44 protein-coding genes, 1 other RNA gene and 2 pseudogenes are annotated in these 57,671 nt (G+C 36.5%); 40 read left to right on the forward strand and 7 right to left on the reverse strand.

Annotated features, from left to right (window positions below):
* The 7 genes from IW492_RS17960 to IW492_RS04130 all read left to right on the forward strand — a co-directional run.
* The coding region (locus IW492_RS17960; protein ID WP_236671779.1) for a hypothetical protein at positions 1-180 on the forward strand (180 nt) is incomplete at its 5' end.
* Positions 181-309: 129 nt separating this feature from the next.
* On the forward strand, positions 310-1,068 hold the full coding sequence (locus IW492_RS04105; protein ID WP_202065628.1) for an IclR family transcriptional regulator: 759 nt from the start codon (positions 310-312) through the stop codon (positions 1,066-1,068).
* Positions 1,069-1,281: 213 nt separating this feature from the next.
* Positions 1,282-1,929 (forward strand): bifunctional 4-hydroxy-2-oxoglutarate aldolase/2-dehydro-3-deoxy-phosphogluconate aldolase, encoded by a 648-nt coding sequence (locus tag IW492_RS04110; RefSeq protein ID WP_202065630.1) that lies wholly within the window; start codon positions 1,282-1,284, stop codon positions 1,927-1,929.
* A 2-nt stretch (positions 1,930-1,931) separates the two neighbouring features.
* Positions 1,932-2,942, forward strand: coding sequence for a sugar kinase (locus tag IW492_RS04115; protein WP_202065632.1), 1,011 nt, complete (start codon positions 1,932-1,934; stop codon positions 2,940-2,942).
* Positions 2,943-3,017: 75 nt separating this feature from the next.
* Entirely contained in the window at positions 3,018-3,857 is an 840-nt protein-coding gene (kduI, locus tag IW492_RS04120; protein ID WP_202065634.1) for a 5-dehydro-4-deoxy-D-glucuronate isomerase, read from the forward strand.
* Positions 3,858-4,181: 324 nt separating this feature from the next.
* A complete protein-coding gene (locus IW492_RS04125) occupies positions 4,182-4,970 on the forward strand; it encodes a gluconate 5-dehydrogenase (RefSeq protein ID WP_202066189.1) in 789 nt (262 codons plus the stop codon).
* A gap of 857 nt (positions 4,971-5,827) precedes the next feature.
* A complete protein-coding gene (locus IW492_RS04130) occupies positions 5,828-7,438 on the forward strand; it encodes a CTP synthase (RefSeq protein ID WP_202066191.1) in 1,611 nt (536 codons plus the stop codon).
* Positions 7,439-7,544: 106 nt separating this feature from the next.
* Here IW492_RS04130 and IW492_RS04135 read toward each other — a convergent pair whose 3' ends face one another.
* Together IW492_RS04135 and recU are read right to left on the reverse strand one after the other, a co-directional pair.
* Positions 7,545-9,833, reverse strand: a complete 2,289-nt coding sequence (locus tag IW492_RS04135; protein ID WP_202065636.1) for a PBP1A family penicillin-binding protein — start codon at positions 9,831-9,833, stop codon at positions 7,545-7,547.
* Positions 9,834-9,866: 33 nt separating this feature from the next.
* A complete protein-coding gene (gene recU, locus IW492_RS04140) occupies positions 9,867-10,481 on the reverse strand; it encodes a Holliday junction resolvase RecU (protein WP_202065638.1) in 615 nt (204 codons plus the stop codon).
* Positions 10,482-10,543: 62 nt separating this feature from the next.
* Here recU and IW492_RS04145 point away from each other — a divergent pair, with 62 nt between their 5' ends.
* From IW492_RS04145 to nth, 7 genes are all read left to right on the forward strand, one after another.
* On the forward strand, positions 10,544-11,077 hold the full coding sequence (locus IW492_RS04145) for an SLOG family protein (protein WP_202065640.1): 534 nt from the start codon (positions 10,544-10,546) through the stop codon (positions 11,075-11,077).
* A gap of 93 nt (positions 11,078-11,170) precedes the next feature.
* Positions 11,171-11,587, forward strand: a complete 417-nt coding sequence (gpsB, locus tag IW492_RS04150) for a cell division regulator GpsB (RefSeq protein ID WP_202065647.1) — start codon at positions 11,171-11,173, stop codon at positions 11,585-11,587.
* 29 nt (positions 11,588-11,616) lie between these two features.
* Positions 11,617-11,987: RNase P RNA component class B (gene rnpB / locus IW492_RS04155), an RNA gene on the forward strand.
* Positions 11,988-12,314: 327 nt separating this feature from the next.
* On the forward strand, positions 12,315-13,487 hold the full coding sequence (locus tag IW492_RS04160; protein ID WP_202066192.1) for a THUMP domain-containing class I SAM-dependent RNA methyltransferase: 1,173 nt from the start codon (positions 12,315-12,317) through the stop codon (positions 13,485-13,487).
* Positions 13,488-13,489: 2 nt separating this feature from the next.
* Positions 13,490-15,001 carry a carboxypeptidase M32 gene (locus IW492_RS04165; RefSeq protein WP_202065649.1) on the forward strand — a complete coding sequence of 504 codons (1,512 nt, stop codon included), beginning with the start codon at positions 13,490-13,492 and terminating at the stop codon, positions 14,999-15,001.
* A gap of 14 nt (positions 15,002-15,015) precedes the next feature.
* Entirely contained in the window at positions 15,016-15,735 is a 720-nt protein-coding gene (locus IW492_RS04170) for a DnaD domain protein (protein WP_202065654.1), read from the forward strand.
* Between the two features lie 12 nt (positions 15,736-15,747).
* Positions 15,748-16,398: an endonuclease III gene (gene nth, locus IW492_RS04175; RefSeq protein ID WP_202065655.1), complete on the forward strand. Its 651-nt coding sequence runs from the start codon at positions 15,748-15,750 to the stop codon at positions 16,396-16,398.
* 127 nt (positions 16,399-16,525) lie between these two features.
* Here the strand turns inward: nth and IW492_RS04180 are convergent, their stop codons facing one another.
* Together IW492_RS04180 and IW492_RS04185 are read right to left on the reverse strand one after the other, a co-directional pair.
* Entirely contained in the window at positions 16,526-18,325 is a 1,800-nt protein-coding gene (locus IW492_RS04180; RefSeq protein WP_202065656.1) for a glycerophosphoryl diester phosphodiesterase membrane domain-containing protein, read from the reverse strand.
* 1,476 nt (positions 18,326-19,801) lie between these two features.
* A pseudogene (locus IW492_RS04185) lies at positions 19,802-20,191 on the reverse strand (TVP38/TMEM64 family protein); the annotation flags it as partial.
* An 881-nt stretch (positions 20,192-21,072) separates the two neighbouring features.
* Between IW492_RS04185 and rimM the strand changes: the two are divergent.
* The 9 genes from rimM (at position 21,073) to IW492_RS04230 (ending at position 33,265) form a co-directional block, all read left to right on the forward strand.
* Positions 21,073-21,597 carry a ribosome maturation factor RimM gene (gene rimM, locus IW492_RS04190; RefSeq protein ID WP_202065658.1) on the forward strand — a complete coding sequence of 175 codons (525 nt, stop codon included), beginning with the start codon at positions 21,073-21,075 and terminating at the stop codon, positions 21,595-21,597.
* Positions 21,587-22,330 (forward strand): tRNA (guanosine(37)-N1)-methyltransferase TrmD, encoded by a 744-nt coding sequence (gene trmD, locus IW492_RS04195; protein WP_202065659.1) that lies wholly within the window; start codon positions 21,587-21,589, stop codon positions 22,328-22,330. Before rimM ends, trmD begins: the two co-directional genes overlap by 11 nt.
* A gap of 440 nt (positions 22,331-22,770) precedes the next feature.
* The gene (gene rplS, locus IW492_RS04200) at positions 22,771-23,118 is read left to right on the forward strand and encodes a 50S ribosomal protein L19 (RefSeq protein WP_202065660.1); all 348 of its coding nucleotides are present in this window, start codon (positions 22,771-22,773) and stop codon (positions 23,116-23,118) included.
* A gap of 333 nt (positions 23,119-23,451) precedes the next feature.
* Complete coding sequence (locus IW492_RS17965) at positions 23,452-24,108, forward strand: hypothetical protein (protein ID WP_236671780.1); 657 nt, start codon at positions 23,452-23,454, stop codon at positions 24,106-24,108.
* Between the two features lie 348 nt (positions 24,109-24,456).
* On the forward strand, positions 24,457-25,461 hold the full coding sequence (locus IW492_RS04210; protein WP_202065661.1) for a restriction endonuclease: 1,005 nt from the start codon (positions 24,457-24,459) through the stop codon (positions 25,459-25,461).
* A 739-nt stretch (positions 25,462-26,200) separates the two neighbouring features.
* Positions 26,201-27,991: an NUDIX domain-containing protein gene (locus IW492_RS04215; protein WP_202065662.1), complete on the forward strand. Its 1,791-nt coding sequence runs from the start codon at positions 26,201-26,203 to the stop codon at positions 27,989-27,991.
* Positions 27,966-30,866, forward strand: a complete 2,901-nt coding sequence (locus IW492_RS04220; RefSeq protein ID WP_202065663.1) for a non-ribosomal peptide synthetase — start codon at positions 27,966-27,968, stop codon at positions 30,864-30,866. The genes IW492_RS04215 and IW492_RS04220 overlap by 26 nt, the downstream gene beginning before the upstream one ends.
* Entirely contained in the window at positions 30,847-32,043 is a 1,197-nt protein-coding gene (locus IW492_RS04225; protein WP_202065664.1) for an ATP-grasp domain-containing protein, read from the forward strand. The genes IW492_RS04220 and IW492_RS04225 overlap by 20 nt, the downstream gene beginning before the upstream one ends.
* Positions 32,006-33,265 (forward strand): MFS transporter, encoded by a 1,260-nt coding sequence (locus IW492_RS04230; protein WP_202065665.1) that lies wholly within the window; start codon positions 32,006-32,008, stop codon positions 33,263-33,265. The genes IW492_RS04225 and IW492_RS04230 overlap by 38 nt, the downstream gene beginning before the upstream one ends.
* A 323-nt stretch (positions 33,266-33,588) precedes the next feature.
* Here IW492_RS04230 and IW492_RS04235 read toward each other — a convergent pair whose 3' ends face one another.
* Positions 33,589-34,275, reverse strand: coding sequence for a phosphoribosylaminoimidazolesuccinocarboxamide synthase (locus IW492_RS04235; protein ID WP_202065666.1), 687 nt, complete (start codon positions 34,273-34,275; stop codon positions 33,589-33,591).
* A gap of 804 nt (positions 34,276-35,079) precedes the next feature.
* Between IW492_RS04235 and IW492_RS04240 the strand changes: the two genes are divergently transcribed.
* On the forward strand, positions 35,080-35,979 hold the full coding sequence (locus IW492_RS04240) for a hypothetical protein (protein WP_202065668.1): 900 nt from the start codon (positions 35,080-35,082) through the stop codon (positions 35,977-35,979).
* Positions 35,980-37,050: 1,071 nt separating this feature from the next.
* Here IW492_RS04240 and IW492_RS04245 read toward each other — a convergent pair.
* Positions 37,051-37,920: an AraC family transcriptional regulator gene (locus IW492_RS04245; protein ID WP_202065670.1), complete on the reverse strand. Its 870-nt coding sequence runs from the start codon at positions 37,918-37,920 to the stop codon at positions 37,051-37,053.
* A gap of 168 nt (positions 37,921-38,088) precedes the next feature.
* Between IW492_RS04245 and rhaB the strand changes: the two genes are divergently transcribed.
* From rhaB to IW492_RS04300, 12 genes and pseudogenes are all read left to right on the forward strand, one after another.
* A complete protein-coding gene (rhaB, locus tag IW492_RS04250) occupies positions 38,089-39,555 on the forward strand; it encodes a rhamnulokinase (RefSeq protein ID WP_202065672.1) in 1,467 nt (488 codons plus the stop codon).
* Positions 39,556-40,803, forward strand: coding sequence for an L-rhamnose isomerase (gene rhaA / locus IW492_RS04255; RefSeq protein WP_202065674.1), 1,248 nt, complete (start codon positions 39,556-39,558; stop codon positions 40,801-40,803).
* Positions 40,804-40,876: 73 nt separating this feature from the next.
* Positions 40,877-41,704 (forward strand): rhamnulose-1-phosphate aldolase, encoded by an 828-nt coding sequence (rhaD, locus tag IW492_RS04260; protein WP_202065676.1) that lies wholly within the window; start codon positions 40,877-40,879, stop codon positions 41,702-41,704.
* A gap of 129 nt (positions 41,705-41,833) precedes the next feature.
* Positions 41,834-41,911: pseudogene (locus IW492_RS18610) on the forward strand (iron-containing alcohol dehydrogenase); the annotation flags it as partial.
* A 1,075-nt stretch (positions 41,912-42,986) separates the two neighbouring features.
* Complete coding sequence (gene arcA / locus IW492_RS04265) at positions 42,987-44,210, forward strand: arginine deiminase (protein WP_202065677.1); 1,224 nt, start codon at positions 42,987-42,989, stop codon at positions 44,208-44,210.
* A 361-nt stretch (positions 44,211-44,571) separates the two neighbouring features.
* The gene (locus IW492_RS04270) at positions 44,572-44,895 is read left to right on the forward strand and encodes a DUF3139 domain-containing protein (RefSeq protein WP_202065679.1); all 324 of its coding nucleotides are present in this window, start codon (positions 44,572-44,574) and stop codon (positions 44,893-44,895) included.
* Position 44,896: 1 nt separating this feature from the next.
* Entirely contained in the window at positions 44,897-45,694 is a 798-nt protein-coding gene (locus IW492_RS04275) for a YiiX/YebB-like N1pC/P60 family cysteine hydrolase (RefSeq protein ID WP_202065681.1), read from the forward strand.
* A gap of 469 nt (positions 45,695-46,163) precedes the next feature.
* A complete protein-coding gene (gene argF / locus IW492_RS04280; protein WP_202065690.1) occupies positions 46,164-47,183 on the forward strand; it encodes an ornithine carbamoyltransferase in 1,020 nt (339 codons plus the stop codon).
* An 18-nt stretch (positions 47,184-47,201) separates the two neighbouring features.
* On the forward strand, positions 47,202-48,143 hold the full coding sequence (arcC, locus tag IW492_RS04285; RefSeq protein WP_202065700.1) for a carbamate kinase: 942 nt from the start codon (positions 47,202-47,204) through the stop codon (positions 48,141-48,143).
* Positions 48,144-48,190: 47 nt separating this feature from the next.
* Positions 48,191-48,886, forward strand: coding sequence for a Crp/Fnr family transcriptional regulator (locus IW492_RS04290; RefSeq protein WP_202065703.1), 696 nt, complete (start codon positions 48,191-48,193; stop codon positions 48,884-48,886).
* A gap of 104 nt (positions 48,887-48,990) precedes the next feature.
* The gene (locus IW492_RS04295; protein ID WP_202065707.1) at positions 48,991-50,439 is read left to right on the forward strand and encodes a YfcC family protein; all 1,449 of its coding nucleotides are present in this window, start codon (positions 48,991-48,993) and stop codon (positions 50,437-50,439) included.
* Positions 50,440-50,514: 75 nt separating this feature from the next.
* On the forward strand, positions 50,515-50,976 hold the full coding sequence (locus IW492_RS04300) for an ArgR family transcriptional regulator (protein ID WP_202065709.1): 462 nt from the start codon (positions 50,515-50,517) through the stop codon (positions 50,974-50,976).
* Positions 50,977-51,768: 792 nt separating this feature from the next.
* On the opposite strand, the gene IW492_RS04305 is transcribed toward IW492_RS04300, so the two are convergent.
* Complete coding sequence (locus IW492_RS04305) at positions 51,769-52,527, reverse strand: DeoR/GlpR family DNA-binding transcription regulator (protein ID WP_202065711.1); 759 nt, start codon at positions 52,525-52,527, stop codon at positions 51,769-51,771.
* A 164-nt stretch (positions 52,528-52,691) separates the two neighbouring features.
* Here IW492_RS04305 and IW492_RS04310 point away from each other — a divergent pair, with 164 nt between their 5' ends.
* The 4 genes from IW492_RS04310 (at position 52,692) to pbp4 (ending at position 57,312) form a co-directional block, all read left to right on the forward strand.
* The gene (locus tag IW492_RS04310; protein WP_202065713.1) at positions 52,692-53,639 is read left to right on the forward strand and encodes a class I mannose-6-phosphate isomerase; all 948 of its coding nucleotides are present in this window, start codon (positions 52,692-52,694) and stop codon (positions 53,637-53,639) included.
* Between the two features lie 18 nt (positions 53,640-53,657).
* Positions 53,658-54,221 carry a 6-phospho-3-hexuloisomerase gene (gene hxlB / locus IW492_RS04315; protein WP_202065715.1) on the forward strand — a complete coding sequence of 188 codons (564 nt, stop codon included), beginning with the start codon at positions 53,658-53,660 and terminating at the stop codon, positions 54,219-54,221.
* An 11-nt stretch (positions 54,222-54,232) separates the two neighbouring features.
* Positions 54,233-54,862 (forward strand): 3-hexulose-6-phosphate synthase, encoded by a 630-nt coding sequence (hxlA, locus tag IW492_RS04320; RefSeq protein ID WP_202065723.1) that lies wholly within the window; start codon positions 54,233-54,235, stop codon positions 54,860-54,862.
* Positions 54,863-55,281: 419 nt separating this feature from the next.
* Positions 55,282-57,312: a penicillin-binding protein PBP4(5) gene (gene pbp4 / locus IW492_RS04325; protein ID WP_202065725.1), complete on the forward strand. Its 2,031-nt coding sequence runs from the start codon at positions 55,282-55,284 to the stop codon at positions 57,310-57,312.
* Positions 57,313-57,671 lie beyond the last annotated feature (359 nt).

The raw sequence follows: 57,671 nt of genomic DNA on the forward strand, positions 1-57,671 counted from the left end.
GGAGTCGTGAGTAATTGTGGTGCTAGCGGGAGACCTTTCTTCAGTGGGCCTTTCAGGCTCTGGCCGGTAATAGAGGCTTTCAGCCGCAGAGCAAACCTCCAGTTCACACTGGAGGTTTTGATTTACAGAAATAAAAGTTATTCTACTGCAGTTCTAAAAAGTATGCTGGATTTTAAATAGTGAAGAACTCTACCGAATTTACTGTAAGAAGTTTCTCAACAAAAGAATTATAAATTTTTACCAACAAAAAAAGTAGTTGCTTTTTCTCATTTGTACTATATAATTTCCTATATAGAAAGGGTGAGACGGATGTCAGAGTCAAAACCATATGGAACAGTACTTATTAAAGCAGCAAAAATTATGGATTTTTTAGCTGAGGAATCGAATAAATCGTTGCAGGAAATTACTGCTGGGACGGGGATGACGGCTTCAACTACAATTAAAATATTGGATACCTTGGCTTTAATTGGCTATGTAAAAAAAAGTGAAGACAAAACGTATCGATTGGGTTCAAAGCTGATCCGCTATGCCAATCAGCGTCTTGAACAGCTGGATCTTGCAGAAATTACGCTGCCCTATCTGGAAAAGCTGCAGCAGACAATTGATGAAACCATTCATTTGGGGATTTTAAACGATAATGAAATTCTCTATATTAATAAATTGGAAGCCAAGCATCAGACGATTCGTATGTCTTCAAAAATTGGCATTACACGACCTTTGTACAGCTCAGCAATGGGTAAAGCTGTTTTAGCTGCATTTTCGCAGGAAGAAGTTGACCAGTATCTGGCTGAACACGTATTGGTACCGCACACTGAACATACGATAACCAATCCTTTGCGGCTGGAAAAAGAACTGGAAGAGATACGTCGTGCAGGAATTGCATTTGACGATGAAGAAGTGGAGCTGGATATCTTTTGCGTCGGAGCCTCATTGGAAAAAGAAGAAAAAGCTATTGGTGCATTCAGTGTCAGTATGCCTAAATATCGTTTGAATGAAGAGAAAAAGCAGCTGATTATACAGGCGATTCTTCAAACAAAAAGAGAGCTGGAACAGATTTTAAATAAATGAGAATTAAATGTTTGACTAGCTGATTTGACAGAAGGATGTTGAATCAGCTTTTTCTGCTATTCATGGAAAGCTTTTACAAGGTCTACAATAAAAGCAGAAAGAATAGAATTTTCTTTCTTAAACCGTTTGCAATTTCTATTTTTACATGTATAATGAAATTATAAATTTCCTATAAATGAAATAAAATTTCCAAATAAGAAAAGAGTGATTTTTTTGAAAAAAGTTAATATTCTTCAGCGATTGAAAAAGGCCGGGGTGATTGCAGTAGTTCGGGGGAAAACAAAAGAAGAAGCATTGCAGGCCAGTAATGCGATTGTAAAAGGCGGCATGCATGGGCTTGAATTAACCTTCACTGTTCCGCAGGCAGAGGAAGTAATCAGAGAATTGGCAGAAACTTATCAGGATTCACCAGAAGTGGTGGTTGGTGCCGGAACGGTTTTGGATGCGGTGACTGCACGTCTGGCAATTATGGCAGGAGCCGATTATATCGTCAGTCCGACTTTTGATCAGGAGACTGCAGAACTTTGCAACTTATATCAAATTCCTTACTTACCAGGCTGTATGACAATCATAGAGATGAAACAGGCGTTGAAGAGCGGAGTGGATATCATTAAGCTGTTCCCGGGAAGTGCTTATGGACCAAGTATTGTTTCTGCATTTAAAGCACCAATGCCGCAGCTGAATATTATGCCGACAGGCGGAGTCAGTCTGGAAAATATGGAAGATTGGTTTAAAGCAGGCGTAATCACTGTAGGGGTTGGCGGTAATTTACTTGCACCGGCAGCAACTGGAGACTTTGAAAAAGTAACGGAAATAGCCGCACAATATATGGCAAAGTTCCGTGAAATAAAAGAAGGTTAGCTATGGGAAAAGTTGTAACTTTAGGAGAAATCATGCTGCGGCTGTCTACAACGGCTGGTACAAGACTGGCTCAGGCGGAACAATTTTCAGCACACTATGGAGGCGGGGAGGCCAACGTTGCAGTTTCGCTGGCAAATTATGGACATCATGCTGTTTTTGCCGGCAAAGTACCGACAAATGAGCTAGGGGCTGCTGTAAGGAAACATTTGAACCGTTATGGAGTGGATACCTCTCAGCTTTTGATGGGCGGTCCCAGACTGGGAACGTATTATCTGGAAGCCGGTGTTGGTGAACGTGGGGCAAGCGTTGTTTATGATCGTGCCGGCTCAAGCTTTGCAGTAATGGAAACCGTTGAATGGGACATGGATCAGTTATTCAAGGAAACAGATATTTTTCATCTGTCCGGTATTACTCCGGCTCTTTCAATGAAGTGGCGAGAACTGACTATTGATCTTTTGAAAGCTGCCAAAAGTGCCGATTGTAAAATCAGCTTTGATATTAATTATCGGGGCAAATTATGGACACGGGAAGAAGCTGGAGAAACAATTCGAACAATTCTGCCCTATGTAGATTATTGTTCGGCTGGGGGGCTTGATGCACAGCATTTTCTGGGAATTTCACCCTATGAAGATGGATCTGAAAAAGAAAAAGCCATTTATTATTATAAAAAAATGCAGGAAGCTTATTCCAATATCTCTGTCTTTTATTCTACAAAGCGCACGGTTCACTCTGCCAGTGTTAATGAATTGACTGGCTCAGTGTGGGCAGATAATACCTATTATGAATCGCAATGTCATTTGATTGATCCGATTGTTGATCGAGTGGGCGGAGGAGATGCCTTTGCAGGAGGGCTTCTTCATGGTCTGCTGAGCAATGACAACTATCAGCAGGCGGTTGATTTTGCAACAGCAGCTTCTGCTTTGAAGCATACTGTTCATGGAGATTGTAATCAATTCAGCAGGGAAGATGTTGAAGCATTTTTAGCCCTTGGATCAGGACGAATTATTCGATAAAGATGTTAAAAGATTGAAGCAACTGAATTTTTATTAAAACGAGTAGTTGGTTAACTATAAGAGGAGGATTTGCATATGCAAAACATGGAAACACGCTATACACACAGTCCGGAGGATATCCGTCATTACTCTACAGAACAGCTGAGAAATGAGTTTTTAGTGGAAAAAGTTTTTGAGCCAGGAGCGATTACATTAACGTATACACACAATGACCGTATGATTTTTGGCGGAGTGACACCTGCACAAAAACCGCTGGAAATAATTCTGGATAAAGAGCTGGGTGTTGATTATTTTCTGGAGCGTCGTGAATTGGGGGTAATTAATATTGGCGGACCCGGATTTATCGAAATTGATGGTCAAAAAGAAGAAATGAAAAAGCAGGACGGCTATTATATCGGTAAAGAAACACGTCATGTTATTTTCTCATCACAGAACCCTGAGGACCCGGCGAAATTCTATATAAGTTCAGTTCCTGCCCATCATAAATATCCGAATGTGAAAATCAGCATTGATGATATTAAGCCCATGGAAACAGGTGAACCCTTAACGCTGAATGAACGTAAGATTTATCAGTATATCCATCCGAATGTCTGTGAAAGCTGCCAGCTGCAAATGGGCTACACTATTTTGGAACCGGGCAGTTCATGGAACACGATGCCTTGCCACACGCATGAACGCCGAATGGAAGCCTATGTCTATTTTGATATGGAACAAGATACTCGTGTCTTCCATATGATGGGTAAACCGGATGAAACCAAACATTTGGTTATGGGCAACGAGCAGGCAGCGATTTCTCCAAGCTGGTCTATCCATTCCGGAGTGGGAACAAGCAACTATTCATTCATTTGGGCGATGTGCGGAGAAAATATTACTTATACGGACATGGATATGGTTCCAATGGATCAACTGAAATAAGCAGTACAGCTACAAAAATTTGAAATTATGGGTAACTCAAAATAATCTATAAAAACGCTGTGCTAAATAACCAGCTTACTTGACAGCAGGCCTCCAACATTGAGTATTCTGATCATAAAAAGTGCAGTAAGAAAGCATGTCAGAATACCAATTTTAGCTAATAATGCTTATTGCAAAGTTTCGCTTCACTACGCTGGATAACAGATCTGCTTCGGCACGAGGGGGAGAAGCAGTGAAATGGGTTTAAATCGCACTGTTGTTAAGTTTTTAGAGAATTTTTTAGAATATATTTTGAAATACGAAACTATGAAAAGGGGTTTAATTATGAATTTTAGTATGGATAATTTTCGACTGGACGGCAAAGTAGCTCTGATTACAGGCGGTGTTTATGGAATCGGTTTTGAGATTGCCAGCTCACTGGCAGAAGCAGGTGCAACGATTGTCTTTAACAGTATCAATCAGGCTTCAGTGGATGAAGGTAACGAAAATTATAAAAAAGCTGGAATAAATGCTGCCGGATATGTTTGCGATGTGACAGATGAGAAACAGGTACAGGCAATGGTTGAACAAATCAAAGCTGAAATAGGGTCAATCGATATTCTGGTAAACAATGCAGGTATTATCAAGCGTGTCCCTATGGTTGACATGTCAGCAGAAGACTTCCGACAAGTAATTGATGTTGATCTGAATGCACCATTCATCATGTCTAAAGCAGTAATTCCTGATATGATCGAAAAAGGCGGTGGGAAAATCATCAATATCTGTTCTATGATGAGCGAGCTTGGGCGTGAAACGGTCAGTGCTTATGCAGCAGCTAAGGGCGGATTGAAAATGCTGACAAAAAACATTGCATCTGAATATGGACAGTATAATATTCAGTGTAACGGCATTGGTCCTGGCTATATCGAAACGCCTCAAACAGCTCCTTTACGTGAAGACGGACATCCATTCAACAACTTTATTTTGGGAAGAACGCCAGCAAATCGATGGGGTACAACAACAGATTTGGCAGGTCCCTCAGTCTTTCTGGCTTCGAATGCTTCTGACTTTGTGAATGGACATATCCTGTACGTTGACGGCGGGATTCTAGCATATATCGGAAAACAACCTTAAATCGTTCAAACTCCTAAGTAAAAGAATAAATTAATGACAGAAACATCTAGTGGGATGGTATACGAACTGACAATCTGATGAATGAGCAATAATTCATTCCTGTATTAAAAGCTTGCTTCTACGAATGCTCGTCGTATGTTTTATGGTCATACAAGACAAGCTGTATGCGGACAACAGGTTACTAGTTAGTGCTGAATCAACAGCCAGTTACAGTCGAGGTGCTCCTATACTGACAACCGAATTTCTTCTTCTGACAGCCTCTGATTGGCTTGAACTTGACAAGATCACTAAATATTTCAGCAGTTAGTCTTTATACTTTTGATGTGTGCTTTTCCTTAGAAATACTTACCACTATTATTGGCTGTGATATAGTAAATATACTTCGGTGTTGTACTGAGTGTCGCAAGTATTATTTTCAGCGTACAGATTCAACTTATGCCAACTTCCCTGTATATGTACATCCTCATTATCGGGATGATTGCTGCCGGAACTGGCATAATCTTAAAAGGCTTTTTTTAAAAGAAATAAGTTATTTGCATTTCCAGCAGCCTGGCTGGTTTTGAACTGCTGTTTTCTGCAAGAATGTATTTTTGAAGAATATTGAATCGAACCGCTTTTTGTAAATGTATAACCAATTCATGAGAAACGGGAAGGAACAATTTTTATTTTATTTCTTTTGATATTACTTGACCTCCTGATGATTTGCTTGTATTATACTACTTGGGCACCTTTGAAAAGGTCAGAAAATGAACAATATACGCTCCCTATTCTTTTTTGAATAGGGGCGTTTTCTTTTTTATTGAAGAGGGTTCATTTTTCTCTCCACACTACTACTTATAGAAGGGATTTTTGTGAATATGACAAAATATATTTTTGTTACAGGCGGCGTGGTTTCTTCCATCGGAAAAGGGATTGTCGCAGCTTCTCTTGGACGCTTATTAAAAAATCGTGGCTTGAAGGTAACGATTCAGAAATTTGATCCCTACATAAATGTGGATCCGGGAACGATGAGTCCCTACCAACACGGAGAGGTTTTTGTAACGGATGACGGTGCGGAAACAGACTTGGATTTGGGGCATTATGAACGCTTCATTGATATTAATTTGAACAAGTATTCCAATGTCACAACAGGAAAAATTTATTCCGAAGTTCTTAGAAAAGAACGCAAAGGAGAATATCTTGGTGCAACGGTTCAAGTTATTCCTCATATTACCAATGAAATTAAAGACAAAATCATGCGTGCAGCTAAAATGACGGATTCTGATATCATTATTACCGAGATTGGCGGGACAGTAGGGGATATTGAATCTCTGCCGTTTCTGGAAGCTTTACGTCAGATGAAGGCAGATGTGGGATCGGACAATGTAATGTATATTCATACTACATTAATTCCTTATTTAAAAGCTGCCGGTGAAATGAAAACAAAACCGACGCAGCACAGCGTAAAAGAGCTCCGCAGTTTAGGTATTCAGCCAAATATTCTGGTTGTCAGAACAGAGCTGCCAGTTTCACAGGGGACAAAGAACAAGCTTGCACAATTTTGTGATGTGGCTCCTGAAGCGGTGATTGAATCAAGAGACGTGGAAACACTTTATTCCATTCCATTGGCTTTACAAGCACAGAATATGGATCAAATCGTCTGCGATCATTTAAAACTGGATGCACCAAAAGCAGATATGGCAGAATGGCGGGCACTGGAAGAAAAAGTACTTAATCTTAAAAAGAAAACGAAAATTGCACTGGTTGGCAAGTATGTGGAGCTTCCTGATGCTTACCTTTCAGTCGTTGAAGCATTGAAGCATGCAGGTTTTGCGTTTGATTCCGACATAGAGATCGACTGGGTGGATTCTCAGAAGCTTACTGCTGAAAATGCAGCAGAGAGCTTGAAGAATGTTGACGGTATTTTAGTACCTGGAGGATTTGGCGACCGCGGAATCGAAGGGAAGATTGAAGCCATTCGTTTTGCGCGAGAAAATGATGTACCTTTCCTGGGGATTTGTCTCGGTATGCAGATGGCCTGTGTGGAATATGCAAGAAATGTGGTAGGTCTTGAGGATGCCGGATCAGCTGAAAACAATCCAAGTATTACTAATAATATTATTGATTTAATGGCAGATCAGGAAAATATTGAAAATCTTGGTGGAACATTGCGTTTAGGTTTGTATCCTTGCAAGTTGAAGAAGGGCAGTGTGACAGCGGATGTCTATGGAGAACAGGAAGTTGTTCAGGAACGTCACCGTCACCGCTATGAGTTCAATAATCAGTATCGTCAGATTTTTGAAGATACTGGGATGGTTTTCTCAGGTGTATCGCCGGACAATCGTTTGGTAGAGATCGTCGAGCTGCCGGATAAAAAATTCTTTGTTGGCTGTCAGTTTCATCCGGAATTAATTTCACGGCCAAATCGTCCTCAGTTGTTGATTAAAGGCTTTGTTGGAGCAGCTTTGAGAAATAAAGAGCAGAGATAATTTTGAATAGAATTCAAATCGAATAGAATACACAAAGAAACAGCGAACAAATCAGAAGCACGTGATTTGTTCGCTGTTTTTTACTGATTTTGTTCCCCTTTATCTGTCAACTGGGCTGTAAAGGTACTTGATTCTCCCCCTCAGCGGGGTCAGTTGAGCTAGTGGGTGTTGATGATTCTGTGGGTTCTGCTGATGACTCCGTTACTTCCGATGATTCAATCGGCGGTGTCACAGGCTCTTCAGAACTGGAGGAGCTTGTTGATGACTCAACCGTACTGCTCGATTCCATTGTACTGCTGGAAGAGCTTGGAATGGTTGAAGATGGAACGGTTTGCAGATTTTGTGCTCCTTTAACATACAATTCTGAGCCAATACGAATGACACTGTCGGGCATGACCCAGTCCTCGTTGGAAACATTTTGAGCCATATAAGTCATCATTTCCCGATAGACATCTGAAGCAATCGCATAGTAATCAGAATAGATCGGAGTTGACTTTTCATCGTAGCCAGTCCAGACTGAAATGGCATAATGGGGGGTATAGCCCACAAATGTACTGTCAGGGGCAATATTTGTTACACCAGTCAAACCCATCTTTGCAATTTCTTCATCTGTATAATTGGATGTTCCTGTTTTTCCTGCTTGGATTAAACCATCAATACCTGCATTAAAAGCAGTCCCTCCGGTAATAACATCTTTCAGCATATCAGTCATCATATAAGCAGTAGAATCTTTCATTGCCCGTTTACTTGCAGGGTGGAATTCATCTTCAGCTACAGAGTCATCCTGATAGACTACTTTATTAACATAAGAAGGTTCGTTATACGTACCGCCATTTGCAAAAGCAGCATAAGCAGCTGCCAGTTTCAAAGAGGAAACCCCGTATTTAACATCATTACCAGTATCGGCAGTATTACTTGATATTGCATTGGCATCTACGAGGGGATTAAATTCAATCCCCAGCCCTCTAAGAAACTCTGCCACCTTGTCACTGCCGACTTCGTTAAAGGTTTGGACAGCAGTGGTGTTTCGTGAAGTCATTATCGCACGCCGCATGGTCATTGAGCCGTAATACAGCAAATCTGCATTATAGACAGAGGTCGTAGTACCGGCAAAAGTTGTCGGTTTATCTACCATGATCTGCCCGGTCGAATAATCCAAATACTCAATGGCCGGACCATAATCTGCAATTGGCTTCATAGTTGATCCCACATCCCGGTTTGTCCGCGTTGCCAGATTCAGAATCTGCTGTGCATCTTCCGGAACATTTCTTCGGCCAATTTGTGCTCTGACTTGTCCGGTGTTCACATCAATAACAGTGGTGGCAACCTGCATTTCTTCATCAGGATACTGTACAAATTCATCAGTATTGACAATATTATAGAGCTGTTTCTGAGCATCCATATCCAGATTTGTATAAATATCAAGTCCGTCAGTATAGACATTTTTCCCGGTTTTTGCTTCAACTTCAGCAATCACCTCTGTGACATAGTTATCCACGATTTTACGATCTCCAGATGACTGAACCTGCGGCTGCAGTCCATCTTCAACAGGAGCAGCCTTTGCCTGCTCATATTCCTCCTGAGTAATTTTATCATTGTCTCTCATTGTATAGAGAACAACATCCCGGCGTTCTTTGGTAAGATCCGGATGAACATACGGATCATAATCATTTGGCGCCTGCGGCATTCCTGCAAGTAAAGCAGTCTGGGAAAGATTTAATTCAGAAAGGGGCTTGCCGAAATAAGTCTCTGAAGCCGTCTGCATACCATAAAGTCCGTTAGCCATATAAACTTTATTTATATAATAGGTAAGGATTTCCTCTTTGGACTTTTCTTTTTCCAGTTTGATAGCCATCCAGGCTTCCTGAGCCTTTCTTTTCAGTGTCTGATCAGACTCTTTTGTAGAAAAATAAGACAGTTTAATCAACTGCTGAGTCAGCGTACTTCCGCCTTGGAGTCCACCTGTTTTGACATTTGAAAAAAAAGAACCTACTATCCGAATTGGATCAATCCCATTATGGTTGTAAAACCGTTTGTCTTCCACTGAAACAATTGCATCTTTTAATAATTGAGGCACTTCTGTCGGTTGAATTGTTTCACGCTTTTCCGAACCGAGATCCTGAAAGACATTATTGTTTATATCATAAAGCTTGGAAGAAAGAGGATCACTTAAGGCACTGTCTTCCAGCGCCGGAGCATCCTTGGCATAGTACCAGAAGAGTCCGAGTCCGCTCAGACCTCCAAGAACCCCTAATCCGAATAATCCAATTAGTATTTTTACAAAAATTTTCTTTTTTCTCTTTGGCGGACCATCGCCTGCTGTTGTTTTATTCTGTTTTTGCCTAAACAGTGAACTAGAATGTTTTTGGGAACGTGATTCTATTTCGCTTGACATAATGACCTTCTCCTTCTTTAAAACGTAACAAAATTAATTTTTTTTCTGCAGATACTTATCCACTGCATTCAGATAAGGAACGCGTGGAGCAAGTCCCAGCTTAATCTCAATGCCTTCAGATTCGAGCAGCTTTAATGGCAGAGATTTTTTTCCGTTTTGCTGTTCTGTCCAAAAAACGAGCAGCTTTTCAGCACTTAAAAAGAAACAACGATTTAAAGAAGAAAACCATAATAAGACAAAACAGATTCCTTGCTGTTCAATACATTGCTTCATATGCTCGATTTGATGATTGTGAAAATTCTTAAATGGAAACGATGTCTTATTCCGTGTTTCTTTTGCTTCAAAATCCAGATAACGCCCATTGTATACTCCGTTATAGTCGGTTGTAGATGCCTGCCTGAAATAAGCTTCTTTAATTACTGCAGCACTTCGACGAGGGTAGTCCACTTTAACAATCTGCACAGGGGTCGGTTTTTTATGAATGACTGCGACTTTGTGATTGAGATAATAAACGTTGCTTTGGTTGATCTCTTCTTCAAAGTTCATCCCGCGTTTCCCGAAATCAACAGGGACCTTTTTTTCTTGTTTTTTTGTTTTAGATGCTTCATTATTATTGTAGGGAGCTCCATTTGGATAACGGAAAACCATGTCTATCACACTCCTAGCGATTATTATAACAAAAAAAGACCGGTAAGGAAAAGGAAACTCATATGAACCCACTAAAAACCGTATTTATAACAGGTTACAGAAGCTTTGAGCTCAATGTATTTCAGGAAAATGACCCAAAGGCAGAGGTTATTAAAAAAGTGTTAAAAAGCGAGATCATCAACTTTTTAGAAGAAGGGGCAGAGTGGTTTCTTGTTTCAGGGAACCTTGGAATAGAGTTGTGGGCCGGAGAAGTCATCATTGCGTTGAAAAAAGAATACGAAATCAATTTGGGTGTTATCTATCCATTTCAGGGATTTGGTGAGAACTGGAATGAAAAGAACCGTCAGCTGTTGGAAAAAGTGGAGGGAAATGCGGATTATGTGGACTATGTCAGCCGTGCGCCGTATCAGTCGCCAGCACAGTTAAAATCACACACGAGCTTTATTCTTGAACATACACAGGCAAGTCTGTTAATTTATGATAAGGAATATCCGGGTAAAACATTGTTTTTTGAAAGAGAAGCAGAAAACTTCAGTGAAGCGCATTCATATGAAATTCGAATGATTTCAATGGATGATTTGCAAAATTTTGCTTAGGAATAAAGAATCTGTTTGATTTTCCTGTGATTTTTAGATACAATGAAAATGTTGAATTATGAAATCGAGTAAAGAATATAATGAGGTGTAGAGATGGCAAACTTAATATACAGCCCAAAAGAGATTTTACAAAAAGAATTTAAATCAAAAATGCGTGGATATGATCCAATCGAAGTGGATGAATTTTTGGATAATGTAATCAAAGACTATGAAGCGTACAACAAAGAAATTTTGGCTCTTCAAGAGGAAAACAGCCGTCTTTCTGCAAAACTTGATCAAAGTGCTAAAGTACAGCAGTCAATGCCTAGAAATACAATGGGTATGGGACAGGAAATGCCTAAGAGTGCTGCCGTAACAAACTTTGATATTTTAAAACGTCTTTCTAACTTGGAAAGAGAAGTTTTTGGAAAAAAACTGGATGATACACCAGTTGCACCTAGTCAGCCAATGCCGAGCTATGAACCTGTTCAGCAACAGCCGGTTGATAATTCAGAAACACGTCAGTTTTAATCCAATACCCAATTGATTGATAGCCTGTAGTTTTCGGGTTACCGCGGTTTGATTTAGTCAGGCTGAGGAAAGTCCATACTCGCACAGACTGAGATGTCTGTAGTGTTCGTGCTTAGCGAAACCATAAGCTAAGGTACTCTTTTAGAGTAACGGCAGGAAAAAAGGCTAAGGCTTTTGCTATGTCTGAGTATCCTTGAAAGTGCCACAGTGACGAAGCAGTACGGGAAACGGTACTGGTGGAACGCGGTAAACCCCTCGAGCGAGCAACCCAAATTTTGGTAGGGGCACTCTTCTAAAGGAAATGAACGAATAGAAGAGGCAGAGTATATCTGCAGATAGATGGTAACCATTGCGTTTTTTTTACCTGAGAAAATCGTGATACAGAACATGGCTTACAGAAAATTACAGGCAATCAGGTTAACCTTCCAACATTGTTGTGAAGGCTTTTTTTAAATCTAAAAGAGTTTGAAAGAAGAGAAAAATCAGTAGAATATCAACGAATAGAGCATTTTACAAAAGATTTAGTCAGCAGTTTCAGAGCTGATTGCAAGTTTTTGAAAGAGATTAATTATAGTAAAAAAACAGGATTGTGACAGGAATTTTCTGAATTCGCTGAGTTCAGGCAAATTTTCCATCATTTCCTGATTGTATGACCAAGTATAATAATAGAGGCAAACAGAAGATGAATAGAGAAGCTGTCTTTGCCAATGAGGAAGAGGAGAACAACATGAGCAATCAAACATATCAGCTTGTAGCGACTGCTGCCAGCGGACTGGAAGCACTCGTCGGCAAAGAATTAAGAGATTTGGGCATTCCTTGTCAGGTAGAAAACGGCAGGGCACGTTTTGAAGGGACACAGGAGACGATCGCTGTTGCTAATCTCTGGCTGCGCACAGCTGACCGGGTGAAAATTGTTGTCGGTGAATTTGATGCATTTAGTTTTGACGAGTTATTTGAGAAAGTAAAAGCTCTGCCTTGGGAAGATTATCTTCCGTTTGATGCAGAATTTCCTGTAGCCGGAAAATCAATTAAGTCCAAGCTGTACAGTACACCGGATTGTCAGGCTATTACAAAAAGGGCAATTGTAAATCGTCTGCGGGAGGTCTATCATCGCCCTGCAAGTGTACCGCTTCCTGAATCAGGTGCTTTTTTCCAGTTGGAAGTGGCATTGCTGAAGGATCACGTGATGGTGACCTTGGATACAACCGGACCAAGCTTGTTTAAACGCGGCTATCGAATTGATAAGGGCGGGGCACCATTGAAAGAAAATATGGCGGCTGCATTGGTGATGCTGACGAACTGGCGGAAAGACCGTCCGTTTTATGATCCGGTTTGCGGTTCCGGTACTCTATGTATAGAAGCTGCGTTGATTGGACATAATATTGCTCCCGGGTTTAACCGTGAATTTGCATTTGAGGCATGGGAATGGTTTGATTCAGCGGTGATTGACAAAGTTAGAAATGAAGCAGAAGCACAGGCGGATTATGATGTTGAGCTAGATATTGCCGGATCAGATATTAATGGACGAATGATTGAGATTGCCAAAGCGAATGCAGAAGAAATTGGCTTAGGCGATTCGATTCAATTTAAACAGCTTGCAGTAAAAGATTTTTCAACTACTAAAGATTATGGTGTAATGGTTGCCAATCCGCCCTACGGAGAGCGATTGGGCGAGGAAGAAGCAGTTAGAGAACTATACAAAGAGATGGGGGAAGTGTTCCGTCCATTGAAAACCTGGAGCAAATATATTTTGACCAGTGATTTGTCTTTCGAACAATACTACGGTGCAAAAGCAACAAAAAAGAGAAAGTTATATAATGGTGCACTGCGGACTGATTTGTTCCAGTACTGGGGCGAGCGTCCACCCAGAAAACCAAGAGATGAAGAGAATGAGGGATAGAAATGGATGAAAAATTATTTCTTGAAGAGATAAAAGAAATCGATCTGTTAAATCAATCTTTGGGATTGCTGGAATGGGATGCCCAGACGGGAATGCCTGATGCATCAAGCAGTTTTCGCGGAGAAACAGTTGGATATATCAATAAACTGGCCTTTGAAAAAAGTACAGGACCTGTCATTCAGGAAGCAGTTGCCTACTTTACTGAACATCCAGACGAGTTATCACAAACCGGTGCAGAGGTATTTAAAGAAGTAAAAGAGGACTATGAACGAAATCACAGTATTGCCCCTGAAAGAATGCAGGCGTATCATGCAGAGGTTTCAAATGCACATGCAGCCTGGCTGAAAGCCAGAGAAGAAAAAGATTTTTCTGTGATGAAGGATACAATTGGTCGTCTGATTGATTTCTTAAATGAGTTTATTCCTCATTGGCAGAAGGATGAAAAGACACCTTATGATGTTCTGCTGAACCAGTACGAGCCTGAGCTGACAGTAGAAAGGCTGGATCAGCTGTTTTCAGAACTGAAAACAGGGATTCTCTCTATTAGAAAGGCGATTGCGGAAAAGGGTATGGCTCCTCGAACAGATTTTCTTTCCCGTCATGTGTCGAAAGAGCAGCAGAAACGTTTCGTTGTTGAAGTAGCAAAACAGCTTGGGTATGATTTTGCAAAAGGTCGTTTGGATGATACGGTTCATCCGTTTATGCTGGATCTGAATCGAAATGATGCACGGATTACCACTTGCTGGGATGAAATGAACTTTACGATGGCTGTCTTTGGTGTAATACACGAAGCAGGTCATGGAATCTATGAACAAAATATTGATCCGAAATATGATTATACGCCGTTATCCACGGGTGCTTCCATGGGGATACATGAGTCACAGTCATTATTCAATGAAATTATTATTGGAAGCAATAAGAGTTTCTGGGAAAAGCAGTTTCCGCTGTTTCAGAAATGTACAGATGGACTATTTGATGACATTGATTTTGAGATGTTTTATAAAGGCTTGAAGGAAACGAAAGCGAGTCTGATCCGTATTGAGGCAGACAGTCTAACGTATCCACTGCACATTATCATCCGTTATGAAATTGAAAAAATGATTTTTAACGAAGGTCTATCCCTAGATGAGCTGCCAACAATTTGGGCAGACAAATATGAAGAATACCTGGGTATTCGCCCTGAAAATGATCTGGAAGGAATTCTTCAGGATGTTCACTGGTCAGGAGGAAGCTTTGGGTATTTCCCTTCTTATGCAATGGGCTATATGTATGCTGCTCAGCTAAACCATGCACTTAGAAAAGAAGTTGCAGTGGATGAAGTCCTTCTTTCAGAGGATTACTCCCCAATTTATCATTGGATGACAGAAAAAATTCACCGGTTTGGTGCTTCTAAAAAACCAAATGAACTAATTTTGGCGGCAACAGGAGAAGAGCTGAAGTCTACTTATCTGGTTGAGTATATGAAATCTGTTTATTTTGATGTATATAGAATCAGTGAGCAGAGCCAGTCATAAAGGAGATGAATATCATGCTTTCGATTGAAGAGTATTTACAGGCTGGGGAAACGGTTGTTTCAAATTTGATCATTGAGAATTATCGAAAGATAGGACTGAGCGATGAGGAATTTTTGTTTTGGCTGCAGCTCTATCGTTCTCAATCCAAGGGGGACCTATTCCCGGATCTGTTATCAATCAGCGGTATCATGGATAAACCCAAAGAACGAATCTATCAGTTGTTAAATGAACTGGTTTCCAAGGGATACATTCGAATTGATACCAAACAGAATGAACAGGGACAAATGATGGACACCTATGATTTGCTTCCTGCTTTTCAAAAGATTGCAGCTGTTCAGCAGAAACAAAAGTCATTCACTGAACAGCAGACAGAAGAGCAGATCATTAATAAGCTGTACCGGGATTTTGAAAAAGAATTTTCGCGCCCCCTTTCACCGATTGAGTTGGAAATGATCGGTCAGTGGCTGGAAACAGATGGTTATAAACCAGAGCTTATTCACCTTGCCTTAAGAGAAGCAGTTTTGAATCAGGCATACAGTCTGAAGTATATCGACAGGATTCTGCTGGCATGGGAACGAAAAAATATCCAGACGAAAGAGCAGGTTATTGAAGACCAGAAGAAAAGAAAGCAGGCGCTGCAGCAGAAAGAAATTGAAGCAGAAACCAGCACAAATGAACCTTTGCCTAAAGTGACCCTGCATAACTGGCTGAATCCAGAAGACAGCCGGGACTAAAGGAGGCAATAAATGATTTCTAAAGCTAAAACAATGGAAGCCATTGGAATAATGTATGAGATGTTTCCTGATGCGGCGTGTGAGCTGAAGCATCAGGACCCTTTTCAGCTGCTGATTGCTGTCATTCTCAGTGCCCAGGCAACAGATGTCTCAGTAAACAAGGCAACACCTGCTTTATTTGCAGCTTTTCCAACACCTGAACTTCTGGCAGCTGCATCAATTGATGAGATTATCAGTAAAATAAAAACAATCGGACTGTATCGAAACAAGGCAAAGAATATCAAAGCCTGTGCTCAGCAGCTGATTGAACGCTTTAATGGAGAAGTACCGAAAACCCGAGAAGAGCTTGTGACGCTCCCGGGAGTGGGCAGAAAGACAGCAAATGTGGTGATGGGTGATGCGTTTGGTGAACCGGCTATTGCAGTTGACACTCACGTTGAAAGAGTCTCAAAACGCTTGAGAATCTGTAAGCTGGATGCCAGTGTAACGGAAGTGGAAGACACGCTGATGAAAAAAGTGCCGAAGCAGCTGTGGGTAAAGACACATCACACGATGATTTTCTTTGGGCGATATCACTGTCTGGCAAGAAATCCCAAATGTGAGGTTTGCCCGCTCCTGTATATGTGTCAGGAAGGAAAAACTAGGATGGCTGGGAAGAAGTAGAATAGTAGGTATAAGTACAGAAGAATATGAATGCCTACAGATACAATATCCAACCATCATAATTCAATAGCCCCATTCTCCAATCAGCAGCCTTGCAGCTGCGTTTCGAGGATGGGGTTCTTTTTTATTATCCAATTCCTGTTATAAAGTAAAAGAGTTTATCAGAATATGTTGGTTCCGTTAAGTCAGTTCTTATCGTTTCTTTTAATAGTGTCATATTATCTGTAATGATTCCGTCTACTCCATAAAATATCATCCGGGTCATGGTACCTTCATCATTTGCTGTCCATGCATAAACCTTTTTGTCATCAGTATGAACGGCTTCCACAAAATTTTTGTTAAGAGTTGTATATTCCATCGTGAAAAAATCAACTTTGGAAATCGGCGGTCCGACAATATTAAAAGGTAAAATGTAGCCGACATAAAATTCAGGTTCTTTTTCTTTCAGCTTCTGAGCAATATCAAATGTCAAGGTATGGATAATATGTTTTTCCGATAAAATAATTTCCCGATAGTCTTCGATAAATCGATCAATCATATCGGGGCTGTCCTGTGAAGTCGCTTTGATTTCAATTAATAATGGCTGATGAAGCTTTTTAGCTTCTGCTAGATAGTCATCAAAAGAAACAACTGGCGCTTCCATGCCATTTTCTACAACAGTCAGATTCTGGAGCTCGGTCAGAGTCAGCTGATTTGGTCGTTTTTTTACACCAGTGAGAGCTTTTAGGTTAAAGTCATGCATGACCACAAACTTTTTATCCTTTGTTTCTTGTATATCCATTTCAATATAAGATGGGTGTAGCTGGCTTGTTTTTTTTAGCGCATCCAGGCTGTTTTGAACGGCATTTCCATTATCTACCCCTCTATGAGAAATTGTCAGAGGCTCCTTAATTGAGTGGTTGCTTAGGTAGTTCGTATTATACGTTCCAACACCAATTCCGAAGATAACAGCCGCAGCCGCAAAAGCCATCACTTTGCCAAAAGACCAGTGAGGTTCTGTTTTTTCTTCTTGTTTAAACCATGAGGGCAAAGCAGGAAGAAAGCCTTCGTCATCCATAAAATCAATTGTGATATAGAAAATTCCAACCGTTGAAAAAACAATATTCAGCAGATACATTCCCTGTAAAAAAGTCATGGCGATAACGGCACTTGGCAATGCATAAGCAGAGAAGTGCGTTTCAATCGCTGACTGAATAACAAAAATCAGCGCATAGCTTAATGCTGATATTAAGAGGATGGTTCCTTCGATAAAGATAAATTGTCCGATAATTTTGAAGAAGTTTTGTTTTGTACTGTGCCAGCTCTCGGTTACGGCTTCTTTAAAAGATAAATCCCGCAAAATCATTTCAGGTAATGCAAAAATCAAACGAATAGCCAGATAGATCAGTATCAGGTACAGGATAAGTACGGATGCAACAATGATGACACGATTGGCAAAAATATAATCTAGAATGAAAGCTGGAATTTTAATTTTGGAAAGCAAATCTGAGTTAAAGCCTAATCCGCTGATTGGCAAAATCAGAAAAAAATAAAACAGAAAAAACAAAATAGTACTTGCTTTAATTTTTTTCAGCTGATAAAAAGTGCCGCGTAACAGCTGTTTTAATGTAATTGGTTCTTTCTTTTTAATAAAAAAGACACTTAGCAGTAGAAAAGTAAATTCAAAAAAGACAATAACCAGAATAGCCGTCAGCAGTAATACCAGTGCTGTAAGAACAAAAGGATGTTTCTGAAAAAGAAGACCCAGCGCATCTGAAGATATATAGTTAATGCTTCCCTGCCGCAGAATAAATTTTGTCAGGCTTGACAAAGCAGGTAAAAGAATAAAGAGCATAAAACCATGAAGTAAAAAGACATCACGAAAATACGATGTTGTACTTCGTAAAAAATCAATAATGTTAACTAAACTATTTTTCCAATAATTCATAAATCGTCCTTCCAATTCTCATCAAAATGGGGGAGGGGGGAGACATTAGTATGCCCAGCCTCCTAAAACCGAATAAACGGTATTTCAGTCTTTGTATGTCCCTGCGGTTAGCTATCTACTATTTTAGGTAAATGTCTATGCATTCAACAGATCGTCGTTTCGCATACAGCTATCTATTTGTATATGGAATAAATTCTGACAAATTCTCTCCATCAGAGCTGCTCATACCATTCTATTAGCTGTTCCTGCAATAGTGGGGACTAGCAATGTCCTCCAATTCATTGGATGAATTTTATCAAATTCAATGGCTCGTCGGACACATACCATCCCACTAGAAGTTCCTACGCCAGAGGGGCTGGCAATGCCCTCCAATTCTCTGGGTGAATTTTATCAAATTCAATGGCTCGTCGGACACATACCATCCCACTAGAAGTTCCTACAATAGTTGGGACTGGCAATGCCCTCCAATTCATTGGATGAATTTTGTCAAATTCAATAGCTCGTCGGACACATACCATCCCACTAGAAGTTCCTACGCCAGAGGGACTGGCAATGCCCACCAATTCATTGGATGAATTTTGTCAAATTCAATGGCTCGTCGGACACATACCATCCCACTAGAAGTTCCTACGCCAGAGGGACTGGCAATGCCCTCCAATTCTCTGGATGAATTTTATCAAATTCAATGGCTCGTCGGACACATACCATCCCACTAGAAGTTCCTACACCAGAGGGACTGGCAATGCCCTCCAATTCATTGGATGAATTTTGTCAAATTCAATAGCTCGTCGGACACATACCATCCCACTAGAAGTTCCTACGCCAGAGGGACTGGCAATTCTCCCGGAATTCCCTATACTAAAGAAAAGCCTTGTCTCTAGGAGTCTCACATTGTTTGATAATGTGTCTATTTGAAAAGGCGTTGGCAACGCAAGACAAACAAAGATTGTCACAACCTGATTCTTCCGTTTAAAATGGACTGTGACATAAGTATGTCTGACTCCGCTAAAGCCGAATAAACGGTGTTCCAGTCTTTGTATGATTCGAGCATTCGAAGAAGCGTAGAAGCAAAGCCCCCCCATGCTTCGAGGATCGGAACGAAGTCCTTCAATTCTTAATGGCTCTGCCGTTTAGAAATTGATGAGATCGAAACGAAGTGTAGTGAGAACCGTAGACTCAGAAAAACGGATACAGCGTAATGTTTTGTCTCGAGAATCGTTAGACTCGTAGAGACAGCAGTTCTGGAAATAAGGCGAACTATACTGAAAATATGAGTAGCTCCAGGGAGGTATCAATTCACAGCTAGTCATATTATGACTAGTGTTCCTTGACAATTTTCGTATATTCCACCTTATTGTCATAAATCACTACGACTGACTCGTCAGAGTAGATGATGCATGATACCTACCTGGTTCTTGAGGCAGAACACTTCTGTTACAACCTCTTTCTTTCTATATTATTATAATTTTTTTCTGTTTAAAAGCCCAGTAAAGAGTTCAAGAAAGTTCCTCCATAAATTAATACCAAACTGTAAATAATAATGGAAAAGGGCTTAGCGAAAATCATAATCATAACAAACTTTTTCAATGTCATTTTTGTTAATCCTGCCATTAGGCAAAGTGCATCATCTGGTGAAAACGGAAAGAAGATTGCAAAAGTGAACAATCGCTCAAAGTGTTTGTCATTATCAACCCAGCCAATATAGTTATTATAGGTTTTATCACTGATCAGACTTAGAATTAATGGTTTTCCATATTGCTTGCTCAAAAGGAATATAATAACTGAACCAATAAAAATTCCTACATAGTTGTATATAAATCCGGCAACTGGACCAAAAATCAGAACGCCGGCCGCACAGCTGATTCCTCCTGGAATGATCGGGATGACGACTTGAATGATCTGAATAAAGATGAATATCAATGGTCCGAGAAAGATTGAATCACCGACCAAGCCTCTCATAGCATTAATATCTTTAAAGACGCCCAGTTTAAAAAAGTAGATCGTTATTGCTATAGTTGCAAGGATTCCTAAAAAAGAAACCATTTGGATTATTTTTCTTGAAAGGCTAATACTCATCTGTTTCATCTCCCTGTTGTCATTGTGTCTCTATCTCGCTGTATTTATTGTAGCACTGTCAGCCTGCATAGTTGAGTAACAAAGTTGTAAGAACTCAATATCTAAAATCAGTATACCTTCTTTTTTTTAGCCGGACATCAAACTTTAGACCCAATTATTAAAATTGATTTTTATACTAATACTTCCATTTTACTCTAAAATAAGAAGGGGTGGAAGCGTTTTTAGGGATGTAGACACGACAAAAGCATGAAGAAATATTTTTTTGAAACTACAGAAAGGTTTCTGAAATATCTAAAATACATGATTATTGATCAGAAAATTTGAAATTGGTACGTAATAACCATGTATTTTTTTTATTGATTATCTGCTATCAACAAAAGTGAATGGGAAATAATAGAGAAATGTTGAATTCAGAAAATTAATGATCTGATTTTTACTATTACTTTCTTCATGCTTTTGCCCTGGGGATGTGGAACAAATGACTGAGACAGAGAAGAAATCATAGGTTGTTAGAAGAGAAAATGGAAAAAAACTGACGAATCAGTTTCTTCATGCACAGATCGAAAACCTGCGGATATATTCTATCTGAATTTTTAAGTGGGTTGTTCATAGTATTCAAGTAATAAAAATGATAGAATAAAAAAGATTATGAAGGAAATGAGGGTATCTAAGTGACAGAATATTTAAATGTTGGAAAAATAGTAAACACACAGGGAATTAAAGGAGAGGTCAGAGTGATTTCTCAAACAGATTTTCCTGAGCTTCGTTATAAAAAAGGGGCCATGCTCACATTATTTCAGGATGGGAAAAAGCCGATTGAACTTGTTATTAAAAGTCATAGAAAGCATAAAAACTTTGACATCGTCAGCTTTGAAGATCATTCAAACATCAATGATGTAGAAAAGTATCGTGATGGTATTTTGAAAATTGCGAAGGATCAGATCGGTGAACTGGAAGAAGATGAATTTTATTATCATGAAATCATTGGTCTGAAAGTGATAGATGAAGAAGGAAATGAACTTGGCAAAGTAAAAGAAATTCTTTCGCCTGGTGCCAACGATGTCTGGGTGGTTCAGCGTGTGAAGAAAAAGGATTTATTACTGCCTTATATTGAATCGGTGGTGAAAAAAGTTGATTTGGATAATGGAGAAATTATTGTTGAAATTCCGGAAGGACTGATCGACGATGAAAATTGATATCCTTACACTGTTTCCCAGAATGTTTGAAGGACCTTTAGGCGAGTCAATTATTGGTAAAGCAGTTGAAAAGGAACTGTTGAAGATCAATGTTCATAATTTCAGAGAGTATTCAGACAACAAGCATCAGACCGTAGATGACTATCCTTATGGAGGCGGAGCAGGCATGCTGCTTAAGGCACAGCCAATTTTTTCTGCGGTTGAAGCGATCGAAGAAACCGCCCCCGAAACAAAGAAGAGGGTTGTTTTACTTGATCCTGCAGGCAAACCTTTTGACCAGAAAATGGCAGAAGAGTTTTCGAAGGAGGAGCACCTGATTTTTATTTGCGGGCACTATGAAGGCTATGATGAACGGATTCGGACACTGGTAACGGATGAAGTGTCGCTTGGTGATTATGTGCTGACTGGCGGAGAGCTGGGGGCGATGGTGATGGTCGATGCCACAGTACGTTTGCTTCCGGAAGTTTTAGGGAATAATTTATCCGCGCAAACAGATTCACATTCAACAGGCTTATTGGAGCATCCTCAATATACCAGACCGGCAGAATTCAAAGGAATGTCTGTCCCAGAAGTTTTGACAAACGGAAATCACAAGCTGATTGAAGAATGGCAGTTGAAAGAATCCTTAAGAAGAACGTATTTGAGAAGACCTGACATGCTTGAGCAACTGGAAATGACGGATCATATGGAGAAGATGCTGAAAGAAATTATAGTGGAAGAAAGCGAAGCTTAGTTAATGAATGGTCTGTTCAACTGAAAAAATTTCTAAGAAAATAATTAAGCAGTAAAATAAAGCTAAAGTAAGAGCACTTCTGACAGGATAGGTTGTACCGCCGTTTATTCGGGGGTAGATGTGAAGAAAGTTTAGAACTTTATTTCTGTCTTACTCTCCTTCAAAAAACATTTGAATTTACCTCAATTTTTGAAAGTAATGCAGAAAATCATTGAACTAACAGTATTTCGAAGTGTATTTTATTTGTTTAGAAAATAGATTCTGTAACTGCTGATATAATAGGGAGTTTAGCGAGAAATGGGTAAAGTCAAAAAAACATTCTTTACATAGGAAAGGCTCTGTGCTACAATATTTTAGTGAGCGCAAAAGTGTTCATCTATTACGATATTCCGCTGTGAAAGATTATTCATAAGAATATTTGGTATAAGGAGAAGGATAACATGAATCCATTAATTGAAGAATTAACAAAAGAACAACTACGTTCAGACATTCCGGCATTTCGCCCTGGGGACACAGTACGTGTTCATGCGAAAGTTGTCGAGGGTACTCGTGAACGTATCCAGATTTTTGAAGGTGTTGTAATCAAACGCCGCGGAGCTGGAATCAGCGAAACTTACACTGTTCGTAAAATCTCAGGTGGTGTAGGCGTTGAGCGTACATTCCCAGTTCACACACCACGTGTTGCACAAATCGAAGTAGTTCGTTATGGTAAAGTACGTCGTGCGAAACTGTACTACCTGCGTGCATTACACGGAAAAGCAGCTCGTATCAAAGAAATCAGAAGATAGGCAAGTTTTTAGATTTCCTGTTGAAGTACAACCTGCGAAAGTCCTTGGTAAACAAGGACTTTTTCTTTTGCTCTTTTTTTCTAAAGATCGCTTTTTTTCTCAAATTCCCCTAGATTATCCCACTTTGACTACCAGTGTAGTCAAAAATGGGATAAATTAAGGATTGGGCTGACTACAAAAATCATTCCTGAAATACCAAAACGATTACCGAATTGTGCATCTTTGAAGTTGTGGGTGCTCAAATCGGAAAGAAAAACCATTGCAGCAAACTCAGTTGCACAAAAGCAAATATCGCAGGATTCTTATAAGTACTTTCAAAGGAGAATCTAACAGATGCAGTTAAATGATAAAAGAATAGTTTGGAAGGAAATGAATGATTTTCAACTCTTGGGTATCATTCAGGATTTCATCAATAAAAATGAAGTTCAATCAGTAAGACAATACCAAAGTAAACTCAAAGAACAGCCTCAAACAGCTCCCAGTATTTGGTTTATTAATACACGCTTTAAATCATGGGATAATCTTTTACAAATATTAGGGAAAATGCCTTATGAGAGGTACCGATGGAATGCCCTTAGTAATTCTAATCTTGAGCTAATGACTAAGAAGTTCATAAAAGAAAATGAAATTTGCTCACATAGAAAGTACGAAAAAGAAATAGTGGGAAAAAATATGCCGTCACTATCTACGCTAAAAAAAAGGTTCGGTGATGTGAATTTTCTATTTCAAGATGAAAAAAACGTAGATAAGTATACTAATTTTGAATTACTGAAGCTAATTCACGATGAAATAGAAAGACTAGGTTTAGCTGAAAGCTTGTCGAGAACCGAATTTGAAAAGTGTTACGATAAAACAAGCCTTCCTTCCCCATCTACCATTATGCGGCAGATGAATATAAGCTGGGAATTGTTAATGCAGGAACTTGGTTTTGACTATAGAAAAATCAAGGTCGGAAAACTCACTAAAAATTTGAAACAAAGTCGTTTTTAATAAGAGGTTAGAGTTAGCATATAATCGATGTACTCTTTTATCTTATTAATTGATTCAGTCTATTGGATTGAATCAATTAATTTGACTTTGATATTTTTCAAATGATTCATAGTAGTACAATAAGTACTCGATTTACAGGAAAAGCAAATCAGTGAATGATAGTCTTTTTTTGAAATTTATTGGCTTTTTAGTTGAACATCCTATACTAATATAAGAATCTTATTTTTTATGTGATGTGCAAATTTACAAAAGAGGATTTTTTCATTGTTATAGTTCGGAGTACCGTTTTTAAATATAAATAGATATATGTATAATAGTCTTATAATAAAAATGAAGAGGTGGATACTTATGGCAATCAATACAAATCTTTTCGAACTAAAGGCTCAATGTGAAGAATGGGTGGGCCAGAAGGGGGGATTAGCTCTTACGAAGGAAGAACTTAACACCCATGTTCCAGATAATTACAAAAAAATTTTTTCTTCACAAGAAAATCATCCTTTAAGAATTCGTTCTGAAGAGGTAGAAGACTTAATTGAAAATTTAGCTATAAATTTGGGGATTTTTGAAAGCAGGCCCTCTTTTTCAACCATAGACCTTATGCGATCTACTATAGGAAGGGAAAATGAAAATAACCTTCAGAATATTGCTGAAGAACTAATAGAATATATCAATTTAGAGAGTAAACGAATTGTTGGTCTTGGAGAAAAGCTATTGAGGTTTGACAATTATTTCAATTCCTCTTCGTATAATAATCTTTCTTTTGAAGAAAAAATGTTTGCTCATGAATTCATTTCATCAATTGGATTCGGAATTAATAATAGCGTTTGGACGGATACGCAGATTTTTGATGATATTATTGAATTGCAACAACTATTCAATGAGAAGTCGACTATTGCTCCAGATGGACATTTTTTTGATCAGAGGTATATCAAATATTTGAATAGCCAATTTACAAATATTGATAAAATACATTGGAGAAAGTTTGAAGAACTTACTGCAGAATTTTTTCTTAAGCATGGATACGAAGTCGAACTGGGAAAAGGTACTAATGATGGTGGTGTAGATATTAGAATCTGGTCTGATTCAAAAGACCCTAATACGTTGCGCCTTGTTCAATGTAAGAGATGGAAGAATCCTGTAGACATCGAGTTTGTAAAAGCTTTTGCGTATGATGTTCAGGATCAAAATGCTGAAAAAGGATTTATGGTTACAACTAATCGCTTAGCTCTAGGAGCAAAAACAATAACTGCTGTAAGAGATAGAAAGATTATTGGTGTGGAAAGAGATAACATAAAGCAGTGGTTAAAAAATATGAGAGAGCCTGATCGTGGGACCTTTGTTGGAGCTTACTAAAGTATTAAAGACTTGGAGGATATCATTTGATATGTCTATATTCTAGGCAAAAGTCTTTTAAACTGGTATTTTAGACTTATCAATCTGAATAAATCAATAGATATAAATTAATTTGTAAAGAGGCTGACTCAAAAGTCTCCAGATAAGTAAAAAAGCCAGAGAAATTGGATAATTACCATTATGCGGTGAATGAACATGAGCTGGGAAATGGTAATGAAAGAACTAGGTTTTGATTACAGAAAGATAAAAATTGACAAACTTACAAAAAATCTAAAACAAGCCTCTTCTTGAAAATCAATTATAGATTAACATGGAAATTACTTTTATACGCATATTGAAAAATCACGGATTAAATTATTTCCGTGATTTTTTTATGAATCTTATAATTGTTTTTGTGCTAACTCCCAATTTTTTTCTGCTGCTTCCTTACTATTCCCACTCAAAAATTAATGAATATTACTAAGAGGGGAGTTATTAATTTTAAAGAGTTTTGGAGGTTTTAAAATTAATTTAAATGACCAGTTCTACCATCAAGTGTTATCAATATGTTATCAAGTATTGATTTTGTGGTATTTTGATAGTTAGTTAATAAAACTGGTGTTTCAATTAGATTTTTAATAAAAATTCAATTAATATAGTTTGGATAGAATAATAAAATTTCTATTTGTATTGTTATTTGATTGAAATGTTTTTTCTAATATGCTACATTAGAAAAAGATTAAAAATAGGAGATGTTTTAATGAATTGTTTACTTATTGGTTTAGGACCACATGCAAAAAGAATATATTTGGAATTTTTACAAAATGAAACGTATATCGATAAAGTCATTGTTGTTGATTTAGTCACTGAAAAAGAGAAAGTTGAATCAATTCTAAACAAAACTGAGTTAAAGTACGAACTGATTCTGTTAAATAATTCTGTTAGAAACAACAAAGAATTATCAGAAGAAGATGAGTTAATATTATATAAGACTGTTAAAGAAAATAATATAAAAAAAGTAATCATATCTACTGAACCAAGAAGTCATAAAATGTATATTGATTTTTGTTTAAAGTATGGTCTTGATATTATGTGTGACAAACCTATTACTACACCTTTATATACAAATACATTTCAGGGTTCAAGCCTTATTTCAGAAGAATATGATGAATTATTAGAAAATTTTGAGAATAGTAATTCGGAAATGTTTGAAATCCAGACACAAAGACGAGCACATAAGGGATATAGAGCTATAAGAAAAATAATTAGCGATGTTGTACAAGAATATAAAGTACCAATAAATAAAATCACAATTTCCCATTCAGACGGTACATGGAGTATGCCGTCAGAAACCGTATTTAGAGAAAATCATCCTTATAAATATGGCTATGGAAAATTAATGCATAGTGGATATCATTTTTTAGATTTATTATCATTCTTCATCGAAATTAATGAAGAAAATGGATTCTCATATCATCATAAAAGCGTAATGTCAACGGATTATAGACCAAATGATTTTTATTCATACTTTGGAAAAAAATTTAATGAAAAATTGGGTTTTTTTGATAAAAACGAATATTATGAAAATCTTAACATTGTTAGAAATTTTGGAGAATTTGATATTTCTGCAATTGTTGACTATAAAGATAATGATGAGAATATAATTACAACGGCTCATTTAGAGCTTTCTCAATCTGGATTTTCAAAACGAGCATGGTTTGATTTACCAGAAGATACTTATAAAGGAAATGGTAGGATTAGACATGAATTTGTTGATATAACTGTAGGTCCTTTATTGAATATTAAAGTTTTGAGTTATCAGTCTTCTGAAGTTGGGGAAGGTAAAATTGATGATAATAGTATTGGTGGTTTAGACCATTTTGACATTTTAGTTTTTAGAAATAGTGCTATAATTGGTGGTAAAACTTTTGAAAAATTAAATTTAAATAATAATGATGAAAGAAATTATTATTTAGGACAAAATGAAGTTGCTAGATTTGATATACTAAGAGATTATTTTTTAAGCAAAAAATCTTATTCTAATATTTCAAAACATAAAGAAGCAATATCATTATTATCTGATTTACATTATAATATGTCGAAGCGATTTAAAGATGACAATTTTAGATTTGCTGTTGAAGTCCTTCTCAGATATAATGGAAAGTATTTGATTTGTCAAAGAAGCTTAAATGCTAAAGTTGCACCTGGAATTTGGAATATACCAGCTGGAAAAGTAAAACACAATGAGGGGATAGAGGAAGCAATTTTACGAGAATGCCAAGAAGAAACTAATATCCAACTAAAAAATGTTGAATATCTTGATTATAGTTTTATAAATAAAGAGCATAAAAGAATTGTTTATCTTTATTTTTCAGAATTAGAAGATATTTCTGATTTAAAAATTGATGATACTGAATTTGATGATTGGAAATTTATAGAACCTAGTGAAGTAGATAAGATTCCTTCATTAAATTTACATATAAAAAAATGGATTAAAAAAATTGAATGTAGTGAAGGAAAAAATAATGTTAAACTTATTGAAAGAATTTAATAGATTTGTTGAAAAAGTACCAGAAAAACCTATGTTAGAGTCTTCTAAAAGAGTATATTCTTTTTTAGAAGTAGATAATATAAGTAATTATATTGCTACTCAAATAAAGGATAAAGAAGCAGATATTGTACCACTTTATATAGAAAATGATATTTTTATAACTCCAGCTGTTTTAGCAATACTAAAAGCTGGAAAGATACCATTACCACTTTCTATTGATTTAGACTATTATACAGCTTTGGAAAATATTTTAGAGGTAGAGTATGATTTTGTTCTAACAGATAAGGAAAATATAGAAAATACTATATTTATATCAGATGAACTTTATGATTGTCGTAATAATTTTGAATATATAGATCAAAGTGATGATAAAGGTATTTGTTATATTGTATCTACATCGGGAACAACAGGGATACCTAAAAAAGTTCTGATAAAAGAAACGGCATTATTACATGTGTTAAAACAATATATATCTATTACCAATTTTGTTGAAACTTCAAAATTTTTAAATACTAGTCCATATACTTTTGATGCATCACTATTTGGTATCTTTCTTCCAATGATTACCGGGGGATGTTATGTATGTTTTGATAAACCTAGACAAAAGTCACATGACAAAATAATTGATACAGGTAAATTAATTTCTGAAAAAAAAGTAACTCATACTTTCTTAGTTCCAAGCTATGCAGAGGCCGTATTAACTATTAATAGTAAAGATAAATTGAAAAAACTTAAGAATGTTACTATTGGTGGAGAGTATTTTACATCTTATTTGAAAAATTTATGTCGAGAAAAATTAGCAAACACTACACAAGTTTTAAATATATATGGTCCTTCTGAAACTACTATTTTTGCTATATATCATGAAGTAAATTTAAGTAGTGTAGAAGAAATACCATTAGGGAAACCGCTCAAAGGAGTTTATTTAAATTATGATAAAGAAAATGAACTTCTTATAGGTGGTAAAACATTAAGTGCTGGATATTTAAATACAAGTCTAAATAAAGATAAATTTATATGGATAGAAGATAAAGAATACTATGTTACTGGTGATAAAGTAATACGAAGCAAATTTGGATTACTTTATTATCGTGGTAGAAAAGATTCTCAAGTTAAAGTAAATGGAATTAGGATAGAGCTGGATGGTATCGATTCTACTTTAATGAAAAGTAATTTTATAGAAAAAAGTATTACTATTTTTGAAAATAAAAAGATACATTGTTTTATCTTAAAAAAAGAGGCAGCAGATGAGGAGAATATTTTAAAATATGCAACACAGCACTTTCAAAAAAATTATAATATTAAGTTTCATTTTATAGATACTATACCTCTAACCAATCACCAAAAGGTTAATAAGAAAGCTTTGATTAGTTCTTTAGGATTGGAGCGCAAATATCAAGAGAATTTTGAAGCAGATTCTATGAAAAATTGTATAGTAGCTATTCTATCAGAAGAATTTTTTGAAAATGATATAAATGATTTGGATTCGATCTCATTCATATTGTTTTGTTCTAGAATTGAAGAAGTATTTTCTATAAAAATAGATGATAGTGATATGAATTTAATAAGAAATGTTGATCGATTAATAGAATATATCTATCATGAAAAAAATTCAAAAAAACAAGAATTAGTAATTAACAACCAAAACAATTCGGAATTGGATATAATTAATGTAAAAGAATTACTCAAGCCTCAACATACTAAACTGGAAGAGCTATTTGATACTTTATATTTACAAAAGAATTACTTGGATAAAAAATATTATGAAGTTCTTTATTTTGATTTACCTATGATACAAACGAATAAAAATAAAAATATTTCAAGTTTGAAAGATATTATAAAAGTATTGGTATCTAAAATAGATATTATGAAGATTGTAGTTACTAAAACTAATGGGAAAATTTTGTTCAAAAAAATTCCTGAATATGAACCTATAATTTATACTTCTGAAAAGTTTATTAATATAGAAATATTAACAGATTACATGTTTTCCAATGACTCAGTACCATTATTTTTTATTAATTATAATTGCAAAGAAAATAAGACGAGATTTTATGTAGCGCATTTAGTAATTGATCAGTTTAGAATGAATCAACTTGCTAGAATAGTAAGTGATATATATTACGATGGGAAAGTACCAATGGAATTAGAAGAAAAATATTCCTATAAGAGATATATAAATTATGTTAAAGAAAAAAATAAGTCTTATAATTTAAAAATGATAAAAAGTATATTGCCTGTTTCTTTTAAATTGTCTAATACATCTAGGGATAAAAAAAACATACAGTATCTTTGTTTTAATGTAGAAAGTTTATTGACGAGTGATGATTTTTCTATATTAACCGCTTATATAGTTGGTAAAATTGTTATGGAAGATTCAAAAATAGCACGAGTAACAGGCTCTATAATTTCTAATATAAGAAATTATGATGATTATGATGCAGCTTTTACTATTGGCGATGTGCATACAACTTTTCCATTTCAACTGGAGCATGGCGATTCAATTGAGCTTTTTTCTAAACGCGCTTTTAAGGTATTGTCTGAGTATAAAAAAGGTTTGAATATAAGAGACATACTTTTTGAAAATTATCCTTACTTTACGCCGGAGCAACTTTTTTTTAAAGAGCAGTGGGAAGAGATGAATTTTTCTGTAAACTTTATAGGAGAAGTAAAAGATGTAAAGGAAACTATGAAAAAATTTAAAATTGAAAACTATGGAAAAAAGTATTTAATATCATTTACATCGAAAGGTAGACTATATATATATATATCAGGAGGATATGTATGTAAAAATGAATACACAATTGATAAGTATAAAGTATCTGTTTTTAATGAAATTTTAGGAAGTGAAAAAAATGGCAATTATTGTGATTAACCATTTTTCAGATGGTTTAAAAGATTATAAATCTGCATTTGAAGGGTACGAGGGAGAAGTGATATTTATAACTTCTCTCAAAAATAAAAATGCTTATAAAAATGTTTTTCAAAACCGTGTAATAATCGATGACTTTTATAAAGATGATAGACTTCAACTCTATATTTCTGATCTAGCAAAAATTAAAAAGATTGAAAAGATAATTGCAACACATGAGTTTGATTTAGAAAAAATTGGACGCTTGAGAGATGAACTTTTTATTGATGGACAATCAGAAAGAAGTGCTCTACAATTTCGAGATAAATATTTAATGAAAAGTACTTTGAATGGAAAAGTGAAGTTGCCTAAATATCAGCTTATTGAAAATATGAAAGATATTGATCAAGCAATTTCCAATATAGGGTTTCCTTTAGTCTTAAAACCATTAGATGGGGCAGGAGCAATTGGTGTGGATATTTTGACAGAACATCAAAGTATTGAAATCTTGAAAAAGCAATTTCCTTTATTAGCTGAAGAATATATTGATGGTAATGAGATGTTTCATGTTGATGGAATTTTTCAAAATAACAAAATTATTCTAGCTAAACCTTCTAAATATGAGAATGGTTGTTTAGCATACAAAGAAAATCTTTTTGTTGGTTCAATAATGTTAGATGATAAAGATGAAATGAATTCATATTTGATTGAGGAATCAAATAAGATTTTACAAAATATGCAAACTCCAGCACATGCATTTGCTTTTCATATAGAATTTTTCTATAAAAATAATGAGTTAATATTTTGTGAAGCGGCTTGCAGAGTTGGTGGAACTAAAATTAATGAGACATTTTTAGCTAAAACTGGAGTAGATTTATTTGTGGAAAGTATTAAGGCACAGCTTTATGATGATTATTCAATTAGTAATCATAAAATAGTTGAAGAAAATTATGTTTATGGAGGTATTACTATACCATTTCAATCAGGCAAATTGATAGATATTAATAAAGAGTGTCCATTTGATTGGGTTGTAATGTACGCACCAAAAATAAAGAAAATAGGAAATTACTTTAATGGAGGGGATTCAAGTGCCTCTGAGGTTATTTCTGCAATAATAAAGGGAAGCAGTTTTGAAGATGTAAAAAGCAAAATGTGGAAATTTGATGAATGGAGTAAAGAAAATTGTATATGGGAGAAGTGATAGATTGTCTTTCTTTAGATTTCATAGAAATGTTCAACTTAGAATAATAATAATTTTTATTAATAATTTAGTGACAAATATGATTTTTCCTTTCATGACAATTTATATGGCAGATAAATTTGGTGTATCCAATGCTGGTTATATTTTATTAATCAGCACTATCTTTGCTATATTAGGAAATTTGTGGGGTGGTCAATTATCAGATAAAATTGGAAGAAAAAAAATAATGGTGTATACCGAATTAATAAAAATAATAATTTTTATTGGATTTATGATTGGTACATCTAATAAATTTTTCTCACCTATTTTAATTTCACTGTGCTTTATTATGAGAAATTTTTTTAATGGTTTGTATAGTCCTGCTTCTGAAGCAATGCTTCTAGACGTATCCTCACCCGATGAGAGAAAGGATATGTTTAGAATGATTTATTGGATAAATAATCTATCTCTTGCTTTTGGTGCAGTACTAGGGTCTGTTTTTTTTAAAAATTATATGAGTCAACTATTTCTTATTCTAACTATAATAAGTATAATAATCATGATTGTTACTATGGTTTTCATAAATGAAACATTTAAAATAGATAGAACGTCAAAATCTGTTGAGAAGATAGGATATAGAATAGTAATGAAAGACAAAGTATTTGTCTTATATTTTCTTGCAAATATTTTGATTTTTTCTGTAGAAACTAATTTCACAAAGTTTATTTCAGTAACTATGCAAAAAAATAGCTACGTTCTATTTGGAGATATTTTAACGGGTTCGAATTTTTATGGGTTATTGTTAGCTGTAAATACAGGTTTGATAGTTGTACTATCTATAGTGATTTCATTTTGGAAAAAAGAAAAGGATTTTGAAAAGCTACTATTTATAATAGGTTCATTTTTATACTTGATTGGTTATTCGATATTACCAATTTTATCGAATGCTTATATATTAATTTTGATTATGTTTATGATTACATTAGGAGAAATAATTTTTGCCCCTCTATTTCAACAATATTTGGGAGATATTGCAGTTAAAGAGTATCGAGGTTCCTATGTAGCTGTGAATAAGCTCTCATACAGATTTAGTACTTTAATTTCATCTTGTTTATTAATGATTTTTAGTAAAACATCAATAGAAATAACAACAGTTATTAGCTTTTTTATAGGGGTTATGGGATTTATTATTCTGTTAAAAATTGTACCTTTAATAGAGCTAAGGAAAAAAAAGGAAAATTAGATTAGCTAATTGTTGGCTAGAGAATTTTTAGTATATAGAAAAATGGATTCTGTTGCAAAGTTAAAAAATGAGCGAACCTGTCCCATTTCTTTCTGATAACTTATGCTGTTTTAAATAAATTCTCTATTTCTTCCTACGGGGAGTGAGAGTGAGGCAATAATCAGAAAAAAATGGCTCATTGTCAAATCGGACTGATGAGTAGAAATTCGTCGTTAATTTATTGTTATTATCGATACGAAAACCTCTTGTATATCAAGGGGTTTTTCTTTTTCATCAAAAAACAACAAAAGGTGAGGCACTCATAACAGAACCTCACCTTTTGTTTATTGAATTTTATCTAGGATAAGCTGTGCACACTCAATTTGGTTGGGAATATTACCTGCTTCATCTTTGACACGCCAAATATCAGGAGTGATTTCATCAACGACATACATTCTTCCATCATTATCACAGCCAATTTCAATTTTAAAATCAATTAAGGTTAAGTTCATTTCTGCTAAAGAATCTTTAAGAACTGTCCCAACTTTTGTTAAGAGATCGAGTGCTTCTTCGTATTGTCCGGGTTTTAAAATCCCCTTCATCTGGCACAGACGATCAGTAATCAACGGATCACCTTGTTCATCGTCTTTCAACGTGACTTCCAAATAAGGCGGGTTAAATGGTAATCCTTCTGGTAAGGTGAAACGGCGACACATACTGCCCGCCGTGAAATAGCGTAGAACAAATTCTAAATTTGGTACCGTTAGTTGGCGAACATTCATTATACCTTTTTCGATATCTGCCCCCAAGTAATGCGTAGGGATGTCATTTTTTTCCATTAGTTCAAAAAAGTATTGGGAAACAGTTAAACCAATTTTTCCCTTACCGACAACACTGCCGCCGACTGTGTTGGAACCTGGATCAAAGACGCCATTTTCACCGGTTGCACTGTCTTTAAATAATAAGTAAACTTCTTTACTTTCTTCATCCAGTAAGACTGTTTTCGTTTTACCATCGTACAATTCTTTCATGTTCTTCCCGCCTTCTCAAAAATATTCAGTGTTTTCAAAAATGATACCATTGAATATTTATGATGTCGATGTTTTTCCGTATTTTAATGATAAAAAGAAGAATAAAGTTCGGTTTTGGATGATAATTAGTGTGGGTTCTAGGTTAAATTGGTTTTTACACTGTTTTTTTCTGATGTTTAATCGGCATAAGTTTTCATTAAGGAACCAGAAAACAATCGAAGTCATGGATGTGGATATCAGAGATGTTTTCTTCTAATAAGGGGTGTTTCCTTTTTTTGTAATCAACTGTTAAAAAAGGGAGATAGAGATTCTCCAACGATGTGAAATAATTATATAACCCAGTTTCCTTTGCTTGTCCATAAGTCTCTTGAACGTGTATGACAAATGAAGAACATAATCGAATTTATTTGTTTATTCATTGACCAGGGAGTGGAAAAGTCGAACAGGCTGCTGCAAAATATTTTATTGTATAAAATATCAATTGCTTATTGTGACAAGAGACTGATAAAGAGGAGCAGCTTCGATGCTATATAGTTTCTAGTAGTTGCTGTTCCAATGCGCTAAATAGTTTTGCTGTGAATGAATTCATTGCTTCTCTTCCAGTAGGGTAGTTCATACGGTTGAATTAAATTATTCCTTTACGTATAGTTCGGATTTTTGTTTGTATTCAGTCTCATTAGAATTTGCTATAATATATATTACCTGTTATTTTTAATGATTAAGTATATTTTAAGATGAATAATTCAGTTAAAATAAATGAAATATAGGTCAGTTATTTCAATTTGGAAAGGATGTAAAGAATCAATGCCAAATTCTTCTCGACAAAAAAAACGACATAGGAAAAAAAGAAAAACTGGATTTCCCTGGATTGCAAAAGCTTCAATCATACTGTCTATTATTCTAATTTTGACAGTCAGCTATTTTTTTTGGAACCAGCCAAAGAAGCAGCTGACTGAAGCAGAAAAAACGACCTCTTTTTCAAAGACTTCAGAGGAAGAGGTACTTTCAACATCCTCAACATTCTCCGAAAGCAGCTCCAAGGATTCAGGTAAAGCGGAAGAATCAACAATGAGTTCTGAGCAACAGCCTACTGAGGAAGAGTTGGAGGATCAGCGGATCGCCAAACAAATGGAAAACACAGTTATTTCGCGACCGATGACCTATGAACGCTTGGATGAGGGCATAAATGGGGAGCTATTGGGAAAAATAATTTGTGATAAGATTGGACTGAATATTGACTATTTTCAAGGTGTTGGTTATGAAACTGGAAGTGAATGGTCTAACGATCCCAACTCTGATGATCAGCGTTTACTAAATGCCTGTGGAGCAAAGAAAGAGCAGGTACTGGGTCAAGATAACGTGGTTGTTGCTGCTCATTCAGCATTTTATGCAACTCCTGAAGAATATTTTAATCCGCTTTTAAAAACAGAAGCAGGAACAATCGGTGAGTTAGACACTGTTGAAGGATTAATGTTAAAGATAAATGATACAATCCATGTTTTACAATTTTCTGATAATAAAGAGTACAAATTTAGGGTTTCCGATATTTTTCTTGATGATGAAACAGGTATTTTTTCTAAAACAATAGATGCACAAGGAGATATTGATGGGCGACCTCAACTTACCCTATATGTTTGTGCTGATCCAATAGGCAATAAACGCTTAGTTATTCAAGCCGAATTAGCTAGTATATCTGAGGCTTAATTCAAGTGCACAAGGGAACAACCTTTCTGATGATTTGCGGTTTTAGATGATGCCATTTTATCAGTAAAAGTTGTTCCTTTTTTATGTTTGAACACTTAAAAAGCACTGGTCAATTTTCCTTAAGGAATTTCTGCCAGCATGAAACATTATAGAGGCTTTTTTGTCACTCTTTTAAAGCTGGAATGGATACTTTTATAGATACCTATCCACATCCGCTAATAGATTTTTTAATTTCATAGAAGAAGTTAGCTAACAATACTCCTTTCATACTATATGTAATATTCATTCCTCTTTCAGGTATAATTTCCCCAATATCCATTTTACTGATTTTGAAAGCTCAACATCAGCAATTTTCCAACTCTCATCATTCTTTTTATTATCCAATGCAAACGTAAATAATTTTGATTGAATTAAGAGTATAAAACTAATCAAAGAAAGATAACGTTAACGTGAACGCTATTGACTTATGAATCAACTGAACCAGTTGATTTGAAATAGAATAAATAAAATACCGGATGCTTCTCTGGTTGAATACATGAAGAAAATTCCACTTGAGTAAGTTTGTCCGACATCTTAAAAGAAACTAACTCATGTCGTGGTGGGCGGCACTTATAAAGATTGATGATATGCTAATTGCATTATAAATCGAGAAGGTCAGAAGCTTGATGGAAATTATGGACAAACGATCAAGATAATTCTAGCGTTCAATGAAGTTTCTGAAAGAAAAATTGAGAACTTCCTCAATTTTTTGCGTGAAAGAGTATTGGCAATGCTTAATGTATATGGAAAGATTTATTTAGATGGGGCTATTATCTTGGCGAATCAAAATAGAGAGGCAATTTAGATGAGAAGACGTAAATTGTTGGTTCTCTGTTTACTTATCTTTGTGCCGTATAGTCCTCTAAAAAGAAAATATCCTGTTCTTTGTTAAATCAACATATACGGTATGGAATAATAATGGCTAGAGATACTCATTAGAATATGCGAATGATTGAAATATTCAGTTTTCAGTTATTTGCCGGATTATTTTGGAGCGTTTTATTCGTTCTAAAATAACCCGGCGATGTTGTCTTAACCAATTTTTCTGTAGACCCCGGGTGTAAGTCCAGTCTTTTTTTTAAATAGTCTGCTGAAATAAGCAAAATTATCCCAGCCCAGCTCCAGAGCAATTTCCTGAATCGATTGATCGGAGTAGCGCAACAGATCTTTTGCAAAGGAGATCTTTTTGTTGATTTGGTAGTTGATGGGCGGCTGTCCGATAAACCGTGAAAACTCTCTGTTTAGCTGATATTTATTAATATGAAACTGTTTTTCCAGCTGTTCCATTGAGAGTGATTCTTTAAACTGTCGGTCAATAAAAGCCTTCATGGCTAATACATAATCTGGAATTTCTTCATAAGTAAAATCCAACTGATTTTTCTGAATCAGCAATTCATTTAGGAGCTGATGCAACAGTACAGAGCTTTGGAAATCTGTTTGGGCATGCCGGTTTTCCTGTACATGTAATAATTGACGAAGGATTAAATGAATCGGATTTTCCAAATTAGCTGTGTTACTGTGAAAAACATTGGAGCCGTTCTTCATGAATTCCTGATAGAACAATTCAGAATTTCCTCCATAAAAATGCACCCAGTCCATTTCCCATGGCTCTTCACTGATGGTCTGGTAATGCTGATAGTCCATACAGTCAATAAAAAAAATATCTCCGGCTTCGAGTATGTATTTCTGATTCTTATAGGCGAGGCAGCCTTTACCTGAATGGGTGAACTTCATTAAAAAGGATGGCAGATTTTCTCTTTCTGTGAAATAAGGGCGGGAAGCTTTAAAATAACCTATTTCCTGTACATAATAAAAAAGCTCTTTACTTTTTTCAGAAGGCGTATTGATGTAACGGATGGAATCCTGGCTCCAAGAATGGTTTGCTTTTTCCCAATAAGACATTTGATTTTCTCCTTCTATCAAGATAGTGCAATTATATATCAAAAATGTTTGATGTGAAAGAGGTGAAATCATACTATTATTAGTTTGTGATCGGAATTTTTGTGGATTCATCTTTATAAATGATACCGCTTTATGTTCTGACAAGAAAGTGAAATGGAAGGTGGGAGAATGATCGATACATATATTGCTGTAGATATTGGTGCTTCAAGCGGCCGTTTAATGAAAAGTAAATGCAAGGCAGATGGCAGTATCACTCTAGAAGAGATCCATCGATTTAAAAATGGTTTTAGAAAAGTTGATGGTCATGACCGTTGGGATATTAAACGGCTGATAAAAGAAATACTTATCGGGTTGGAAAAATTAAAAAAATCCGGAGTTGCTTCTTGCTACGTTGGGATTGATACATGGGCGGTTGATTATTGTCTGGTTGATGAAACAGGTAAGCTGTTGGAAGAACCGATTTCCTATCGGGATGTCAGAACGGAAAATGCGATTAAATTTTTTTCTGAGGCTTACTCATTAGAAAAATTATATGACAAAACAGGTATCCAGATACAGCCGTTTAATACACTCTTTCAATTATTTGTTGAGGATAAGGAGAAGTTGAGTCAGGCTGCGAAGCTGCTGCTTATTCCAGATTATTTGGGCTTTGTTTTTACTGGAAAAGCAGTTACGGAGAAAACCAATGCTTCTACCATGCAGCTGCTAAATCCTGCTACACAGGATTGGGATCAAGAGTTGTTGGTATTAGCTGGAATCACTAAAGAGCAGTTATCCTTATTGGCTGATCCGGGAACTTTTCTTGGAGAGTTGATAAAGGATCAGTTCTTGGAATATGACTTGCCGAATGCCAGCTTTATAACAGTTGCGACACATGATACCGCCTCGGCTGTGATTGGTACGCCGGGATGCGGCAAAGAGTGGGCCTATCTCAGCAGCGGAACCTGGTCTCTTTTAGGAATTGAAACGAAGGTTGCCACTATCACACGCAATGCATTTTATGAAAATTACACCAATGAATGGGGGGCACATAATACGATTCGCTTTTTGAAAAATATTATGGGCATGTGGCTGATTCAGGAGGTTGCCCGCATACAGAATTATCAATACAGCTATGCTGAACTAGCTGTTATGGCAGCAAAGGAAGAGCCCTTTCAGCAATTCATCAATGTGAATGATGAACGGTTTCTGAATCCGGAAAATATGATCCTCACAATACAAGATTATTGCCGTGAAACTAGTCAAAGGGTTCCGAAAACTACCGGACAAATCGCTCGCTGTATTTATGACAGTCTTGCTTTGTGCTATGCCATGGAGCTGGAGAAGATGAAAGTGCTGACGGATACCGGTCGGCCGATTGATAAACTGCAGATTGTTGGTGGAGGATCAAACAATAAATTTTTAAATCAGCTGACAGCTAATGCTGCTTCAATCACTGTTGAAGCCGGACCGGATGAGGCAACTGCTATCGGTAATATACTTTTGCAGATGATCGCTGCAGGTACGTTTAAAGACCTGGAAGAAGCAAGAGAGGCCATCAGGCAGTCATTTGAGATCTCTGTTCATGAACCTGAAGCATTCGATGCAGCAATACTTGATTCGTATAAAATTTTTTTAAAGGGAGCGAAAAGCTAAATGACAATAAAACAGCGTTATGAAGAAGCGAAAAAGAAATATGCTGCTCTGGGAGTGTATACAGATAGAGTAGTGGAAAAGATGGATGAAGTGAAAATTTCCATGCATGTCTGGCAAGGGGACGATGTCAAAGGATTTCTAAGTGATGGTGAGCTTTCCGGCGGTATTTCCGTAACAGGTGATTATCCAGGAGCAGCACGAACTCCTGAAGAACTTCGAAAGGATCTTGAAAAAGCGTATGCAATGATTCCGGGAAATCACAAGCTGAATCTTCATGCAATCTATCTGGATACGGAGGAGCAGGTAGATTTGAATGAGATTGAACCAAAGCATTTTGAAAAATGGGTAGCCTGGGCTAAAAAACAGGAGGTGGGACTGGATTTTAATCCGACCTTTTTCTCACATCCCATGTATAAGGATGGCTTTACGCTTGCATCTGCAGATAAAGAAGTTAGAGATTTCTGGATTGAGCATGGCAAACGTTCAAGAAAAGTGGCTGAATACTTCGGAAAAGAGCTGGGTCAAGTCTGTGTAAATAACTTTTGGGTACCTGACGGCTTTAAGGACAATCCAATTGATCGCTTGTCGCCAAGAAAGAGATTGATGGAATCGCTGGATGAGATTTTCTCAGAAAAACTGGATGAAAAATATATCTTAGATGCCGTTGAAAGCAAGCTGTTTGGGATCGGTGCAGAAGCTTATACTGTGGGCTCTCATGAGTTTTATATGGGGTATGGTCTGACAAGAAAGAAGCTGGTTTGTCTGGATGCCGGACACTTTCATCCGACAGAGGTCATTTCAAATAAACTTTCTTCTTTGTCATTATTCAGTGAAGGAATCCTGCTGCACGTCAGCCGTCCGATCCGTTGGGATAGTGATCACGTGGTAATCATGGATGATGAGCTGCAGGAAATCGGAAGAGAACTTGTCCGTAATGACTTGCTGCCGATAACCAATATCGGTCTGGATTTTTTTGATGCGACAATTAATCGTGTTGCTGCTTGGGTCATTGGAACAAGAAATACACAAAAGGCAATTATGAAGGCGATGCTTGAACCCACAGAAGAGTTAAAAGAGATTGAGCTTTCCGGCGACTATACCACTCGTTTGGCAATGATTGAAGAATTAAAGGATTACCCATTTGCAGATGTCTGGAATTATTACTGCGAGTTGAAGAAGGTACCTGTTGGACTGGATTGGCTGACGAATGTCAAGGAATATGAAAAAAATGTATTGAGCAAACGATAATGAATAGGAGTCAAGAAAGTATTGACTTAAATGAATTGTTGGATAGTTTAAGAAAGGAATGTGTAACGTAAATATGAAAAAAATGGATATTTTACAAGCACCATTTGTACGTGAAATGGTTGAGGTGACAACGAATTTATACCGTTTAGGCTGGGATGAGCGCAACGGCGGCAATATCTCCTATTTATTAAAGAAGGAAGAAATTTTGCCATTTCTTGATCCAAATGAGGTACTAAGAACGATCCCCATGATTTTTGACGGAAGCAAGCTTGCCGGAAAATACTTTATCGTGACAGGTTCCGGAAAATATTTTAAAAATGTTTCTGCCGCTCCGACTGACAACCTTGGTGTTGTTCGCGTAAGCGATGATGGGAAAGGGGTAGAGCTGCTGTGGGGACTGACAAATGATGCGGTACCAACGAGCGAGTTGCCCAGTCATTTTATGAGCCATATTGCTCGTTTAGAGGTTGATCCGGAAAACCGGGTGATCATGCATAATCATGCCAGTCATTTACTGGCGATGAGCTTTACTCATAATTTGGATGAAAAAGCATTTACTCGTACCTTATGGCAAATGTGTACAGAGTGTTTAGTTGTCTTCCCGGAAGGTATTGGGGTTCTTCCCTGGCTGGTTCCTGGAACGAACGAGATTGGTAAAGCCACAGCAGCAAAGATGAAAGAAACACGCCTAGTATTATGGCCCCAGCATGGTATCTATGGTGCTGGAAAAGATATGGATGAAGTCTTTGGATTAATTGAAACGGCTGAAAAAGCAGCAGAAGTCTATACCTATGTTTGTGCCCAGGGCGGGATAAAACAGACAATCTCAGATGAGAATCTTTGGACACTGGCTGATGCGTTTGGTGTAATCCCTAAAGAAGGCTATCTTGAAGAACGATAGGAATTAATTTTATGGCGTGAGGAGTACTTGTTGATTATAAAAATACAGCTTTTGCAAGTACTTAATCACTCTTACTTCAATTGTTTTGAAAGTAGTTTATATAGAAAAATGCAAGGTGGGACTAGGGAGATGGCAAACAGAATGATTTTAAATGAAACATCATATTTTGGAAAGGGAGCCATTAGCGAGGCTGCAGGAGAATTCAAAGTCTGATGCAACAGTTATGAAAACTATCGGATGGTCTAGCCGGAGAATATCATATTCTATAAATTGGAAATAAACCCTCAACTGGTGATGGTGAGTCCATAGCTATTAAAAATGAAAATTTTTTGTTTTGGAATATACGGATTTTGGCTATTCCCATTTAAAGTGATACTTTATTAACCTGTAAAATACCCGTCTTTAAGTGATGAATTTTAATAGCTGTATACTATTTTGAGTTGGCAGAGTATTCTTTAAGATGCTCTGCCAACTCTTTTTAACTGCAATTAAAGATAAAATAGATTAAAGTTGTAAGTAAGGATAAATGATGCTGTTCTTCACTGGTATATTTTCAGGATGATTTGCTTATTTATCCTATTTATCAATCGATAAATTTGACGGCAGCTGTAGGAGCGTGCTCCTGCAGCTGATCTATCAGTTATTCTTGATGACAAAAGAAAGAATATTCAAGTTCAGCAAAAGTTTTTGAATGAATAGGAATGTCTGAAAATATTAAGGAATGGTCGTTCTAGTTTAGAATTTTTCTGAGTTAGAATTATCATTTCTTTTTCATCAAAATCTTTACTTCCATTTTGAGCTGGTAGTAAAAGCAATGTTTCTATCATTCCAGAGATAAAGATTGCTGCTTTAGGAGGTTATTAATTATTTAAATTACTCTTTAAAAAACTAATGAAAAGATTCGTTTATTTATTTTCAAATGTTATTTATTAATTTGAAATCGACAAATAATATCCATGTAATTAAAAGCCTTCAATTTAATGACCTGCTGACTCCTGCAGTGATAATGAATGTTGTTTTAATAGTATCTTTTTTAACACTGGGAAAGCTTTATTATCTTATTTATTAAGTTACTCCTCTTTTTACATTAGAAAAAACTTATTTTGGATTAATATAAATTTTTAAAAGGAACAAGTGTAAATTTATTTAAAAGGATGTATATATTCATCTTTTCTGCATAATGAGAAGGATTGGGCATTAGTGAAGAGAAAAGGCTCGTTTGGAAGCGTTTAAATAATTGTTATTATAAGGGTGTCCAAAATAACAATGGGAGGTTTTATTTATGGAAAATGCAATTAATGTTTTTTCAGAAATTGGAAAGCTGAAGCAAGTGATGCTGCACCGTCCAGGTAAAGAATTAGAAAATTTGATGCCTGACCATCTGGAGCGGCTGCTGTTTGATGATATTCCTTTTTTAGAACAGGCAAGAAAGGAGCATGATTATTTTGCAAATACACTTCGCTCAAAAGATATTGATGTCTTGTATTTGGAAGATTTGGCAGCAGAAGCACTGATTTCTGAGGAAATTAAGAATCTGTTTCTGGATGAATATCTTAATGAAGCAGCTATTCAGGATGAAACAATTAAAAATGAAATTAAAGAATACTTTCTGTCACTTGATACAAATCGTGAATTGATCGATCAGTCGATGGCAGGCTTAAGAAAAAATCAACTGTCGGGGATTCAGTCTACTTCATTAACAGGATTAGTAGATGATCACTATCCTTTCTTCATTGACCCAATGCCGAACTTATATTTCACCAGAGATCCGTTTGCTACGATTGGTAACAGTGCTTCTTTGAATAAGATGTATTCAGAAACAAGGCGAAGAGAAACACTTTATGGGAAATATATTTTTAAATACCATCCAATGTTCAAGGACAATCCGGTTAACCTACTTTATAATCGTGAAAATAATACAAGAATCGAGGGTGGTGATGAACTGGTTTTATCCAGCAAAGTAATGGCAGTGGGCATCTCTCAAAGAACTGATGTCGTTTCGATTGAGCGGCTTGCATGCAATATTTTTGAAAGTGAAAAAAGCTTTGAGCATTTATTAGCCTTTAACATTGGGGAGAAAAGAAAATTTATGCATTTAGATACGGTGTTCACTATGGTGGATTACGATAAGTTTACCATCCATCCGGAAATTGAAGGGGATTTGATTGTCTATTCTATTTCAAAGGAAAATGGGGAGATAAGGATTGTTGAAGAAAAGGATACACTGGAACATATACTCTGTCGTTATTTAAAATTATCGGCTGTTGAGCTGGTTCGCTGTGGAGGTGGTGATATTACTGCAGCTGCAAGAGAGCAGTGGAATGATGGATCAAATACATTAACGATCGCACCGGGAGAAGTAGTTGTCTATGATCGCAACGTGATTACGAATAAGCGTCTGGAAGAAGCCGGAGTGAAATTAAACTATATTCCAGGCAGTGAGCTTGTTCGCGGTCGCGGCGGACCAAGATGTATGAGTATGCCGTTTGTAAGAGAGAATATCTAGCGTGAGTACGGAAACTAGCTGAGATTTCAAAAAGTAAAACGAAAAATGTACCTGGCTTAGTCAAACGTCCAGCTAAATTGTTTATGAACCAATTTTAGGGGACACCCAATAAACTTACGATCCGTCATTTTTTTAAATAGCAATGATTCAAGCGGAAGTAAGCTGTACTAGATGGGGATCAACACACGCCATCAAGGTGTAAAAGAAGTTTCGATGTTTTTATGTAGCTTCATCGTTTCCAACCCATGATCGACCAATACTTGTTTATTGATCCGCCTTGATTGAACCCAATTAGAACAATATTTTGCGAGTTTCCGGACTTGCTCATAATTTGAAAGAGGTGTTTGTTATTAAAAGGGTAATGTTAGTTATAATTGGAATTGTTGCGATTGTATTTTCCTCCATCTATGTTTACCAAATTCCTGTTAAAAAATATATTGCAGAACAAGAGTTGTATGAATTACTTGAAAATGAATATGGGCTGAAATCAACCAATATTCAAATTACTAATATTATTAGGGATATAAAAAGTGTGAGAGGAGGTGTTGGCATCAGATTTACCGTGACAAATAGTTCGTTGTTATATGATTACGATTACTCTGTTTCAAAGAAAAATTGGATTCGTGGTTATGTAGAAAATGGCAGGTATTATAATACAAATAAAATATTTTTTGAGGAGGAATGATATGAAAAAATTTTTGTGTATTCTAAGTTTTTTAGGAATTTTAACTGCTCTTTTGTTTAATAGTAGTAAGGTATTTGCAAGTGAGATGGATGATTTCTTAAGCGAGTATGCGTTAGTCGGAGAAAAATTAGATGAATTTGAAAGAAACGAACGCTTTCAAATAAGTCAGAGGGGAGCCAAAGAAAAAGCTTTAGATTTAGCGACATTACAGGAGCAATATGAACAATATAGGTCAATTGGGGTCTTTGATGAGGAAATTACTTTTGATTTATATGTTCAATTAGCAACAACTCCCCCTCCATCTGATCCAGTAATTCCAGAATTTCGAAGTGTTGCCGGAAATCCCCAAGCTGGTGATATATTAATTACTAACGGCACTTCTTTAGGTGGCTTAACTGGTCATGCCGGAATCTTCTTGGGAGAATTAGGAAATGGCGGTATTCTATCTATACAAGGTCCAGGAAAAACTCCTGAAATTATAGGAATTTTTACTTGGATGCAACGATATGGTGGGATAAACAAATGGACAAAAGTATACCGTCCTACATCTCAGTATAAATCAAAAGCAGCAGCTCAATGGGCTATAAATAACTACCAAGGGAAAAAATATAATTATGGAATAAATACAAAAATTTTTGAAAAAGATCCAACATATTGTTCTAAAATTGTTTGGCAAGCTTTTTGGCATTCATCTGCTGCGGTGCAAGTAGGAGGAATTCATCAACCATTGATAGCATCTCCTTATGATTTGCCTGGTTATTTCGATAAAAAGCCTTCTCACATTGTTACATGGCAATAGCTCAAAGCTCCTTCATAAATAAAACCAAGTTATTTGCCAGTTTTAATTTTAGATTAAGAAACTATGCAGTTCAAAAGAATTGTTGGATCTTTGGTAGGTTTTCCAGTATGAGAATAGGCCTATCGAAGTAATGGGATGGCTGGATCCAAATCCAGCATTTGGAAGAGTTGGATATTGTTGTGATGGAAGATCAAATTGTCATTTGGTATTTTCGCTAAGGCGACATTCAATTAAGATAAATAACAGGAATGGGTCATAACTTGACGGAGTATAAAAAAGATCACCTTTCATTTAGATACAGGGTACTTGTTCACAAGCGATTATCAAGAACGGTTTTTCTTGCCAAGTAAAAACCCTTAAAAATAGGAAAAAATTGAGGTAGATCAACAGCAACAATCTTGATTGAACCCAATTAGAACAATATTTTGCGAGTTTCCGGACTTGCGCATCTAACATAGGAGGAACGAAAATGACATCAGTATTTCAAGGTAGAAGCTTATTAGCAGAAAAAGATTTTAAAAGAGAAGAGCTGGAATATTTAATTGATTTTTCCATTCATCTCAAAGATTTAAAGAAACAGAATATACCGCACAGATATTTGGAAGGAAAAAATATTGCGCTTCTTTTTGAAAAAGCATCCACACGTACAAGAGCTGCATTTACCACTGCGTCCATTGATTTAGGGGCTCATCCGGAATTTTTAGGCGCAAACGATATTCAATTAGGGAAAAAAGAATCTGTTGAGGATACCGCAAAAGTTTTAGGAAGGATGTTTGACGGAATTGAGTTTCGTGGTTTTAGTCAGGAAGTAGTGGAGGATCTGGCAAAATATTCAGGTGTACCGATTTGGAACGGGTTGACAGATGAATGGCATCCAACTCAAATGATTGCAGATTTCATGACTATTAAGGAAAACTTCAAAACGCTGGAAAATATTACACTTGTCTATGTTGGTGATGGTCGTAACAATATGGCAAACAGCTTGCTGGTTACAGGAGCGATTTTGGGTGTGAATGTTCGAATTTGTGCACCAAAGGAACTGCATCCGGAAAAATCAGTCGTAGATTATGCTGAACAATTTGCATCAAAATCAGGCAGTAAATTACTAATCACAGATGATATTGCAGAAGGCGTAAAAGGTGCAAATGTACTTTATACAGATGTTTGGGTTTCAATGGGTGAGGAAGACAAATTCGAGGAACGTGTGAGTATGCTTAAGGATTATCAGATTAATATGGATATGGTAAAAGCAACCGGTAATGCTGATGGAGATCTGATCGTTCTTCACTGTTTACCGGCATTTCATGATACAAATACAACCTATGGAAAAATGATTAAGGAAAAATTTGGTATTGAAGAAATGGAAATTACAGATGAAGTTTTCCGAAGTAAATATGGAAGACAATTTGAAGAAGCAGAAAATCGGATGCATTCCATTAAAGCAATTATGGCAGCGACTTTAGGAAACCTGTTTATTCCAAAAGCATAGGTAGAAGGAGGAGTATGTGTGACTCAAAGAAAAAAGCGAATTGCAGTAGCTTTGGGCGGTAACGCCATTCTGACCAAGGATGCCAGTGCTGAGGCTCAACAGCATGCATTGGAACAAACCTCTAAACATTTGGTTGAGCTGATTCAGTCAGATGTTCAGCTGATCATATCACATGGGAATGGACCTCAGGTAGGCAATCTGTTGTTGCAGCAACAGGCGTCTGACTCTGAAAAAAATCCGGCTATGCCTTTGGATACCTGTGTAGCAATGACACAGGGAAGTATTGGCTTTTGGCTTCAGAATGCTTTAGAAAGGGAAATCAGAGAAGCAAGCTTAAATAAGAAAGTTGCAACCATCATTACCCAGATAATTGTGGATAAAAAAGATGAAGCATTCAAAAATCCCAGCAAGCCGATTGGTCCATTCCTTACACGTGAACAAGCTCAAGCTTTAGAAAAAGAAACAGGAGCTGTTTATAGTGAGGATGCTGGAAGAGGCTGGCGCAAAGTTGTGCCAAGTCCCAAACCAATAGCCATCCAAGAGCAGTATAGCATAAAAACGCTGGTTGACAACGATATTATAACCATTTGTTCCGGCGGTGGAGGAATTCCGATTGACAGTCAGTCGTTTCGAGGGATAGAGGCTGTTATTGATAAGGATTTTGCTTCTGAAAAATTAGCAGAACTGGTTGATGCAGATATTTTTATTATTTTAACTGGTGTGAAGCAAATTGCGCTGAATTATGGAAAGAAAAATGAACAATGGCTGGATCAAATGACTGTTGCTGAAGCAGAACAATACATGAAGGAAGGGCACTTTGCTCCTGGTAGTATGCTGCCGAAAGTGGAAGCAGCTGTCCAGTACGTCAAATCTCGACCAGATTGTAAAGCAGTAATCACTTCTTTAGAAATGCTTGCAAGCATTGATGAACAGGGTGTTGGTACAGAAATCATTTTTTGATTTAGATTACGAACCAGAATGAAAATAGTTCTTTTGGAGTGAGACATATGGAAACAAATGACAGAGCTAAAAAGCAAAGAATTACTAGTGAATATCCTTATTTCTCGGTCTTGGACAATGAAACTCAAGGGCTTCTAATTGAAAATATGTATTGCCGTTCATATAAAAAAGGACAAATACTTTTTTTTACAGATGATAAACGAGATAGAATTTTTTTCTTAAACAAAGGGTTAGTTCGGCTTGAACGATCAGAGGAAAGTGCTGTATACAATTTCCTGGGAGTTATCGGTGAAAAAAGACTATTTCCATTGCTGGGGCTGTTTGAATCAGAAAAATATTACTTTTCTGCGGTTGCTGCGACAGATATAGAGGTGTGCTATATACCTGCTGTGCTTTTTGAAAAAATCGTTCAAATGGATGTATGGAAATTGAAGCTTATTACGGCTGATTTAAATGTGCTCCTCAAAAAACAGGTAAGAAGAATTCAGTATTGTACTACATCTAAGGCGAAGCAGAGAGTAAAAAATACTTTAGCGATTTTGATGGAGGATTTAGGACAGCAGGATGATGACAGAATTATCATTCCGCATCCGATTATGATTAACGATCTATCGAAGCTCAGTGGTACAACAAGAGAAACAGTCGGTCAGACACTTAGAGAATTAGTTAAGAAAAGAAAAATAATATATGAGTACAAACAATTTACTTTTCTTGATGGCGACTATTTTAAATTGGGAAAATAGATTGAGGGACTCTATATAGAGAGGAAAAATATGAAAGGAGCTCTATCTGAAGGCTGAAGTTCAAAAATATTTTTCTTTAGGGCTCTTTCGTATAGAATCGAAAAATGACAAAGAACAAGGAAAAAAAGTCTATTTCATCTTTTAGTATTCTGTTCATCATTCTTATTCTTTTAACCGTGGCTTCATGGATTTTTTCAGGACAAACATTTGCACCGACGTTTCTTTCAGGAGGAACTGAAGAAGTCAGCAGTGTAGTTGGTGCCAGTGTTTCAGATCTGGTAATGTCCCCCTTTAACGGTTTTAGAGATGCGATTGACATTTGTGTATTTATTCTGATTTTAGGCGGATTTTTAAATATTATTACAAAGACAGGCGCATTGGAAGCTGGAATTCAGCATATTGTTCGAAAACTGAAAGGGAATGAGCTGATTCTGATACCAATCCTGATGATTTTATTCTCCATCGGCGGTTCAACTTACGGGATGGCAGAAGAAACTATTCCATTTTATAGTCTGCTAGCTGTAACCATGGTTGCCTCCGGTTTTGATACAATCGTTTCAATTGGAACCGTTATGCTGGGAGCGGGAGCAGGTGTAATCGGTTCCACAGTGAATCCATTTGCAACCGGTGTAGCAATGGATGCTTTAAAAAGCGTTGGAATTATACCAAATACGGGGATTGTTTTAGGAATTGGTTTTACTTTATGGCTTGCTACAACAGCTTACTGTATTTTTTGTGTAATGAGTTATGCTAGGGAAGTAAAGGCTGAAAAAGGTTCAACTATTTTGAGCCTGCAGGAACAAGAAGATATGGAGAAACATTTTGCAAGGACCGATTCGCAGACGATTGAATTCACTGGTAAACATAAAGCGATTTTATCTGTTTTTGCTTTTTCATTTGCCATAATGGTGATTACCTTAATTCCATGGGGATCATTTAATATCCACCTGTTTGACGGCTGGACGTCCTTGTTGACAGGTGAAAGCTTTGGTGACTGGTACTTTGGAGATTTGGCAATGTGGTTCTTTTTGAGCAGTTTGGTTGTTTCACTCATTCAGGGTTTCTCTGAAAGAGAGATCATTGCAACATTTATAGATGGAGTAAAAGACATTTTATCTGTTGTACTGATTATTGTCGTTGCTCGTGGCGCTTCTGTCATCATGCAGGTTACACACCTCGATTTATTTATTCTGGATCGAGCAGCGAATCTGCTTCAGGGCTTGTCTCCGATATTGTTTGTAATCGGTGCGTATGTTTTGTATTTGTTCCTGTCATTTCTGATCCCATCTACATCAGGCCTGGCGTATGTGTCAATTCCGGTAATGGGAGCTTTAGCCAATAATATTGGTTTGAATCCAAATGTCATGATTATGATTTTTACTGCCGGATGCGGACTGGTGAACTTGATTACACCAACTTCCGGTGTTGTCATGGGAGGACTTGAAATTTCCAAAGTGAACTATTCTACTTGGACAAGGTTTATGATGAAGCCGCTCATTATCATTGGAGTCAGCAACCTGCTGATTTTGATTGCAGCCATGCTGTTTCTATAAGCAAAAATTGACATGCATGATTGATTATCAGGGGGAGCTGTTTTTTGCTGGGCAATGGAAAATAGGTGAAGACTTATGAATAAAAATGATCGCCAAAAAAAAATAAAGAAGATAATAATTGAGAATGAAATTGAAACGCAGGATGAACTGCTGATTTATCTGAAAAGAGAAGGTCTTGTGATTACGCAGGCAACGATTTCAAGGGATATGAAAGAATTGAATATTGTCAAATCTTATTTGGAAGATGGTAAGAAGAGACTCACTCTTTTAGTTCTTGAAAAAAATGATTCTGAACTGGATCAAAAGCTGAAAAAAAGTATAAAGGATTACACTAAGTCCATTGAAATTGTTAGATTCATCATTATTATTCGAACAATTCCAAATGGTGCAGATGTCATTGCAAACTATATGGATAAAAAAAGATTTTCTGAAGTAACAGCGACAATTGCAGGATATGATACCTTGATTGTAATCACAAATTCAGATAAGGATGCGGAGAAATTTTGCGTACAATTGAATACGTATATCAATCAATGACAAAAGAATGAGTGTTGATTAATGCCGCTCTGACAGGTTTTCTTAATGAATAGAATAAAGATAAATCAAGCTTGTGATTTAGTTCGTTGCTGAAAAGTACAGTACTTTAAAAGACATTCAAACTGAATTCTCCTTCGTATTATATGAAATGTATAAAGATATCTGGCGCTTATTTATTATTTGATATTTGATGATATATTGCTCAGAAACGAACAGATCATAATGCTCCAGCTTATGTCTGAGAACAGGAAGCTGGAGAGACTTAATAGATAATCGACATGCAAATCGTTTTTGTCACTGTGAGTGTGACAGAGAACAAGCTGCAGGTCGATTGTTTTTTTGAATGACGAGAGGAGTTTCTTATCCATTACTGCTGTTCGCCAAAGGATTTAACACAAAGCTGAAACTACTATATTTGAACGGTTTCATCTATAATGGAATCTGGAAGTAGGGAAGTTGAATGTTGTTTACAGGAGCTAGACATTGTGAATTATAGCCAGCTGTTTGGTTGTTACAAAGAAGTCAGATTATTGTACGAATGGATCGGGAATTCAGTTGTTTTTCGAACTAACTCCTCTCAAGGATTTGACGTGTTAGATGAATATATTTTAAATTACCCATTCTTATGAAAGAGAGCAGAAATGAGTATAATTTATTGGATTAAGTAAAAGTAGACTTTTTCATTCTATGGAATATAAAAAAGCTGTAAACCATCCACTGATAAAGAGGTAGTTTACAGCCTAGTCATTCATGCTTGGATTAATTTACTACAAAAATTACCCAATATTTTTTTCATTCAGATTGAAAAAATATAAGTTCTTTAGGAAATTTTTCCCGTTCCTGGTCAGTCAGTCTGCGCTCCATAAAAATCATATCCAAAGAGTCATAGGTTATAAATGAATAAAGCCCTTCATTTACCAGTTTAGAGGTATCACACAAAATAAAATTTTTCCTGCTGTGTTCAATCACAGCTTTTTTTATTTCCAGCTCATGATAAGAGCGAATCGTTGGGCCGGATTTAGAAAAGCCGTCACAGCCGATAAATGAGATGTCTATATTTAATCCGCTGATTGCATTCAACGTCCAATCACCTACATAGGAATTACTTTTCTTTCGGTATAAACCGCCCGTTAGAAGAATCTGGTTATCAGAAGCAGATAAAACCTGACTGATTTGCAGTGAATTCGTAATGATTGTTAAATCATCTCGCATAACCAATAATTTAGCTAGTTGTAAAACACTTGTACTTGTATCTAGAAATATCGCAGCATTTTCAGGGATAAATTTCATGACAGCTTCTGCAATTGTTATCTTTTCTTCCAAATGGTCACTTTCCTTAACAGAGAATTCATTCTCAAAAAAAGAGTTAACCATGGAGACAGAGCCGTGTTTTTTAGAAATTAAGTTCTTGTCCTGCAGAAGGCTGACATCTTTTCGGATGGTTTCTGTTGTTACTGCGAACCTGTCAGCCAAATCATTGATGCTTACTTCACCCTTGGTAATAACTTCGTGCAGTATTTTATTTTTTCTTTCTTCACTGGTTAATTTCATCCTTCTCCTCCAAAAAAAGTTCTCTACGTAGTATATCATAACAAACTAAATTTTTGGTTATTAAGATCAAAACAAACAGGTTTTATTTAGAAAGGTTGCAAAAACAAAAAAAGTGTTTATAATTTGAAATGTAAGCGAAAACAAATTTAAGGAGTTGGTTTTCTTTGGAAAAGCAAATTTTAAAGATTCTTCCTTTTTTTGAAGCGAGGATATGGGGCGGTAAGCGAATGCTGGAAACGTTTAATTATCATACCGAGATATTTCCAGTTGGAGAAGTCTATAATGTTGCAGCTTTGCCCGGAGAAGCAGATTGTTTTGTTGAAGACACAGATATGACATTATCAGAATTATATACTGCCTGCCCTGAGTGGTTTCAGTGTGACACTGTACAATTACCGATCCGTGTTAACTTACTAGATCCTTTGGCAGACTTGTCAGTTCAGCTGCATCCAGATGATGAATACGCGTTAAATCATGATAACTCTCGTGGAAAACCAGAAGCATGGGTTATTTTGGACACTCCAGAAGACGGCAAGATTGAGTTTGGGCATCATACACGTTCAAAAGAAGAGTTTGTGGAGCTAGTCCAAAGTAAAGAGTGGGGAAAACTGCTTAAGTATCTTCCGGCGAAAAAAGATTATTTTATTGATATTCCTGCTGGTACGTTACACGCAATTGGAAGAGATGTACTGACCTATAATATTTCCAGAAACGCTGACTTGACTTATCGACTGTATGATTATGATCGAGTCGATCCGAATACAAAGGAAGAAAGAGAGCTTCATATTGAGAAGGTGATTGACAATGTGCTGATTCCAGATCGTTCTACAGGATTTGTCTGGTACGATTCCTATTTGAAGGCTGGCTGTGAAATTACTGATTACTGGGATGAGCCAGGGTTATATACATTGAGTCGTATCAAAACAGAAGCAAAGGGGAGATATGAACCAAAGCGATTTGCATTTATCACGATTGTTGAAGGAGCTGGAAAAATAAATGACACAGAAGTTTCAAAAGGCGAGACGATAATTGTTCCAGACCATTTTGGAAAATTAACACTGTCCGGTAAGATGGATATGTTTGTGGCAAGCTATAAAAATTTGAAAAAATAATGAGGAGGACAATTCTGAATGAATCCTGTTGACTTGTCGTATAAGGCAGCGTTGGAGCTGGCGGAAACACTTAAAAATGTGAACATTCAGCAAGTGAATACATTGTTGGAATTGATAAAAATAAAAAAAAGAATATTTGTGACAGGTGCAGGACGTTCCTTGCTTATGCTGAAAGGTTTCGCCATGCGTCTCATGCATATTGGCTATGAAGTCTATATTGTCGGAGAAGTAACCACTCCAGCATTTCTGGAAGATGATTTGTTAATTGCTGCCAGTGCTTCTGGAGAAACAAAATCTTTAATCTCTAATGCCGAACGAGCGAAAGAGTATGGCGGCTCAATCGTTGCACTGACAATTTTTGAACAGTCGAGTCTGGGAAAGCTTGCTAATGAAGTGGTAAAAATTCCGGCATACACAGACAAATTACCTGTGAGTGAAATCAACCGAAAAGGAATTCTTCCGGGGGGAAGTATGTTCGAAGAAGCGATTCTTTTATTAGGGGACTCGCTGATTCTTGAACTGGCGAAAGACCAGCAAGTGGATACAACAAAAGCATTTGAAAATCATGCAAATTTAGAATAGGCGGGATAAAAATGAAATTACAGCTGGCAATTGACGAACTGAATTTGGAGCAGGCGTTAGAACAACTGGTTACTCTTGAACCTTTCATAGATATTGCGGAAGTAGGTACCCCATTTTTAATTGATGCCGGGCGTGAAGCGGTTAAGCAGATCAAAGAAAAATTTCCTCAGCTGGATGTATTGTGCGATGCTAAAATTATGGATGCAGGAGCATATGAAGCACAATTGGCATATGATGTTGGTGCAGCTTATGTGACTGTACTTGGAATTACGGATGATTTAACCATAAAAGGCTGCGTTGATCAGGCAAAAAAACAGGGAAGAAAAGTAATGGCAGACATGATTTGTGTAAAGGATTTAGCTGCAAGAATTCCAGTAATTGAAAGTCTGGGTGTAGATGTTATTGCTGTTCATACTGGTGCAGATCAGCAGGCAGCAGGCAGAACACCCCTTGAGGAGTTAAAAGAAATAAAGAAATATGCTAAAAACGTTGAAATTGCTGCAGCAGGTGGTATTAGCAGTCAAACAATCAATGAGTATGTTGCATTGGAACCGGATATAATTATTGTCGGCAGCGGGATTTTGAATGCGGCTGATCCGCTTAGAGAAGCCAAACTGATTAAGGAAGCATTGAAAAGATGAACAGATACTTTCCTTGTTAGGATTATTGAATATTTTTTCAGCTCATTCAATTGAAAACCCAAAATACTTTATATAAATAATGAAGCCTCTTGCTTGATATGATTTCAGAGAGGTTTTTTTGTTTTGAAATGTATAAAAACAGGAAACTGAAAGAGTCAGGAGGCTGATTTGAATGTCTCACTGGTGAATATGGCAGGTATTGTCAGCTACGCCAATTACTTGTACAAAATGAGTTTTATAGTTTGAAAGAAGGAGTTATTTAAGAATAGAAAAACTGGATAAATAATAAGATTTAAATATATGATAACTTTTGCAGTAAAAGCTGTTCTTGCATACAATAAGATTGTAAGATTAAAATATAGGACAAGTAATGATGGATTAATTTTTTTATTAACTGAAGGATGAAAAGGAGACTTGGTATGGCAGGAAATGGGAAAATGAAGGTATTTATTGGCATTGCAGCAATGGTAGTGGTTGCTGGCTCAGTTGGCGGTTATTTTGTATATAAAAATCAGCAGGAGAAAAAGAAAGTTGACAGTATTGTTGATAAATACTCCGACACACTGGCAAAGCAGGATTTTTCTGCGTATAATGCATTGTTTTCAGAAGAATCATTTAAGGACAATTCAACTTCTAAAGAGGAAGTAATTCAGCGATATGAAAATATCTTTTCAGGTATTGGCACCAATAAAATAAATGTTGAAAGCCTATCTGCCTCAAAAGAAGATGATGGAAACTATTTGATTACGTATACTTTAAAACTGGAAACATCTTTTGGAGAAATCTCTACAGAAAAGTATGATGTTGAACTGATAAAAAAAGATGATGAGTATACATTTAACTGGAAACCTTCTTTAATCTTCCCGGAAATGGATGAGGAGGATACAGTCAAAGTAGAGAGTGACGATGTTGAGCGTGGTGAAATACTAGACAGAAATGGAAAGAAAATTGCAGAAAATTATGACTATCAGCAATTGGGCATAATTCCCGGACAGCTGGGAGAAGGAGAGCAGAGGGAACAAAATATACAGACAATCAGCGAAAAGTTTGGCGTTTCCATTGAGATTATAAATGAAAAACTGGCTCAGTCTTGGGTGAAGGATGACTGGGTTGTTCCTATTAAAACACTGGAAAATGCGATTAGTACTGCCGAGATGGGTGAGTTGCCTTCCGGCGCAAGTATTGGCAGCACAAATCAAAGACACTATCCATATGGAGAAGCAACGGCTCATTTATTAGGCTATGTTGGTAAAGTTAGTGCAGAAGATATTGAGAAAAATCCGGTGCTGTCTGAAGAAGACTATATTGGAAAATCTGGATTGGAAGCAGCCTTTGACGAGCAATTGAGGGGGAAATCCGGTGCTGTTATAAAGATTGTTGACAAGGACGGGAAAGAAAAGAAAACTCTTTTGTCTGTCGAAAAAATAGATCCTGCTGATATTACCTTGACAATAGACAGCGAAGCACAAAAAATTGCTTATGATTCACTAGGCGGAAAGCCTGCCACTGCGGTTATTTCAAACCCTGAAACTGGAGAACTGCTGGTTGCAGCTGGGGCACCTTCCTACAATCCGAATAAAATAGTGTTAGGCATTTCGGAAGAGGAGTATAAGGGGTATGCGGATGATACGAACCTGCCGTTCATGGCTCGTTTTTCCAATCGTTATGCACCAGGTTCAACGTTTAAAACAATCACAGCAGCTATAGGCTTGGACTCTGGAAATATTAATACAACAGAAGAGCGAACTATCGAAGGCTTGAAGTGGCAAAAAGATGCCAGCTGGGGCGGATTTTGGACAACACGGGTAAAGGATACGCCGGTTGTGGATCTGAAAAAAGCATTGGTCTATTCGGATAATATTTTCTTTGCGCAGAAGAGTCTGGAAATGGGAGAAGATGTTTTTCGCGGCGGACTAAACAAATTCATTTTTGGAGAAGAATTGGATCTTCCAATCTATGTTGAGCCTGCGAGTATTTCAAATGAAGAGACCTTTAATTCTGAAATCCTTTTAGCTGATACAGCTTATGGACAAGGAGAATTAATGATTTCTCCGATTTCTCAATTAACCATGTATAGTGTATTTATGAACAACGGTACACTTGTTTATCCGCAAATAGTAAAGGATCAGGAAGTGAAAACGAAGCAGGAAGTGGTTAGTGCGAATGCTGCCAATATTGTACTGAATGATTTGATTGACAGTGTTGCTTCACCGGAGGGCTATGTCTACAGCTTGTATAATCCCGATTTTACGTTGGCTGCGAAAACAGGTACAGCCGAAATAAAGGATAAGCAGGATACAGATGGAACAGAGAACAGCTTTTTGCTGTTTTTCGATGTGAACAACCGCAATTTTATGGGGCTGATAATGTCTGAGAATTCTGGTGAAAATGGAACGGCAACGGAAAAATCCGGTGCTATTGTTCAATATCTGGAAGAGCATTACAAATAGGAAAAGAGAAATGCACGTATAAGAAAATCCTCTGATTTTAGTTGAAAGTTAATAGATAAAAGCAATTACCCGTCATTTTGATCGTAAGAACCCTTGAATATTCAGGGGTTTTTCTTTTGGTCTTTTCAGCATATAGCTTGGTACATCTAGGGCAGTTAGAAAAATTATTTTTTCTCATTATTTAATTTTCATGAAATACTATTTTTACAGTTTTTAAAACAATGAATTTCTGTTGACCAAACAGCGGACGTGAAAATAATCAGAAAAAGGGAGCTGCCATGTGGACAAAAAGTTCGTTGTTTTTATTATCCGAACAGGCATATTATTGAAATAGGTGAAGATATGAGGACAATGCTTAA

It is taken from the genome of Enterococcus sp. BWB1-3, from assembly GCF_016745275.1.
In the GTDB taxonomy this organism is placed as follows: domain Bacteria; phylum Bacillota; class Bacilli; order Lactobacillales; family Enterococcaceae; genus Enterococcus_L.

Excerpts from the sequence above, each read along its gene's own strand:
- rhaD (WP_202065676.1), top strand. The coding sequence starts at position 40,877 with ATGAAAAAAATGGATATTTTACAAGCACCATTTGTACGTGAAATGGTT.
- IW492_RS04215 (WP_202065662.1), top strand. The coding sequence starts at position 26,201 with ATGAATTGTTTACTTATTGGTTTAGGACCACATGCAAAAAGAATATAT.
- IW492_RS04275 (WP_202065681.1), top strand. The coding sequence starts at position 44,897 with ATGAAAAAATTTTTGTGTATTCTAAGTTTTTTAGGAATTTTAACTGCT.
- IW492_RS04225 (WP_202065664.1), top strand. The coding sequence starts at position 30,847 with ATGGCAATTATTGTGATTAACCATTTTTCAGATGGTTTAAAAGATTAT.
- IW492_RS04235 (WP_202065666.1), bottom strand. The coding sequence starts at position 34,275 with ATGAAAGAATTGTACGATGGTAAAACGAAAACAGTCTTACTGGATGAA.
- IW492_RS04170 (WP_202065654.1), top strand. The coding sequence starts at position 15,016 with ATGCTTTCGATTGAAGAGTATTTACAGGCTGGGGAAACGGTTGTTTCA.
- IW492_RS04165 (WP_202065649.1), top strand. The coding sequence starts at position 13,490 with ATGGATGAAAAATTATTTCTTGAAGAGATAAAAGAAATCGATCTGTTA.
- argF (WP_202065690.1), top strand. The coding sequence starts at position 46,164 with ATGACATCAGTATTTCAAGGTAGAAGCTTATTAGCAGAAAAAGATTTT.
- IW492_RS04135 (WP_202065636.1), bottom strand. The coding sequence starts at position 9,833 with ATGTCAAGCGAAATAGAATCACGTTCCCAAAAACATTCTAGTTCACTG.
- IW492_RS04245 (WP_202065670.1), bottom strand. The coding sequence starts at position 37,920 with ATGTCTTATTGGGAAAAAGCAAACCATTCTTGGAGCCAGGATTCCATC.
- IW492_RS04210 (WP_202065661.1), top strand. The coding sequence starts at position 24,457 with ATGGCAATCAATACAAATCTTTTCGAACTAAAGGCTCAATGTGAAGAA.
- IW492_RS04305 (WP_202065711.1), bottom strand. The coding sequence starts at position 52,527 with ATGAAATTAACCAGTGAAGAAAGAAAAAATAAAATACTGCACGAAGTT.
- hxlA (WP_202065723.1), top strand. The coding sequence starts at position 54,233 with ATGAAATTACAGCTGGCAATTGACGAACTGAATTTGGAGCAGGCGTTA.
- hxlB (WP_202065715.1), top strand. The coding sequence starts at position 53,658 with ATGAATCCTGTTGACTTGTCGTATAAGGCAGCGTTGGAGCTGGCGGAA.
- arcA (WP_202065677.1), top strand. The coding sequence starts at position 42,987 with ATGGAAAATGCAATTAATGTTTTTTCAGAAATTGGAAAGCTGAAGCAA.
- gpsB (WP_202065647.1), top strand. The coding sequence starts at position 11,171 with ATGGCAAACTTAATATACAGCCCAAAAGAGATTTTACAAAAAGAATTT.
- IW492_RS04180 (WP_202065656.1), bottom strand. The coding sequence starts at position 18,325 with ATGAATTATTGGAAAAATAGTTTAGTTAACATTATTGATTTTTTACGA.
- IW492_RS04115 (WP_202065632.1), top strand. The coding sequence starts at position 1,932 with ATGGGAAAAGTTGTAACTTTAGGAGAAATCATGCTGCGGCTGTCTACA.
- IW492_RS04130 (WP_202066191.1), top strand. The coding sequence starts at position 5,828 with ATGACAAAATATATTTTTGTTACAGGCGGCGTGGTTTCTTCCATCGGA.
- IW492_RS04105 (WP_202065628.1), top strand. The coding sequence starts at position 310 with ATGTCAGAGTCAAAACCATATGGAACAGTACTTATTAAAGCAGCAAAA.
- rhaB (WP_202065672.1), top strand. The coding sequence starts at position 38,089 with ATGATCGATACATATATTGCTGTAGATATTGGTGCTTCAAGCGGCCGT.
- IW492_RS17965 (WP_236671780.1), top strand. The coding sequence starts at position 23,452 with ATGCAGTTAAATGATAAAAGAATAGTTTGGAAGGAAATGAATGATTTT.
- IW492_RS04300 (WP_202065709.1), top strand. The coding sequence starts at position 50,515 with ATGAATAAAAATGATCGCCAAAAAAAAATAAAGAAGATAATAATTGAG.
- IW492_RS04160 (WP_202066192.1), top strand. The coding sequence starts at position 12,315 with ATGAGCAATCAAACATATCAGCTTGTAGCGACTGCTGCCAGCGGACTG.
- rplS (WP_202065660.1), top strand. The coding sequence starts at position 22,771 with ATGAATCCATTAATTGAAGAATTAACAAAAGAACAACTACGTTCAGAC.
- IW492_RS04230 (WP_202065665.1), top strand. The coding sequence starts at position 32,006 with ATGAATGGAGTAAAGAAAATTGTATATGGGAGAAGTGATAGATTGTCT.
- IW492_RS04240 (WP_202065668.1), top strand. The coding sequence starts at position 35,080 with ATGCCAAATTCTTCTCGACAAAAAAAACGACATAGGAAAAAAAGAAAA.
- IW492_RS04290 (WP_202065703.1), top strand. The coding sequence starts at position 48,191 with ATGGAAACAAATGACAGAGCTAAAAAGCAAAGAATTACTAGTGAATAT.
- recU (WP_202065638.1), bottom strand. The coding sequence starts at position 10,481 with ATGGTTTTCCGTTATCCAAATGGAGCTCCCTACAATAATAATGAAGCA.
- IW492_RS04270 (WP_202065679.1), top strand. The coding sequence starts at position 44,572 with ATGTTAGTTATAATTGGAATTGTTGCGATTGTATTTTCCTCCATCTAT.
- trmD (WP_202065659.1), top strand. The coding sequence starts at position 21,587 with ATGAAAATTGATATCCTTACACTGTTTCCCAGAATGTTTGAAGGACCT.
- IW492_RS04145 (WP_202065640.1), top strand. The coding sequence starts at position 10,544 with ATGAACCCACTAAAAACCGTATTTATAACAGGTTACAGAAGCTTTGAG.
- IW492_RS04220 (WP_202065663.1), top strand. The coding sequence starts at position 27,966 with ATGTTAAACTTATTGAAAGAATTTAATAGATTTGTTGAAAAAGTACCA.
- IW492_RS04295 (WP_202065707.1), top strand. The coding sequence starts at position 48,991 with ATGACAAAGAACAAGGAAAAAAAGTCTATTTCATCTTTTAGTATTCTG.
- IW492_RS04125 (WP_202066189.1), top strand. The coding sequence starts at position 4,182 with ATGAATTTTAGTATGGATAATTTTCGACTGGACGGCAAAGTAGCTCTG.
- kduI (WP_202065634.1), top strand. The coding sequence starts at position 3,018 with ATGCAAAACATGGAAACACGCTATACACACAGTCCGGAGGATATCCGT.
- rhaA (WP_202065674.1), top strand. The coding sequence starts at position 39,556 with ATGACAATAAAACAGCGTTATGAAGAAGCGAAAAAGAAATATGCTGCT.
- nth (WP_202065655.1), top strand. The coding sequence starts at position 15,748 with ATGATTTCTAAAGCTAAAACAATGGAAGCCATTGGAATAATGTATGAG.
- pbp4 (WP_202065725.1), top strand. The coding sequence starts at position 55,282 with ATGGCAGGAAATGGGAAAATGAAGGTATTTATTGGCATTGCAGCAATG.